Annotated in this window: 46 protein-coding genes, 3 tRNA genes, 2 pseudogenes and 3 riboswitches (1 of these 54 running past the window's edge); of the genes and pseudogenes, 29 read left to right on the forward strand and 22 right to left on the reverse strand. The window is 62.7% G+C overall.

What is annotated here, in order from left to right; genetic code table 11:
- Window positions 1–22: 22 nt before the first annotated feature.
- From RCJ92_RS03325 to RCJ92_RS03345, 5 genes are all read left to right on the forward strand, one after another.
- Complete coding sequence (locus RCJ92_RS03325) at window positions 23–610, forward strand: DinB family protein (protein WP_138925656.1); 588 nt, start codon at window positions 23–25, stop codon at window positions 608–610.
- A gap of 13 nt (window positions 611–623) precedes the next feature.
- A riboswitch (SAM riboswitch) is annotated at window positions 624–738 on the forward strand.
- 19 nt (window positions 739–757) lie between these two features.
- Window positions 758–1,081, forward strand: coding sequence for a hypothetical protein (locus tag RCJ92_RS03330; RefSeq protein ID WP_138174804.1), 324 nt, complete (start codon window positions 758–760; stop codon window positions 1,079–1,081).
- A gap of 34 nt (window positions 1,082–1,115) precedes the next feature.
- Window positions 1,116–2,219, forward strand: a complete 1,104-nt coding sequence (locus RCJ92_RS03335) for a VIT1/CCC1 transporter family protein (protein ID WP_138174806.1) — start codon at window positions 1,116–1,118, stop codon at window positions 2,217–2,219.
- Between the two features lie 127 nt (window positions 2,220–2,346).
- Window positions 2,347–5,718 (forward strand): SNF2-related protein, encoded by a 3,372-nt coding sequence (locus RCJ92_RS03340; RefSeq protein ID WP_446753770.1) that lies wholly within the window; start codon window positions 2,347–2,349, stop codon window positions 5,716–5,718.
- 203 nt (window positions 5,719–5,921) lie between these two features.
- Window positions 5,922–6,206, forward strand: a complete 285-nt coding sequence (locus RCJ92_RS03345) for a hypothetical protein (protein ID WP_138174810.1) — start codon at window positions 5,922–5,924, stop codon at window positions 6,204–6,206.
- A gap of 223 nt (window positions 6,207–6,429) precedes the next feature.
- Here RCJ92_RS03345 and sucD read toward each other — a convergent pair whose 3' ends face one another.
- From sucD to pcrA, 3 genes are all read right to left on the reverse strand, one after another.
- Window positions 6,430–7,332, reverse strand: a complete 903-nt coding sequence (gene sucD, locus RCJ92_RS03350; RefSeq protein ID WP_138925653.1) for a succinate--CoA ligase subunit alpha — start codon at window positions 7,330–7,332, stop codon at window positions 6,430–6,432.
- Window positions 7,333–7,348: 16 nt separating this feature from the next.
- Window positions 7,349–8,515: an ADP-forming succinate--CoA ligase subunit beta gene (gene sucC, locus RCJ92_RS03355; protein WP_138174814.1), complete on the reverse strand. Its 1,167-nt coding sequence runs from the start codon at window positions 8,513–8,515 to the stop codon at window positions 7,349–7,351.
- Window positions 8,516–8,743: 228 nt separating this feature from the next.
- Window positions 8,744–11,125 carry a DNA helicase PcrA gene (pcrA, locus tag RCJ92_RS03360; protein WP_446753771.1) on the reverse strand — a complete coding sequence of 794 codons (2,382 nt, stop codon included), beginning with the start codon at window positions 11,123–11,125 and terminating at the stop codon, window positions 8,744–8,746.
- Window positions 11,126–11,187: 62 nt separating this feature from the next.
- Between pcrA and RCJ92_RS03365 the strand changes: the two genes are divergently transcribed.
- Both RCJ92_RS03365 and RCJ92_RS03370 read left to right on the forward strand, forming a co-directional pair.
- Window positions 11,188–11,829: a hypothetical protein gene (locus tag RCJ92_RS03365; RefSeq protein ID WP_446753772.1), complete on the forward strand. Its 642-nt coding sequence runs from the start codon at window positions 11,188–11,190 to the stop codon at window positions 11,827–11,829.
- An 89-nt stretch (window positions 11,830–11,918) separates the two neighbouring features.
- Window positions 11,919–11,992 (forward strand) — tRNA-Arg (locus tag RCJ92_RS03370).
- 109 nt (window positions 11,993–12,101) lie between these two features.
- On the opposite strand, the gene RCJ92_RS03375 is transcribed toward RCJ92_RS03370, so the two are convergent.
- Entirely contained in the window at window positions 12,102–13,304 is a 1,203-nt protein-coding gene (locus RCJ92_RS03375; protein ID WP_246049702.1) for an ROK family transcriptional regulator, read from the reverse strand.
- Between the two features lie 213 nt (window positions 13,305–13,517).
- Between RCJ92_RS03375 and RCJ92_RS03380 the strand changes: the two genes are divergently transcribed.
- Complete coding sequence (locus RCJ92_RS03380; protein WP_446753773.1) at window positions 13,518–13,934, forward strand: NUDIX hydrolase; 417 nt, start codon at window positions 13,518–13,520, stop codon at window positions 13,932–13,934.
- Window positions 13,935–14,007: 73 nt separating this feature from the next.
- Here RCJ92_RS03380 and RCJ92_RS03385 read toward each other — a convergent pair whose 3' ends face one another.
- The 4 genes from RCJ92_RS03385 to RCJ92_RS03400 all read right to left on the reverse strand — a co-directional run bounded on the left by RCJ92_RS03385 (window position 14,008) and on the right by RCJ92_RS03400 (window position 18,008).
- On the reverse strand, window positions 14,008–14,502 hold the full coding sequence (locus tag RCJ92_RS03385) for an HNH endonuclease (protein ID WP_138174824.1): 495 nt from the start codon (window positions 14,500–14,502) through the stop codon (window positions 14,008–14,010).
- A gap of 333 nt (window positions 14,503–14,835) precedes the next feature.
- A complete protein-coding gene (locus RCJ92_RS03390; RefSeq protein ID WP_246049700.1) occupies window positions 14,836–15,738 on the reverse strand; it encodes a C40 family peptidase in 903 nt (300 codons plus the stop codon).
- Between the two features lie 4 nt (window positions 15,739–15,742).
- A riboswitch (cyclic di-AMP (ydaO/yuaA leader) is annotated at window positions 15,743–15,909 on the reverse strand.
- Between the two features lie 128 nt (window positions 15,910–16,037).
- Window positions 16,038–17,039 carry a M23 family metallopeptidase gene (locus RCJ92_RS03395; protein ID WP_249354307.1) on the reverse strand — a complete coding sequence of 334 codons (1,002 nt, stop codon included), beginning with the start codon at window positions 17,037–17,039 and terminating at the stop codon, window positions 16,038–16,040.
- Window positions 17,040–17,046: 7 nt separating this feature from the next.
- Window positions 17,047–17,203: riboswitch (cyclic di-AMP (ydaO/yuaA leader) on the reverse strand.
- A 106-nt stretch (window positions 17,204–17,309) separates the two neighbouring features.
- Window positions 17,310–18,008, reverse strand: a complete 699-nt coding sequence (locus RCJ92_RS03400) for a metal-dependent transcriptional regulator (RefSeq protein WP_138174830.1) — start codon at window positions 18,006–18,008, stop codon at window positions 17,310–17,312.
- A 256-nt stretch (window positions 18,009–18,264) separates the two neighbouring features.
- Here RCJ92_RS03400 and serC point away from each other — a divergent pair, with 256 nt between their 5' ends.
- Window positions 18,265–19,386: a phosphoserine transaminase gene (gene serC, locus RCJ92_RS03405; RefSeq protein ID WP_446753774.1), complete on the forward strand. Its 1,122-nt coding sequence runs from the start codon at window positions 18,265–18,267 to the stop codon at window positions 19,384–19,386.
- A 122-nt stretch (window positions 19,387–19,508) separates the two neighbouring features.
- Here the strand turns inward: serC and RCJ92_RS03410 are convergent, their stop codons facing one another.
- On the reverse strand, window positions 19,509–20,126 hold the full coding sequence (locus tag RCJ92_RS03410; protein ID WP_446753775.1) for a DUF3027 domain-containing protein: 618 nt from the start codon (window positions 20,124–20,126) through the stop codon (window positions 19,509–19,511).
- Window positions 20,127–20,129: 3 nt separating this feature from the next.
- A complete protein-coding gene (locus RCJ92_RS03415) occupies window positions 20,130–20,513 on the reverse strand; it encodes a cold-shock protein (protein WP_054820557.1) in 384 nt (127 codons plus the stop codon).
- Window positions 20,514–20,680: 167 nt separating this feature from the next.
- On the opposite strand from RCJ92_RS03415, the gene RCJ92_RS03420 reads away from it, so the two are divergent.
- The 5 genes from RCJ92_RS03420 to RCJ92_RS03440 all read left to right on the forward strand — a co-directional run bounded on the left by RCJ92_RS03420 (window position 20,681) and on the right by RCJ92_RS03440 (window position 24,682).
- Entirely contained in the window at window positions 20,681–20,968 is a 288-nt protein-coding gene (locus RCJ92_RS03420; protein WP_421014863.1) for a hypothetical protein, read from the forward strand.
- 71 nt (window positions 20,969–21,039) lie between these two features.
- The gene (locus RCJ92_RS03425) at window positions 21,040–21,747 is read left to right on the forward strand and encodes a response regulator transcription factor (protein WP_138174838.1); all 708 of its coding nucleotides are present in this window, start codon (window positions 21,040–21,042) and stop codon (window positions 21,745–21,747) included.
- Window positions 21,748–21,785: 38 nt separating this feature from the next.
- Entirely contained in the window at window positions 21,786–23,312 is a 1,527-nt protein-coding gene (locus tag RCJ92_RS03430) for a sensor histidine kinase (RefSeq protein ID WP_138925644.1), read from the forward strand.
- A 146-nt stretch (window positions 23,313–23,458) separates the two neighbouring features.
- Window positions 23,459–23,749 (forward strand): WXG100 family type VII secretion target, encoded by a 291-nt coding sequence (locus tag RCJ92_RS03435; RefSeq protein ID WP_138174842.1) that lies wholly within the window; start codon window positions 23,459–23,461, stop codon window positions 23,747–23,749.
- Between the two features lie 45 nt (window positions 23,750–23,794).
- Complete coding sequence (locus RCJ92_RS03440) at window positions 23,795–24,682, forward strand: DUF4031 domain-containing protein (RefSeq protein ID WP_446753776.1); 888 nt, start codon at window positions 23,795–23,797, stop codon at window positions 24,680–24,682.
- Between the two features lie 131 nt (window positions 24,683–24,813).
- Here RCJ92_RS03440 and groL read toward each other — a convergent pair whose 3' ends face one another.
- The 3 genes from groL to RCJ92_RS03455 form a co-directional block, all read right to left on the reverse strand.
- Window positions 24,814–26,451, reverse strand: coding sequence for a chaperonin GroEL (groL, locus tag RCJ92_RS03445; protein ID WP_138174846.1), 1,638 nt, complete (start codon window positions 26,449–26,451; stop codon window positions 24,814–24,816).
- Window positions 26,452–26,729: 278 nt separating this feature from the next.
- The gene (locus RCJ92_RS03450) at window positions 26,730–27,335 is read right to left on the reverse strand and encodes a LytR C-terminal domain-containing protein (RefSeq protein ID WP_446753777.1); all 606 of its coding nucleotides are present in this window, start codon (window positions 27,333–27,335) and stop codon (window positions 26,730–26,732) included.
- 56 nt (window positions 27,336–27,391) lie between these two features.
- Complete coding sequence (locus tag RCJ92_RS03455; RefSeq protein ID WP_138174850.1) at window positions 27,392–27,679, reverse strand: DUF3263 domain-containing protein; 288 nt, start codon at window positions 27,677–27,679, stop codon at window positions 27,392–27,394.
- 156 nt (window positions 27,680–27,835) lie between these two features.
- Here RCJ92_RS03455 and RCJ92_RS03460 point away from each other — a divergent pair, with 156 nt between their 5' ends.
- Window positions 27,836–28,609, forward strand: coding sequence for a uracil-DNA glycosylase (locus tag RCJ92_RS03460; RefSeq protein ID WP_249354310.1), 774 nt, complete (start codon window positions 27,836–27,838; stop codon window positions 28,607–28,609).
- Window positions 28,610–28,638: 29 nt separating this feature from the next.
- On the opposite strand, the gene RCJ92_RS03465 is transcribed toward RCJ92_RS03460, so the two are convergent.
- Complete coding sequence (locus RCJ92_RS03465) at window positions 28,639–30,321, reverse strand: threonine/serine ThrE exporter family protein (protein ID WP_446753778.1); 1,683 nt, start codon at window positions 30,319–30,321, stop codon at window positions 28,639–28,641.
- A 199-nt stretch (window positions 30,322–30,520) separates the two neighbouring features.
- Between RCJ92_RS03465 and RCJ92_RS03470 the strand changes: the two genes are divergently transcribed.
- A complete protein-coding gene (locus tag RCJ92_RS03470) occupies window positions 30,521–31,576 on the forward strand; it encodes an LLM class flavin-dependent oxidoreductase (protein ID WP_446753779.1) in 1,056 nt (351 codons plus the stop codon).
- A gap of 120 nt (window positions 31,577–31,696) precedes the next feature.
- On the opposite strand, the gene RCJ92_RS03475 is transcribed toward RCJ92_RS03470, so the two are convergent.
- Window positions 31,697–31,773 (reverse strand) — tRNA-Val (locus tag RCJ92_RS03475).
- A gap of 421 nt (window positions 31,774–32,194) precedes the next feature.
- On the opposite strand from RCJ92_RS03475, the gene RCJ92_RS03480 reads away from it, so the two are divergent.
- Entirely contained in the window at window positions 32,195–32,803 is a 609-nt protein-coding gene (locus tag RCJ92_RS03480) for a GNAT family N-acetyltransferase (RefSeq protein ID WP_138925641.1), read from the forward strand.
- An 8-nt stretch (window positions 32,804–32,811) separates the two neighbouring features.
- On the opposite strand, the gene RCJ92_RS03485 is transcribed toward RCJ92_RS03480, so the two are convergent.
- From RCJ92_RS03485 to RCJ92_RS03495, 3 genes are all read right to left on the reverse strand, one after another.
- Window positions 32,812–33,729, reverse strand: coding sequence for a hypothetical protein (locus RCJ92_RS03485; protein ID WP_138174856.1), 918 nt, complete (start codon window positions 33,727–33,729; stop codon window positions 32,812–32,814).
- Window positions 33,730–33,736: 7 nt separating this feature from the next.
- Window positions 33,737–35,473 (reverse strand): HsdM family class I SAM-dependent methyltransferase, encoded by a 1,737-nt coding sequence (locus tag RCJ92_RS03490; RefSeq protein ID WP_171021135.1) that lies wholly within the window; start codon window positions 35,471–35,473, stop codon window positions 33,737–33,739.
- Between the two features lie 172 nt (window positions 35,474–35,645).
- Window positions 35,646–36,593 (reverse strand): DUF808 domain-containing protein, encoded by a 948-nt coding sequence (locus tag RCJ92_RS03495; RefSeq protein WP_138174860.1) that lies wholly within the window; start codon window positions 36,591–36,593, stop codon window positions 35,646–35,648.
- Window positions 36,594–37,894: 1,301 nt separating this feature from the next.
- Here RCJ92_RS03495 and RCJ92_RS03500 point away from each other — a divergent pair.
- The 3 genes from RCJ92_RS03500 (at window position 37,895) to RCJ92_RS03510 (ending at window position 40,301) form a co-directional block, all read left to right on the forward strand.
- Window positions 37,895–38,125: a helix-turn-helix domain-containing protein gene (locus RCJ92_RS03500; RefSeq protein ID WP_138174862.1), complete on the forward strand. Its 231-nt coding sequence runs from the start codon at window positions 37,895–37,897 to the stop codon at window positions 38,123–38,125.
- Entirely contained in the window at window positions 38,125–39,354 is a 1,230-nt protein-coding gene (locus tag RCJ92_RS03505; protein ID WP_138174864.1) for a site-specific integrase, read from the forward strand. Before RCJ92_RS03500 ends, RCJ92_RS03505 begins: the two co-directional genes overlap by 1 nt.
- A gap of 194 nt (window positions 39,355–39,548) precedes the next feature.
- Entirely contained in the window at window positions 39,549–40,301 is a 753-nt protein-coding gene (locus RCJ92_RS03510; protein WP_138174866.1) for an FtsK/SpoIIIE domain-containing protein, read from the forward strand.
- 215 nt (window positions 40,302–40,516) lie between these two features.
- Here the strand turns inward: RCJ92_RS03510 and RCJ92_RS03515 are convergent, their stop codons facing one another.
- Complete coding sequence (locus tag RCJ92_RS03515; protein ID WP_138174868.1) at window positions 40,517–40,789, reverse strand: NfeD family protein; 273 nt, start codon at window positions 40,787–40,789, stop codon at window positions 40,517–40,519.
- A gap of 613 nt (window positions 40,790–41,402) precedes the next feature.
- Between RCJ92_RS03515 and RCJ92_RS03520 the strand changes: the two genes are divergently transcribed.
- The 3 genes from RCJ92_RS03520 (at window position 41,403) to RCJ92_RS03530 (ending at window position 47,213) form a co-directional block, all read left to right on the forward strand.
- Window positions 41,403–42,920 carry a type I restriction-modification system subunit M gene (locus RCJ92_RS03520; protein ID WP_138174870.1) on the forward strand — a complete coding sequence of 506 codons (1,518 nt, stop codon included), beginning with the start codon at window positions 41,403–41,405 and terminating at the stop codon, window positions 42,918–42,920.
- On the forward strand, window positions 42,910–44,115 hold the full coding sequence (locus RCJ92_RS03525; RefSeq protein WP_138174872.1) for a restriction endonuclease subunit S: 1,206 nt from the start codon (window positions 42,910–42,912) through the stop codon (window positions 44,113–44,115). The genes RCJ92_RS03520 and RCJ92_RS03525 overlap by 11 nt, the downstream gene beginning before the upstream one ends.
- Before the next feature lie 65 nt (window positions 44,116–44,180).
- Window positions 44,181–47,213: a type I restriction endonuclease subunit R gene (locus RCJ92_RS03530; RefSeq protein ID WP_138174874.1), complete on the forward strand. Its 3,033-nt coding sequence runs from the start codon at window positions 44,181–44,183 to the stop codon at window positions 47,211–47,213.
- Between the two features lie 102 nt (window positions 47,214–47,315).
- Here the strand turns inward: RCJ92_RS03530 and RCJ92_RS03535 are convergent, their stop codons facing one another.
- A complete protein-coding gene (locus RCJ92_RS03535) occupies window positions 47,316–48,473 on the reverse strand; it encodes a M23 family metallopeptidase (RefSeq protein WP_171021136.1) in 1,158 nt (385 codons plus the stop codon).
- Window positions 48,474–49,032: 559 nt separating this feature from the next.
- On the opposite strand from RCJ92_RS03535, the pseudogene RCJ92_RS03540 reads away from it, so the two are divergent.
- The 5 genes and pseudogenes from RCJ92_RS03540 to RCJ92_RS03560 all read left to right on the forward strand — a co-directional run bounded on the left by RCJ92_RS03540 (window position 49,033) and on the right by RCJ92_RS03560 (window position 54,620).
- Window positions 49,033–50,208, forward strand: a pseudogene (locus tag RCJ92_RS03540) (IS3 family transposase).
- A gap of 35 nt (window positions 50,209–50,243) precedes the next feature.
- A pseudogene (locus tag RCJ92_RS03545) lies at window positions 50,244–50,696 on the forward strand (IS21 family transposase); the annotation flags it as partial.
- The gene (gene istB, locus RCJ92_RS03550) at window positions 50,693–51,424 is read left to right on the forward strand and encodes an IS21-like element helper ATPase IstB (RefSeq protein WP_171021137.1); all 732 of its coding nucleotides are present in this window, start codon (window positions 50,693–50,695) and stop codon (window positions 51,422–51,424) included. The pseudogene RCJ92_RS03545 and the gene istB, both read left to right, overlap by 4 nt.
- Window positions 51,425–51,826: 402 nt before the next feature.
- Window positions 51,827–52,609 (forward strand): hypothetical protein, encoded by a 783-nt coding sequence (locus RCJ92_RS03555; RefSeq protein ID WP_138174880.1) that lies wholly within the window; start codon window positions 51,827–51,829, stop codon window positions 52,607–52,609.
- Window positions 52,610–52,817: 208 nt separating this feature from the next.
- Entirely contained in the window at window positions 52,818–54,620 is a 1,803-nt protein-coding gene (locus tag RCJ92_RS03560) for a hypothetical protein (protein ID WP_138174882.1), read from the forward strand.
- 329 nt (window positions 54,621–54,949) lie between these two features.
- Here RCJ92_RS03560 and RCJ92_RS03565 read toward each other — a convergent pair.
- Both RCJ92_RS03565 and RCJ92_RS03570 read right to left on the reverse strand, forming a co-directional pair.
- Window positions 54,950–55,023 (reverse strand) — tRNA-Thr (locus RCJ92_RS03565).
- Window positions 55,024–55,201: 178 nt separating this feature from the next.
- The gene (locus RCJ92_RS03570) at window positions 55,202–56,059 is read right to left on the reverse strand and encodes a DsbA family protein (RefSeq protein WP_446753780.1); all 858 of its coding nucleotides are present in this window, start codon (window positions 56,057–56,059) and stop codon (window positions 55,202–55,204) included.
- Between the two features lie 315 nt (window positions 56,060–56,374).
- Between RCJ92_RS03570 and RCJ92_RS03575 the strand changes: the two genes are divergently transcribed.
- Window positions 56,375–57,671: the 5' portion of an alpha,alpha-trehalose-phosphate synthase (UDP-forming) gene (locus RCJ92_RS03575; protein ID WP_446753781.1), read on the forward strand. It continues 152 nt past the right edge of the window; 1,297 of the gene's 1,449 nt are visible here — the first part of the coding sequence; it begins with the start codon at window positions 56,375–56,377; the stop codon falls past the right edge of the window.

Here is a 57,671-nt window from a genome sequence, read left to right on the forward strand (position 1 = left end):
CTGCTGCACTAGACTGCAGCCCATGGACAGCGAAGTCACCGCGCGCAAGCAGCGTTTGCGCCGCTACCTGGATCATGCCCGGCAGGCGGCGCTGTGGAAGGCCGAGAATCTGGACGAAGCCCAGCTGCGTCGGCCCATGGTGCCCAGCGGCACCAACGTCCTGGGGGTCATCAACCACCTGGCGGTCATGGAATTCGGCTACTTCAGCTATTGCCTCAAACGCCCGGTGGACAGTCCCCGGGCCGTGCAGGCCTTCACCTCCGAAGACCCGATGGCGGACTTCGTGGTGGAGGCGGACACCGGCGCGGCCGACGTGCTGCAGTTCTACCGCCAGGCGATCGACGCGGCCAACACCGCGTTCGAGGAACTGGAGCTGGACGCCCCGGCCTCGGTGCCCTGGTGGGGTGAGGACAGTGAAACCACCCTGGAGCACCTGATGCTGCACATGGTGGGGGAAACCTCCCGCCACGCCGGGCACCTGGATCTGGTGCGCGAACTGATTGACGGGCAGACGGGCCTGTCCGCGCAGAACGGGAACCTGCCGGAGTTCAGTGACGAGCAGTGGAAGGAACATTACGCACGGCTGAAGAAGATCGCCGACTCCGTGTAGCATCGAAGCGTAGCTTCACGAGATGCGGCGCCAAGCTCCGACTGGCCGCACACCAACCCCAGGTTCATGGGTGGTTCGGATGAGGAAGCGGTCCGCGGCACCAGCTTGTGCCCGGGCAAGAGCTAGCCTGAAAGGCCGGTGCCTGCGATGCACGCCGTTCCCGTCCTGCCGCTGATCGACCTGCACAGCGGAGAAGTGCAATTTACCCTCCATGGCGCCTGGCAGGTGCTGCACACCAGTGAGCCGCAACGGCTGCTGCGGCTGCTCACGCGCGCGGCCGGCCCGGCCCGGTTCGATCCGGCCCACGGGCGGCTGCTGGTGTTCCTGCCCCGGCGCGGCACCAGCGGCGGGCGTCCGGTGGCTTTTAGTCTTGCCAAATTCCCCGCCCATCCCTCGGTCACTACACTGGATGCCGATGACGGACGCGCCGCGGAGCACCGCGGGGTCCGTCCCCTGCCACAGCTGCTGTAGGCAGGAGGCCTGACTGAGGAGATTCACTGCCGTGATGACCGTCAATCCCCCTTCTTCCCCCACCCCGGCGCAGGTTCGGCGCTGGCGCAAGTACCTGGCCGATGAGATCGCCGAGGGTGCGATCTACCGAGAACTGGCTTCGCGGCGTACCGGGCAGGAACGCCAGGTGCTGCTCGGACTGGCCGAAGCCGAGGCCCGCCATGAGGCGCACTGGCGCGAACTGCTCGGCGACCAGGCCCGACCCAGCCGCCCCTCGCTGCGCCGCACCGTGCTGCGTTTCCTGGCCCGGCACTTCGGGTCGGTGTTCGTGCTGGCCCTGGCCCAGCGCGCGGAGGGAGATTCCCCCTACGCCAAGGACGCGGACGCCCCGGCTCACATGGCCGCCGACGAACTGGTGCACGAGGAAGTGGTGCGCGCCCTGGCCACCGCCGGGCGCACCCGGCTGGCCGGCAACTTCCGGGCCGCGGTGTTCGGCGCCAATGACGGGCTGGTCTCCAACTTCGCGTTGGTGCTGGGCATCGGTGCCACCGGGGTGGCTTCCTCCTTCGTCCTCTTCGCCGGCATCGCCGGCCTGCTGGCCGGCGCGCTGTCCATGGCGGCGGGCGAATATGTCTCGGTGCGTTCCCAGCGTGAACTGCTCACCGCTTCCCGGCCTACCCAGGTGACGCTCTCCGCGGCGCAGGACCTGGACCTGGACGCGAACGAACTGGTGCTGATCTACAAGGCGCGCGGCATGAGCGATGAGGACGCCGAGCATCGGGCCGCCGAACGCATGGGGCTGTTCACCTGCGACTGCAACCCCTCATTCTCACTGCAGCCGGAGCTGCGCGGTGAGGAGCTGGCCCGCGAGCACGAGGAACTGGGTTCGGCCCCGGGGGCGGCGGCTTCCTCGTTCCTGTTCTTCGCCTCCGGCGCGGTCGTGCCGATCCTCCCGTTCATCTTCGGAATGTCCGGGCTGCCCTCCATCATCCTGGCCGCCGTCCTGGTGGGAGCGGCCCTGATGTTTACCGGCGGCGTGGTGGGTCTGCTTTCCGGGGCCTCGCCCCTGAAGCGCGGGTTGCGCCAGCTGGCCATCGGCTGGGGCGCCGCCGCGGTGACCTACTGCCTGGGTCTGCTGTTCGGCGCCCCCGTCGCCTAGCCCATGCGGCCGGGTTGCGCCCGCCGGCCGGTGCGCACGCGGGCGGGGATCCGGCGGCGCGGAGGTGTTGTGCACATTCGATGACCCCAACTTTCCCTGCCAGCTCCGAACGTGAAACGATGAGAGGATGACCAACGCCGTACCCCCGCAGGTAGATGGCAGGACTTTGCTTGCCTACCTGGGAAACTTGCCATACTTCCTGGGCCAGCAGCTGGCTGGCACCCCGGGCGCCGTCAGTGGCGTGCATTTTGCTGCGGATAATGCGGAACTGCGTGGTGAGGTCAAGGACGAGGACGACACGTTCCAGCCGCGGGTGCAGCTGGAACGGGCCACCACGGGATGGCAGATCCGCCAGGCGCAGTGCACCTGCGAGGTGGAGGGGCCCTGCCGCCACGAGGCGGCCCTGGTGCTGGCGGCGAACAAACTGGCCACCGCCCGGCAGGCGCAGGAGCAGGTGCAGGAGCAGCCGGAGCGCGGCTGGCAACGCAGCATCGATGACTGGTTTGAACAGGCCGACCCGCTCAACCCCATCGGGGTGACCCGCTCGGCCGCGGACCCGGTCAACCCGATGGGGCTGCAGTTCCTGGTGTTGGACGTCAAGAACCAGGCCCAACAGCAGTGGCTGCCCTCGGGCACCACCCAATTCCTGAACCGCAACCAGCGTTTCCGCCTCGGGGTGCGGCCCATGGTGCGCGGCGCGGACGGCCGCTGGGTGCGCGGTCAGCTGCGCTGGACCACCATCGTGTACAAGACCTTCGGCTGGAACCTGCTGTACTCACAGCACCACTGGTTTACCCGCTTCGCCGCCCTGGCCCGCAGCAACACGCAGCTGCAGTTCAAGCAGGACGAGGACTGGCTGTTCTTGGACAACTATTCCTCACCCCTGCTCTGGCCGATGCTCAACGAGGCGCAGCACCTGGGCATCGAACTGATGGGCACCCGCAACGACACCGAGGTGCAGGTCGGCGCACGCGCGGAATTTGAGCTGCAGGCCGCCCGTGAGGACGATGCCCTGCTGCTTAGCGGCACCCTGACCCTGGACGGGCAGGAGCATGAGTTGGACCCGGACAGTCCCGCCGGAACCATCGGGGACCACGGCTTTTACCTGCAGCCGCAGGACAGCCGGAGGATTTGGCTGGCACCCAGCGCCCAGCCCATCGCCGCCCAACACCGGCGCTGGTTCATGAACCGCACCCCGTTGCGGATCCCGGCCGCGGAGCAGGAGCAGTTCTTCACCCGGGCCTACCCGCGCCTGGCCCGCCGCTTCCCGCTGCGCAGCGCCTCCCCCGACCTGGTGCTGCCCGAACTCGAGCCGCCCTACCTGGCGGTGGACATCCACTACACCAAGACCCGGCCGGAACAGGACAAGAGCGGGCAGGGTGCCCCGGCGCGGCCCGCCGAGGACCTGGCCGAGGTCAACTTCGCCATCCGCTACCCGGGAATCCCCGATGACCAGGTCGTCCCCGACCAGGCGCAGGAGGAGCTGCTGCGCGCGCTGCTAAACCGGGTGCTGCTTGAAAGCACCGGGCGGGAGAACGATGCCCTGGATCCGCGCATCTACCAGGGCGACGGGCTGATTGACTTCGTCTCCTACACGGTTCCGGCGTTGCGCGCAGAACAGCGGGTGCGGCTGAACGAAACCGGCGTCCGCCCGGTCTACCGCAAGCTGTCGGAGCTGCCCGAACTGAAGATCAATGCCGTGGACTCTGAGAAGAACGACTGGCTGGACCTGGGGCTGTTGATCACGGTCGGCTCCCATGAGGTCCCGTTCTCCACGATCGTGGAGGCCCTGAGCAACGGGGCGATGAAGGTCAAGTTGCCGGACAACAGCTGGTTCTCCCTGGACCACCCGATCTTCGCCAAGCTCAAGGCCCTGGTCGACGAGGCCCAGATGCTCAACGACAAGCCCAAGGACGCGGATCTGAAGGTTTCGGTCTTCCAGGTTTCCCTGTTCGAGGAGCTGAACGACCTGGCCGACGGGATCGACGGCGCCGATGTGTTCGTCGCCCGGATGCGTTCGCTGCTGGACATTGCCGGGCAGGAGCCTCCAGCACTGCCCGAGGGCCTGCAGGCCGAGCTGCGCCCCTACCAGCTGGAGGGGTTCGGCTGGCTCTCACGGCTCTACCGCGGCGGATTCGGCGGGATCCTGGCCGATGACATGGGCCTGGGCAAAACCCTGCAGGCGATCACGCTGATGCTCCACGCCCGGCAGCTGTGGGAGCACCCGCACTCACGCCAGCAGCTGCCAGCAGCCCAGCGCACCCCGGCTCCCTTCCTGGTCGTGGCCCCCAGCTCGGTGGTCTCCAACTGGGAGATGGAAATCCGCCGCTTCGCGCCTTCGCTGCGGGTCACCAGCATCGAGGGCAAGCTGCCCTCCGAGCGGCGGCTGGCCGAACTGGTCGCGGAGAATGACGTGCTGCTGACCACCTACACGTTGCTGCGCCTGAACGACGAAGCGTACGCCGCTCCCCGGTTTGCGGGCCTGATCCTGGATGAGGCGCAGTTCGTGAAGAACCGCAACACCAAGGCGCACCGCGCTGCGGCCGAAATCCGCGCCCCATTCAAGCTGGCAGTGACCGGCACGCCGATGGAGAACAACCTGGGGGAACTCGGCGCCCTGCTGGCGCTGGTGGCTCCCTCGCTCTTCCGCAGCACCAGTACGTTCAACCGGCAATTCGCCCGGCCCATTGAGACGCTGGGCGACAAGGACCGTCTGGCACTGCTGCACCGGAGGATCAAGCCGTTCATGCTGCGGCGCACCAAGGAGTCGGTGGTGCTTGACCTGCCGGCCAAGCAGGAGCAGCAGGTGCTGGTGCGGCTGAACGACGAGCACCAGCATGTGTATGAGACGCACCTGAACCGGGAACGGCAGAAGATTCTGAATCTGGTGCAGGATATGGACCGCAACCGGTTCACGATCTTCCAGTCGCTGACCCACCTGCGGATGCTCGCCTTGGATCCGGCGCTGGTCGACCCGCAGCTGGCAGACATCTCCTCCTCCAAGCTCGATGCCCTGTTCGAGAACCTGGAGGACGTAATCAGCGAGGGACACCGTGCGTTGGTGTTCTCCCAGTTCACCTCGTTTTTGAAGGTCTTTGCCCAGCGGCTGACCGAACGGGGCATCGCCTTTGAGTACCTGGACGGCTCCACTCGACACCGCTCGCAGGTCATTGAGGATTTCAAGGCCGGCACCGCCCCGCTGTTCCTAATCTCCCTCAAGGCCGGCGGGTTCGGGTTGAATCTGACCGAGGCCGACTACTGCTTCCTACTGGATCCCTGGTGGAACCCGGCCGTTGAGGCCCAGGCGATTGACCGGATCCACCGCATTGGGCAGCAGAACCGGGTGATGGTCTACCGGCTGATTTCCCAGGGCACCATCGAGGAGAAGGTGGTGGCGCTGCAGGAAAACAAGCGGCAGCTGATCTCCACGGTCATGGACGGGGCCGACGGGTTCGCCAAGTCGCTCACCGCGCAGGACATCCGCGACCTGCTGGAATAGCAGCCTGCCCGCTCGGTCCACCGTTTGGCATAACAGTGTGATAAACATTGTCATCAAATCAGCTTATTGTCAGTCCGAACCGCTATATTCGATATGCGTGCACGGTGCCAAACGTCCCCCACACAGGCGAGCACCAGTCCACGCGCCCATTTGCCAACAATGACGTTCGGCAAAACAACGAAGAACCGAAGGCGGTCATATCCGTGTCCCTGATTAAATCGGAGACGCTAGGTGCCCCGAGCGACGACTGGTTAGCTGCCAGGGTCAGCACCGAGCACAACAGTGTGGTCATTGAAACTGAGCAGGAACAGCTCGTCCTGGAAAACGTTCACCTGCTGGAGAAGCTGCGCCGGGTCGTCGCCGCTTCGCTCACCGAAATCTTTTACAACCCGAAGCACCGGATGCTGCTGATTCCTGGGGCCTTCGTGGTGGTCGGCTCCTCCTTCCTCCGGGTGGACACCGACGCGGCTGGCGGGCTGCGCGACTAGGCGCCTCCCACCGGGGACGGTGACCGTCCTGGTACGGCCGCAGGGGGGCCGCAGGGGCAGCGCCGGGGCCTTCCCGCATCCGCTTCTTGGAGGGATTGTCGCGTCCTGCAGCGGGCGCCCATCACACCGCGCCTGTTGAAGACAACAAAAACCCCACTGCCTTGAACCCAATTGGTTTCAAGGCAGTGGGGTTTTCAGGCCCGCGGTGCGGGTGCCAGGCAGCTTACAGCGCCTCGTACACCTCGCGCAGCAGACGAGCGGTCTCGCTCGGGGTCTTGCCGACCTTCACACCAGCGGCCTCCAGGGCCTCCTTCTTGGCCTGGGCGGTGCCGGCCGAGCCGGAGACGATGGCGCCAGCGTGGCCCATGGTCTTGCCTTCCGGAGCGGTGAAGCCAGCCACGTAGCCAACAACCGGCTTGGTGACGTTGGCCTTGATGAACTCGGCAGCACGTTCCTCGGCGTCGCCGCCGATTTCGCCGATCATCACGATGGCCTTGGTCTCCGGGTCAGCTTCGAAGGCCTCCAGGGCGTCGATGTGGGTGGTGCCGATGACCGGGTCGCCGCCGATGCCGATGGCGGTGGAGAATCCCAAGTCACGCAGTTCGTACATCATCTGGTAGGTCAGGGTGCCGGACTTGGAGACCAAGCCGATCGGACCCGAGCCGGTGATGTTGTTCGGGGTGATGCCCACCAGGGCCTCACCCGGGGTGATGATGCCCGGGCAGTTGGGGCCGATGATGCGTGTGATCTGCTTGCCGTTCTCGTCGACCTTGGACTGGGCCAGCGCCCAGAACTCGGCCGAGTCCTGTACCGGCACGCCTTCGGTGATGACCACGACCAGGCCAACCTCGGCCTCAATGGCCTCGACGACCGCATCCTTGGTGAACTTCGGCGGCACGAAGACGATTGACACGTCAGCGCCGGTCTCGGCCTTGGCCTCGGCCACGGTTCCGTAGACCTTGATGTCCTTCTCGCCGTGGGTCACGGTGGTTCCGGCCTTGCGGGCGTTCACGCCGCCGACGATGTTGGTGCCGGCCTTAAGCATCAGGGCGGTGTGCTTGGTGCCTTCGCCGCCAGTGATGCCCTGGACGATGACCTTGGAGTCCTTGTTCAGGTAAATGCTCATTGTTCGCTAATCCCTCTTACTTGTTGGCCAGCTCGGCGGCCTTGTCGGCGCCCTCGTCCATGGTTGCTGCCAGGGTCACCAGTGGGTGGTTGGCTTCGGCCAGAATGGCGCGGCCTTCCTCCACCTTGTTGCCGTCCAGGCGAACCACCAGCGGCTTGTTGGCCGAGTCGCCCAGGGTGTTCAGTGCGCCCACGATGCCGTTGGCCACTGCGTCACAGGCGGTGATGCCACCAAAGACGTTCACGAAGACGCTCTTGACCTGCGGGTCGTTCAGGATGACGTCCAGGCCGTTGGCCATGACCTCTGCCGAGGCGCCACCACCAATGTCCAGGAAGTTGGCCGGCTTCACGTTGCCGTGGTTCTCGCCCGCGTAGGCGACGACGTCCAGGGTGGACATGACCAGGCCTGCACCGTTGCCGATGATGCCCACTTCGCCGTCCAGCTTGACGTAGTTCAGGCCGTTGGCCTTGGCCTTGGCCTCCAGCGGATCGGCTACGGCCTTGTCCTCCAGCTCTTCGTGCTGCGGGTGACGGACCTCGGAGGCGTTGTCATCCAGCGAAACCTTGCCGTCCAGGGCAACGATGTCCCCGGCGCCGGTCTTCACCAGCGGGTTGACCTCGACCAGGGTGGCATCCTCTTCCTTGAAGACAACCCACAGCTTCTGCAAGGTCTCGGCGACCTTGCCGCGCAGTTCCTCGGCGAAGCCGGCAGCCTCGACGATCTCGGCGGCCTTGGCTGCGTCAATACCAACCAGCGGGTCAACGGCGATGCGGGCCAGGGCTTCCGGGCGCTCTTCGGCCAGCTGCTCGATCTCCATGCCGCCTTCCACCGAGCACATGGCCAGGTAGTTGCGGTTGGCACGGTCCAGCAGCACCGAGAAGTAGTACTCTTCGGCGATGTCGGCACCCTGGGCGATCATGACCTTGTTCACGGTGTGGCCCTTGATGTCCATACCGAGGATGTTCTGTGCGTGCTCGAAGGCCTCATCGGCGGTCTTGGCGACCTTTACGCCACCGGCCTTGCCACGGCCGCCGACCTTGACCTGAGCCTTGACAACAACGACGCCGCCAATCTTCTCTGCGGCGGCCTTGGCTTCCTCGGGAGTGTAGGCGACGATGCCGGCAAGCACGGGAACGCCGTGTGCCTCGAAAAGATCGCGCGCCTGGTATTCATACAGGTCCACGGGTATGTGTCCTTCGTTCGAAGTTCAAGCTGACTCACGGCACGATGCAATGCACCGCACCCAATGGAGAGCGCAGAGCAACACGTCGGCGTGATTTCCGGCGCCTTGGCCCGTGCGCATCTCTCAGACTAGCGCGACTTTCCGATAGTTCACAGTTTTACCGGCCGTAGAGAAAACGGAGTCACGTGTTTTCGGTCCCAGCCGGTGGCCAACGGTCGTGAATGCGCCCTAGCCATCGACCAGTTCCAGGGGCGCATAACGCAGCAACAGACGTTTTTCGGAGTCTTGGAATTGCACCTTGGCCACGGTCTTATCCCCGGCCCCTTCCAGCGCCAACACCGTTCCCTGCCCAAAGCTGGCATGCTTGACCTGCTGGCCCACCTTGGGAATCACGATGTCTTTGTTCTGTTGGACACGTTGCTTGGACACCGGTGCCGCCACCCGATTGGCAGCGGGCGCCGAGGTGCCCGCGCCCCAGTGGCTGCCGCGCTCGTACCGGCTGGTGGCAAAGTTCAGTGACCCGGAGCCGCTGCCCCAGCTGCCCCCAAATCCGCCCACCGATCCCTCGCGCTTCCAGTCGATGAGGGAGGCTGGGATCTCCTCCAGGAACTGGCTGGCCGGGTTGTACTGCGACTGTCCCCAGAGGCTGCGCTGTTCCGAGCGCGTCAGGTAGAGCCGTTCCCGGGCTCGGGTTAGCCCCACATAGGCCAGTCGGCGTTCCTCGGCCAGTTCCTTTTCATCCGTCATTGAGCGCTGGTGCGGGAATACGCCGTGTTCCATGCCGGTGAGGAACACGACCGGGAACTCCAGCCCCTTAGCCGTGTGCAGGGTCATCAAGGTGACCATGCCTTCCCGCGCGGCCATGGCTGCACCCTCCGCGTCGCTGGGGGCTTCAGGAATCTGGTCGGCGTCGGCGACCAGGGCCACGCGTTCCAGGAAGCCTTCCAACCCGCCCTCGGGCTCTTCATTGACGTAATCGCGCACCACGGCAACCAGTTCGGCCAGGTTTTCGACGCGTGATTCATCCTGCGGGTCGTTGGAGGCGCGCAGCGTTTCCAGGTATCCGGTCTGTTCCAGTACCGCTTCCAGCGCCTCTGCCGGCCCGGATCCCTCGGCCACGGTCTGCAGGTCATCAATCATGGAGACGAATGCGGCAATCATCTTCTGCCCGCGCGTTCCGAGGCCCGGTGCCTGCTCGGCCTGGCGCAACGCCTGCATGAAAGTGATTCGCTCCCGCTCGGCCAGGGCCGCCACCGCGCCTTCGGCCCGATCGCCGATGCCACGTTTGGGTTCGTTCAGGATCCGCCGCACGTTTACGTCATCGTCCGGGTTGACCAGGATCCGCAGGTAGGCCAGCGCGTCCTTGATTTCCTTGCGGTCGTAGAAGCGCGTGCCGCCAACCACCCGGTATTTCAGGTCCACGCGCATCAGCTGCTCTTCCAGCGCACGGGACTGGGCGTTGGTGCGGTAGAAGATGGCCACATCTCCGGGACGCACCTGCTGCTCGTCGTTCAGCCGCAGGATTTCCTCCGCTATCCACCGGGCCTCGTCGGACTCGGACTCCCCTACATACCCGACAATCTGTTCACCGTCCCCGCTGGCGGTCCACAGCCGTTTGGCGTTGCGTTCCGGATTGCGCTTAATCACCTCGTTGGCCGCCGACAGGATGTTCTGGGTGGAACGGTAGTTCTGCTCCAGCTTGATCGTGGCTGCCTGGGGGTAGTCCTTTTCAAACTCCACGATGTTGCGGATGTCAGCGCCGCGGAAGGCATAGATCGACTGGTCCGAGTCGCCCACAACGGTCAGTTCCCCCGGTGGGGTCTGCCCCTGGGGGCCAGTCAGTTCGCGCACCAGCGCGTACTGGGCATGGTTGGTGTCCTGGTATTCATCGATCAACACGTGGCGGAACCGGCGCCGGTAGTTGTCCGCCACCGCCGGGAAGGCACGGAACATGTAGACGACCTGGGCGATCAGGTCATCAAAATCCAGCGCGTTTGCGGAGCGCAGTCGTTGAGCGTAACCGCGGTACACTTCAGCCACGGCACGGGAGAACGGATCATTGGTGTTGATTGACGAAGCGTAGTCCTCCTCGTCGATCAACTCGTTCTTCAGCGAGGAGATCTTGTGCGCGATGGCCTTGGGGGTGAATCGTTTGGGATCCAGTTCCAAGCCCTTGGCGATCATGGTGATCAGTCGCAGGCTGTCGGCAGAGTCGTAGATGGAGAAACTCGACTTTAGCCCAATGGTGGCAGCCTCGCGGCGAAGAATGCGCACGCACGAGGAGTGGAAGGTTGAAATCCACATTTTCTTTGACTGTTCTTCACCGATCAGGTCGGAGGCACGCTCGCGCATTTCCGCGGCGGCCTTGTTGGTGAAGGTAATGGCGAGGATCTCGTGAGCGCGGGCCCGGCCGGTGGCCAACAGGTAGGCAATTCGGTGGGTCAGCACACGGGTCTTGCCGGAACCGGCACCGGCGACAATCAGCAGCGGCCCGCCGTGATACTTCACCGCCTCGGCCTGCTGCGGATTCATTCCAACCAACAGTTCATCGGCATTCGGCAGGGGCTTTACTGCCGGTTCGGGAGTGAAGTCGTCAAAGAGAAAATCCATGGTGGTGCCAGTCTACGTCGCACCCGGGACACTTGCCGTGATGCACCCGGCATAATGGGGGTATGGCAAAAAAGGTCAGGAAATCCAAGGAATACCGCAAACCCTCACAGTTCGCGCAGCAGCCCGTAGCGCCGATGAATCCAGCCGCTCCGCGCAGTGAGGCCAAGGCGCAGTCCAATGCGATGATCCTGATTTCGGCAGGCTTGGTCACCTCGGTACTGCTGTTCTTCTACTACCACGTGTGGGCCTTGGGGCAGCTCGCCGACCTGTCCGGTGGTCAGCCCATGCCGGATCAGTACGTTTTCGGTTTTTCCGAAGAGCAGATTCAGACCCTGCGTTCGGTGATGAACGAGGATGCTGTGGCCCAGTTGAATTATGTGCACCGCAGCGTGGGCCTGTTCTTCCCACTGCTCTTTGGCTTCTTTAGCCTGCTGACCCTAGGCCAGTGGGTGCGCACGCGTTCTCGACGCTGGCTGGCGTGGGCGGCACCGATGCTGTTCGTGGTGGTCGATTTGTGGAGCAATCAGGCAATTGACGCACTGTTTGTCTCAGATCTTGACGGCGCGGCCGTCCAGCTTGCTTCAGTACTAACCATCCTGCGATGGGCTCTGCTCATGATCAGCGCGCTGACCATCGTGGTGGTGGGACTTCGACGCTTCATTCGCACCTTCCGCCAAAAGTACGCGGAGGCGACACAACGCTAAGCAACCATCAGTCTGCGTCCGGGTCCGAACAGGGGAATTCTGAGCGGGTAACCGGTTAAGATAGTGTTGTGCGTGCGTGTGAAACGCCTGCCTCTGTAGCTCAGTAGGATAGAGCGACCCTCTCCTAAAGGGTAGGCCGTCGGTTCGATTCCGGCCAGGGGCACACCTTAAGAAAGAAATCGCATTCGACCGTGGTCGAATGCGATTTCTTTTTGGTCACTGCGCCCCAGTACCGTGCAGGGCGAGGGCCGGCGCGCGGCGGACCGTTGGACTTAGCGCAGCAGCAGGGCGGTGGCCTTCGGCGATAGCGAAGCATCCATCACCGCGCAGGCTCCACCGATGGCACCGATCTTCGAGCCCAGTACCGAGGTGCGGGTTTCAATGTCATGCACCTGGCGCAGCGCAAAGCGGCGGCGGATGGCCTCGCTCATGCCTTCCTCGGCAAAGTCCTTGACCTGCTCCCACTGCGGTCCGCCGCAAACGATTTGGCGGATATCCAGCGAGTTGGCCAGCTGTCCAACCACTTCGCCAACCAGAATCATGGATTCCTTGATCAGGTCCTTGGCGATCTCATTGCCCTGCTGGGCGAGCTCAACCAGGTGATTCAAGCCCTCGGAACGCTGTTCCGGGCCCATATCGTCGCTGTAGGGCAGATCCAACCCGCGTTCCTTGGCCTTCTTGGCCACATACTCATATGAGGTGCCCGCTGCCAGGCAGTCATCGGCGCCGCATTCGTCGCAGAACATCGACTTGTGTCCGGTGGAGTAATGCCCGATTTCTCCGGCGTTGTTGCTGGAGCCTCGGTAGACATCTGAATCGAAGACAATGCCAGCGCCGAATCCGTGACCGCAGTACACGAAGACGAAGTCCTCGGTCTTCTCTTCCTTGGACTGCCACAGCTCACCCACCGCCGAGGCGATGGTGTCCTTCTCGATGATGACCTGCAGGCGCAGCATCTTGCGCAATGGTGCGACGATGTCCACATCGGCCCAGCCGTCCAGCAACGGCGGGTTGAGCACGACCCCATCCTCGACGTTCACCGGACCCGGAACGGCGATGCCAACACCGACGATGTGCTTCTTCGGGATGCGCACCTCGGCGATCAGTTCCTTGACCGTAGTCGCCATCAGTTCGATGGTCTCGCTAGCCACTTCCAGGTTGGGCACATCGATGCGACGTTCCCGGATGACCTCTCCGCGCAGGTTCATCATCACGAAGGTCAGGACGCTGGGGTCCAGGTGGATTCCGATGGCAACCATACGGTTGCCTTCCAGCTCCAGGACAGTGCGTGGTTTACCGGGACCGGATACGATGGTGCGATCCTCACGCACAATCCCGTCGTCCAGTAGTCGCCGCACCACGTTGGAAATAGTCTGTGGGGAGAGCCCCGTTGACCCGGCCAGTTCCACCCGGCTGATCCCATCTGGTGCCCGGCGGATTGATTCAAGAATGACTGCTTGGTTGAAGTCTCCCAAACGACCTAAGTTGGTGCCCCGTCGCATCTGCGCTCCATTGATCTATAAAGTTGATGGATCGATCCTTCAGATTCAAACCGCAATTCAAACATGCCGTTCACGTCTATAAAGTGCGAGTTCAGGACGATGCGGTTAGTTCAAATAAAACAGTTGAAGATCCATAAATGCACGTTACCATCTGTAGATCGTTTTCACACGCGATATCCTCGTTTAGTGAAGAACTTTTTGACCGTCGCAGCGGCTTGTCTGATGAATAGCGAGAATAAAGTGCTCCTGGTGAGAAAGCGGGGCACAAGTAAGTTCATGCAACCAGGCGGGAAACTCGAACCCGGCGAGAGCGCCCATGAGGCAGTGATGCGCGAAATTGAAGAAGAATTGGGAATTAGCTACGCTTTGTCAGATCTGGAACCGCTTGGCATCTGGGAGGGCTTGGCGGCCAATGAGCCTGACACCGGGCTGCGCGCACATCTATTTGCCGGGCGGCTCGAACATACCCCCAGGCCGCAGGCTGAGCTGGAGGAGATCATCTGGGTTGATCCCCACGAAGCCCTGCAGCGCAAGGACCTCGCTCCCCTATTGCGCGAGCACGTACTCCCCCAGGCTATCGAGCGACTTACCCAGGCGAGCTAGAATCCGCTGAGCGTGCTTCCCCTCGGCTGACGGGGTGAGAGCAAACCGGTGACGCAGAGACGAAGCTTCCTGCTCAAACGGCCTGCAGGTACTGCCCCCAGTCCTGCTCAACCCGTTCCAGACCACGGATGAACAACACGTTTGAGCGCGGGCATTTCGGGGTGTCCTTCAGCCTCCAGCCGAGCTGCGAGAGCGTCATATCGGCCTTGCGGCTATTGCAGGGGAAGCACGCGGCGACCAGATTCTCCCAGGTGTCCTTGCCGCCTTTGCACCGCGGAAGTACATGGTCCACAGTGGTAGCGGGACGTCCGCAATAGGCGCACTTGTAGGAATCGCGACGCAATACCCCGCGACGGGTGACATGATTCATTACTCGGTGCGGACGACGGATATAGCGGTTCAGGACAATGACCGACGGCCGCGGAAGGCTTGTGTGGGCACTGATTACCGGCCGGCTGTCGTCGGCTGAAAGAATCGTAGCCTTGTCGGCGAGCACCAACAGCAGTGCTCTGCGAAATGAAACCACGGCCAGCGGCTCATAACCTGCATTCAATACCAGCGTGCGCATCTATGTACTTTCCCCCGGAGCGCCGCGTGCTGCATCTACCACATGCCTCACGAAGCACTGTTGGACAGTCCTCACAAGCGCTAGCCTATGCGATAGATCACCATGAATTGCAACTATTTTGCCAGCCCAGCACATTCTTAATCCAATGAACGCACACTGTTCACCGCTGTCCCTAAGCCTTTCTGGGCTTTTCCAAAACGAACAGTTGCCTGAGGTGAGCGACATTGCGAAGCCGCTTGGCGGGGATCAAGTCGCGGGTAGAGATAGACGCATTGAACGGTTAGGCCGCGGTGACGCAACAGCGTCACCGCGGCCTAACCGTTTGCTAAGTTCCTAGCGAGCCAGGGTGTAGTACCCGTAAAGCGGGTTCTGGGTCACTGGGTGAATGTTGGTGTCGGTGGTGGGGTTCTGAGCACCGATCATCTTGCCGCCACCCAGGTAGATGCCGACGTGGCTGCCGCCGCGCTGGAACACCAGGTCGCCCGGCTTCGGGCTGCTGGTGCGCTTGAACTGACCGGAGCCAAGGATGGCCGAGGTGCCACGGGCAATGTTGATGCCGTGCTGTGCGTAGACGTACTTCACGAAGCCGGAGCAATCCCAACCGGACGGGGTGTTGCCGCCCCAGACGTACGGGGCGCCCACGTACTTGCTGGCCGTCGCGGCAATGCCGGACAGACCAGGAACGCTCTTGGTCGACTCCTTCTTAGGAGCCTTGGACTTGCTCGATTCCGGAGCCGAGGCGGCAGAACGCTGAGTCTGCGAACGGCTCTCGCGGGTCATCGGAGCGTTGTCGTTATTGGTCGACGCGCTGCTACGAGTGGTCGAGACGCTGTTCCGAGTGGTCGGAGCATTCTCGCGAGTGGTCGGCGCGTTGTCATTGCTCACCGGGGCGACCTCATTGGCCACGGCGACGACAACCGGCTCCGGCTTCGGCTCTGCGGTGAAGCTGGCGCGCTCGATTTCGAACTTGTCAGCCTTCTTGGCGGGAACCGAAACAGCCTTGACGGCGACGCGCTCCGGGTTGACGATGTCAACCGGTGCTGCCGAAACGTCGCGTGGTGCGGTGGCCTGGCCCGGTACACCCAGGGTAACGATCAGACCGGAAGCTGCGGCCACGACGGCGGCCTGGCGGCCGACCGAACCGGCGTTCGAGGACACTGCCTGCGAAATAGCTTCCAACGGGTTGGTGCGTGCCGGCACGGCGCGGTGGCGCCCCTGCGATTGACGCTTAGTCACAATTAAAGCCTCTCCTTGATACCTACGAGGTAAGCTGTCGGGTTCGAAGTGGAGTTACCTCGGTGGAGTCGAAGTTTCCTTCTCTTCACACTTCACCCCTAGGGTTTTTGGCCTAAGCCAACCACCCGGTGTTTGGGTCCCCCGCCACTGCCGTACGAGTTGTTCATAACGTGTTATTGCGTGTTGGCAGTGTTCGGTTCTCACGCAATTTTGCCCGGGTTGTCCCGAGGCACGCTGTCGAGCCTACAGGATGTTTTTTCGATTGTCACATTTTGGTCACGAAATGGTGACGGAGATCGTTATAGCCAGCCAGCAGGGTTCTGGAACTTGCCGTCAACGATCACTTCATAGTGGACATGGCACCCAGTTGAGTTACCGGTGGTGCCGCTGAGCGCGATCACCTGTCCGCGCTCAACCTTCTGTCCGACCTCAACCTTTAGGGAAGAGTTGTGGCTGTAGCCGGTCTCCAGACCGTTTCCATGGGAGAGTGTCACGCGCTTACCCGAATGCCCCGCCCATCCCGAAACGGTAACGGTGCCCGAGGCTGTCGCCTTGACCGGGGTGCCACATGCCACACCGTAATCTAGGCCACTGTGGCTCATGAAGCCCGGACCAGTGGGGTTCTTGCGATGTCCAAAGGGAGAGGTGATTCGATTGGAATCCACCGGGCGATCCAGCAGCCCCGGGGTCGCGATCCGAGAGATGTCCCCGCCTGCGGCGGTCAGGACCTCGGAGAACTTCTCTTCCTTCTTGACCTCTTCCGAACGGTCGGAGGTCAATGCTGCGCGTTCGACTTCAAGCCCGCTGTTGCCCGGAGCCTGGACGTCCACCACGGCACTGGTAGCCGTACGCTGGGCCGAGGCTTCGGCCTTCTGCGGATCGGCGCCGTCGAGGTAGGGGGTCACTGCGGCCAGGGTCAGGCCCGAGACGGCAGCAACAGCCGCAACCTTGTGAGTGAAGCCGAGCCGGCTCTTCGGACGCTTGACCGAGCGCAGCTCTTCAATAAGGTCATCACTGGCCGGAACAGGCGCCTCGGCTGTTTTGGCAGCGGAGAGGGGAATAATGTTCTCGGCGAATTTGCTGGCCAGGTCGGCCTGCTGCGGTGAAACACCGTAGCGCTGAATGCTTTCAAAGCGGCGACCTGCATAGTCACGCTGTTCTGCCGGTGCTACGTCAGACGCAGCTGATCTGCGGGCCCGACGACCAGCCGGACGGCTCGCAACGTCGTTCAAGATTTCGAATGTTGGATCAAGCTCAACACCCTCGGCCCGACGGCGACCGCTTGGCTTGGATTCTGCCAATACTTTCCCTCTCACGTTGACACACCTGCGAAGTTAGCTGTCGGGTTCGGATCCTGAGAAATATCCGGTCGTTCACCCGTGGAAGGCACGACTTCACCCCAAGGCGTTGACAACGCCAAAGTCTGGGTCCCCCGCTACTGCCCTAGATTTGTTTCTCGCATAGCTCCGGTGAGGGCAATACTCGGTGTTCACTGCGGTGCCTGCGGGTGTCAGAAAGTAGGTGACACCAGCAGTACACACTACAGGTCAAACGCTAAAGTTACAATTTCGTTATCTTTGAGCCGTGCGAACAAAAACGTGGCTGCTGACTTCCACCGGAAGCTCCAGCGCGCCCTCGATGCCCTCGACGCGAACCACCACATAATCCTCGGCCCGTTCCAGCGTTACTACTGCTCCGGGCTTGATTCCGCCCTCATTCAGCTGGCCCAGCAGGATGGGGTCAGTCTGGATCGGCTCGGCCAGTCGTTCGATCGGCAGTGGACCGGCGTTGCCGTTTTCCAGCGCCTGGTCAAGGTTTTCTACCTCATAGGAGATCTCCGACACCTTCGGCCCTCCCAGCACTTCCAAACCCGGGATCGGATTGCCGTAGGGAGAAATGGTCGGCTTACCCAGCAGGTCGTACAGTCGCTGCTCCACACGGTCGCTCATGACGTGTTCCCAGCGGCAGGCCTCTTCGTGGACGTACTCCCAGTCCAGGCCAATCATGTCCGAGAGCAGCCGTTCGGCCAGACGGTGCTTGCGCATAACGCTGGTGGCCAGTTCGTGACCCTTTTCTGTCAGAGCCAGGTGACGGTCCGCGGAAACCACGACCAGCCCATCGCGCTCCATGCGGGCAACGGTCTGTGAGACGGTCGGACCCGAGTGGCCCAGACGTTCGGCAATCCGCGCACGCAGAGCGACAATCTCTTCTTCTTGAAGCTCAAGAATGGTACGCAGGTACATCTCAGTTGTATCGATTAGGTCAGACACGGTAGCCACTCCTGAAAGTAACAAATAAGTTTTGCCGGTAAAACGAGACGTCAGTTACCCACTCTACTGTGTGCAACAGACAACTAGTGCACTGACCCCTACGCGGCCTACGTAACCGACGACGCGAATTTTCCCTCTTCGCAGACCGGTTTGCGAAGATATTAGTGGAACGCGTTTGGCGAGCCTTAAATTCCCCTCATCCGGGCTTGGACGTCCTAAAACGCGCTTTCGAATCAATCGCTATAAGAGGAGCGCGATGAGCACCGGCATCACCATTCCCCAGTCCCTTCTTCCCGTCGACGGCCGCTTTGGCGCCGGCCCGTCCAAGGTTCGCCCCGAACAGGTTCAGGCCCTGGTGGATGCCGGCCCACGGCTGCTGGGAACTTCCCACCGCCAAGCTCCGGTCAAGAACCTGGTGGCCTCGGTTCAGTCAGGACTAAAGGAACTGTTCAAGGCCCCGGAAGGCTATGAAGTCCTGCTGGGCGTGGGCGGTTCCACCGCCTTCTGGGATGCGGCCGCGTTTGGGCTGGTGCGCGACAAGGCACAGCATCTGTCCTTCGGCGAGTTCAGCTCCAAGTTCGCCAAGGCGACCGACAAGGCCCCGTTCCTTTCCGCCTCGTCCATCATTAGCGCCGAGCCTGGTTCGCTGCCGCAGCCTTCGGCGGAGGCCGATGTTGATGTCTATGCCTGGGCGCATAACGAAACCTCGACCGGCGTGGCGGCACCCGTCAAGCGCGTTCCCGGCGCGAATGACGATGCCCTGGTCGTGGTCGACGCGACCAGCGCAGCCGGCGGTTTGGATGTGGATCTGAACGAGGTAGATGTCTACTACTTTGCGCCGCAGAAGAACTTCGCCTCGGACGGCGGGCTGTGGGTGGCCATGGTCTCCCCCGCAGCCATTGCCCGAATCGAGGAAATTGCTGCCTCGGACCGTTGGATCCCGGACTTCCTGAACTTGAAGACAGCGCTGGATAACTCGCTGAAGAACCAGACCTACAACACCCCGGCGTTGGCGACTCTGGTCATGTTCGATGACCAGATCAAGTGGCTGAACAGCAACGGTGGACTGCAGTGGGCTGCGGCTCGCACCGCCGAAAGCGCTGGCAAGGTCTACGCATGGGCCGAGGCCCGCAAAGAGACCAGCCCGTACGTCCAAGACCCGGGGCACCGTTCGAATGTCATCGCCACGATCGACTTCGACGATTCCATTGATGCTGCGGCAATCGCCAAGACCTTGCGCTCCAATGGCGTCGTGGATGTTGAACCGTACCGCAAGCTGGGTCGCAACCAGCTGCGCATCGCGACCTTTGTTGCCATCGAACCTTCCGACGTGCAGGCACTGCTGGACTGCATTGATTACGTGATTGACCAGCTCTAGGGTTCCGCTCTTTTCATAAGAGAAAAAGATGGAGGGGAAGCACAGTGTGCTTCCCCTCCATCTTTTTGTCTCCCGCACCTCACCCGGCCACGTGTCTGCGGTGGTTGGGGCCCTACCCTGGATTAGGACGAACGGCGCGACCGATTGCGCTGGGCAGCGCGGCGACGTGCCGCGGTCCGCTGTGCGGTACGTCGCCGGCGGACTGGGCGCCTGCCCCGTTCCTGTGCGGCTTCCGGTTCCTCAGTTGCGGGCTCGTCATCGGTGGAGACCTCCTCAGCGCCGGACACTTCCCCGGCCTCAGTCCCGTCCTGCCCCGTGTCGTTCTTTGCACGTTCCTCGTGTTCGGGATCCGGGGCAGCTTCACCGTCAGCAGCGTGAGCGCCTTCGGCTTCTTCGCGCGCCGCAGCCTCGGCGGCCTCCACTTCCTCCTGGGCCAGGCGATCGGCCCATGGCACCCATGCCGGGGCAAGCAGGGCTTCCTCACCGGGAATAATCCCGATTTCGCACACGGTCGCGTCCTTTGCCTTGGCCCGCGGGACCCGGGCCAGGGTCACGAACCAGTTCCACCCGCGATAGCCATCTCGATGGGCGATAAATCTATGGGTGACAAGTCGCTCACCTTCCACCACCACGCCCTGGTAGTCGCCCACTTCCGAGGCGGAGGCGATTTCAGTCAGGGCAGCGCGGGCGGTATCAACCGCGTCGGCGAGCACCGTGTCGAGCTTGGGTTTACGAGCCATGAGTTATGCGTCCAGATCGTCGGCCACCGCGCGCAGCACGGTGGCAACCTTCTTGCCGTATGCGTGTTCAGGATAGCGGCCCTTGCGCAGGGTATTGGAAACCTGGTCGAGCAACTTGATCAGGTCCTCGATCAGCACCGCCTGCTGTTCCGGCTTCTTGCGCTTGGCGCGGGCGACCGACGGGGCCTCATCCAGGATCCGCAGGCTCAGCGCCTGCGGCCCCCGCCGCCCGTCGGCGATACCAAATTCCAGCCGGGTGCCAGGGCGCAGGTCCATCACGCCTTCGGGCAGCGCCGACGCGTTAACGTAGATCTCCTTACCGTCATCGGCCGTGATGAAGCCAAAGCCCTTGGACTTCTCATACCACTTAACCTTGCCACTGGGCACGATCATTTACCTCGTTCTTTTTACTCAGCCACCGGGTCTCCAGCCATCCGGGCCTGGAGCCGTGTTTTCCCCTCGTGCCGCGCGGAGCATCTAACCGGACTGCCTATTGTTCTACCGGGTGCTCGATCGACGGGCGCGATTCAAGTCGAATTAAATAGATTATGTCATTGTCTGCCCCACCGGTTCATCTTTTGATGCCTGAACCCAGCCGAGACAAAGCGGTATCGTTGGTCTATGTGAGTACCCCTTCTGTTGCCATGACCTGGATAACCCGTTTCACCATTGCGCTGGCGGCGGTTTCGACACTTGCGCTGGTCGCGGTGCTGGTCCTGTATTTCCAGCACATCGCCGTCCCTCCACTGGTCATGGGCGTCGGATTGTACGGGCTTCCGGTGGCCTTCATCCTCGGCGCCGTGGTTATTGCGTATTCCATTCGGCAACGACGCAGGAGTTAACAGGCGCAGCACCCTTGCCCTTCCAGAGCTCGTTCAGCTAACTCCCAGAAACTGATTGCAGACTGGAACCCATGAGTGCAAAGACACCTGAAGCCAAACTGCTGGTCGTCGACGACGAACCGAACATCCGCGAGCTGCTTTCGACCTCCCTGCGTTTTGCCGGGTTTGAGGTCATCGCCGCCGCCAACGGCCGCGAAGCGCTGGCCGCCGTGGAAGCCGGCGAGCCGGATCTGGCGGTCCTGGACGTCATGCTGCCGGATATGGACGGTTTCACCATCACCCGCAAGCTGCGTGCCGCCGGACGCCATTTCCCGGTTCTGTTCCTCACCGCTCGGGATGACACCACCGACAAGGTCACCGGACTGACCGTGGGCGGCGATGACTATGTCACCAAGCCCTTCAGCCTGGACGAGGTCGTGGCCCGCATCCGTGCGGTCCTGCGTCGCACCCACACCGGCGAGGAAGAAAACGCGACCATCGCCGTCGCCGACCTGGAACTGGATGACGACGCCCACGAGGTGCGCCGCGCCGGGGAAATCATCGATCTGTCCCCCACCGAGTTCAAGCTGCTGCGTTACCTGATGATGAACCCGAACCGGGTGCTGTCCAAGTCGCAGATCCTGGACCATGTGTGGGAGTACGACTTCAACGGGGACGCCTCCATTGTGGAGTCCTACATCTCCTACCTGCGCCGCAAGGTCGACCGTCCCGAGTGGCCTGCACTGATCCAGACCAAGCGCGGTGTCGGTTACCTGATGCGCACCCCGGACCGCCGCTAATGACCCAGTTCGCAACGGCGGACTTGTAAGGTCATTACATGCAGGCTCTGAGACTCTCGTGGCGCCGTACCTCGTTGCGCACCAAACTGGTCATGCTGATGTGCGGCCTGATGATCCTCGGGGTCATCGCCACCGCCGTGGGCTCGGCCCAGTCGCTGCGCATCTCGCTGACCAAGCAGATAGATGACCAGTTGCTGGCGGCCGGGCCCACGCTTTCCTACGGACTGAACCAGGCCTACCGCTATGCCCTGGACGGGGACCGCAACCCGCAACAGCAAACCGGGGTGGATACCACCTTGCTGGGGCTGAACCGCGCGTACGCCGACATCCGGGATGATTCGGGCAAGATCGTGTACATCATGCCGCGCAGCCGGGTTACGCCCACGGGCATGGATTCGCCGTTGCTGGCGCCCGAGCAGACCGCGAAACTGGCCGAAACCCCATGGCATCCGGTCACCGTCCCGGGGATCTATCCGGCCAGCATCGGCTGGCGGGCCATGGTGGTTCCGATGCCCAGTTCCGATGCGAACCTCTTTATTGCATTGCCGTTGGACACGGTGCAGGACACGGTTTCCAAGAGCACGGTTCTGGTGCTGTCCACCGGGTTGTTGGCTACCCTGATCATGTCCATGATCGCCTACGGGGTCACCACACGCGCTTTCCTGCCGTTGGTGCGCGTTGAACGCACCGCGGCGATGATTGCCGATGGTGACTTGACCCAGCGTGTGCGCGATTACCCGCCGGAAACCGAGGTCGGGCGCCTATCGCGCTCCCTGAACGCGATGCTCGCCCAGATTGAGCGGGCATTCAAGGACAGGGAGCATTCCGAACGCAAGATGCGTCGCTTCATCCAGGATGCCTCGCATGAGCTGCGTACCCCGCTGGTGACCATCCAGGGCTACTCCGAGTTCTACCGTCACGGCGGATTGGCGGATCCCGAGGCTCTGGACTCGGCGATGGGCAGGATCGAGGCCGAATCAAAGCGGATGGCCCAACTGGTCGAAGACCTGTTGATGTTGGCCCGGCTCGATGAACAGCGCGCGCTGGAGATGGCACCCGTGGACCTGCTGGTGCTGGGGCAGGACGCGGTGGAAGACACCCGTGTGCGGGCCCCGGAGCGCGAGGTCAAACTGGTGGGTCTGCATTCCTCGGTACCGGCCCCGGCCAGCACGCGCGGGGATGAGGCCCGCATCCGCCAGGTCGTGGCAAATCTGCTGACCAACGCGTTGCGCTACACTCCGCAAGATTCGCCCCTGGAGATCGCGGTCGGCGTGAAGTCCCAGGTTGGTGACCAGATTGATGCGGTGATCCAGATCCGCGATCACGGCCCGGGCATTCCGGAAGAAGACGCGAAGAAGATCTTTGAACGCTTCTACCGCGCCGACAGTTCACGGCAACGTGAAACCGGCGGCTCGGGGCTGGGACTGGCGATCGTAGCGGCCATCGTGGCTCAGCACGGCGGCCACGTGCAGGTGGAGGACACCCCCGGCGGTGGGGCCACCCTCGCAGTACACTTGCCCTACATTCCGGTGGAGGAGCACTACGACGACGATGACGAGGACTAGGGACCGGGCCGGTGCATCACGCCCCGGCCCGGACCAGTTCCGTTTCATGCACCGTCTGATCCACAATCGGTCCACCACCCGCGGTTCAGGACCAGCACAGCCTTAACGTGGGGGCATCACCAACCCCTTGGAAAGGCAGGACCATCGTGAGCACGTTTTCCACCGACACCGGTGACATGCAAATCAAGTCCCAGGCCGTCATGGGAACCATCGACCGGTTGCGCAGTGAAGTGGCGGCCATGCAGATGAACCTTGACCAGTTGCAGGGCACGTGGCAGGGCGCCGCCGCCGCGTCGTTCCAGGCAATTGTCGCCGAATGGCGGGCCACCCATGTGCGCATCGAGGAGTCGCTCTCCTCCATCGCCACGGCCCTGCACCACGCCTCCACCCAATATGAGGAAGTGGAGAACATCAACGCGTCCATGTTTCGCTTCTGAGACGTGTGCCTGACCCCGTGGACAGCGGGTCGGTAGGCTGGGGCAATGAGCATCCTGATTGACCCACCGCTCTGGCCCGCCCATGGGACCTTGTTCTCCCATGTGGTCTCCGATCATTCGCTGCAGGAACTGCATGAGTTCGCCCGGCGTACCGGCCTGCCGCAGCGGGCCTTCGACCGTGACCACTATGACGTGCCGGAACGCCGGTACCGGCAGCTGGTGGACAGTGGGGCCCAGCCGGTTTCAGCTGGGGAACTGGTGCGCCGGCTGGTGGCGTCCGGGATTCGGGTGCCAGGGCGGCACCGTCCCGAGAAGCTCGACAAAATTCTGCTGCGCCGCTGGGCGCGGACCCTGGAGGTGCCCGGACTGGGCAGGGAGCTGTTGGCAGCCTGGAGCCAGGGGCACCGCAAATACCACGACCGGGTTCACCTCTTGTCGGTCCTTGAGGCCCTGGATGAGCTGATGCCCGAAGACCTGGAGCAGGACGAACGACAGATCCTGGAACTGACCGCCTGGTTCCACGATGCCGTCTACCGGGGCACCGCCCAGGACGAGCAGGACTCCGCCCGCCTGGCCGAAGCCCGGCTCTACGGGCTCATCTCCCCGGGCGCGGTGGGCGAGGTGCGGCGCCTGGTGCTGCTGACCACCACACACAGCCCGCAGGCCGCGGACTATCTGGGGCAGATGTTTTCCGATGCCGACCTTGAGGTGCTGGCCAGGCCACCGGCCGCCTACCAGCGCTACACCGCGGCGATCGCCGAGGAATATTCGCACCTGCCGCAGAAGGACTTTGCCGCCGGACGCTCCCAGATCCTGCAGGCGTTGTTAGACAAGGAACAGATCTTCGCCACCCCCTTGGGCCTGCAGCGCTGGGAAGCGTCCGCCCGGGCGAACCTCAGCCAGGAAATCGAGCAGCTCTCGCGCTGGAGCTGAAACACGGCCCGCCGGCCCCAGCCGCGGCAAGGCACCGCAGCGTGTCAGCTTCGGCGGCGGTTAACGGCGAAACCCGCCCCACCGGTCGCGGTGGAGCGGGTTTCGCGCAGTGTTGGGTTGAACGCGGGAGGCTAGAAGCCGCCCATGCCGCCCATGCCTGCCATCTCGTCGGCACCCGGGGCAGCGGCACCGGCCGGAGCCGGCTTGTCTGCCACGACGGCCTCGGTGGTCAGGAACAGGCCGGCGATCGATGCAGCGTTCTGCAGGGCCGAACGGGTCACCTTCACCGGGTCGTTCACGCCGGCCTCCAGCAGGTCGGTGTACTCGCCGGTGGCGGCGTTCAGGCCGTGGCCTGCGGACAGGCCCTTGACCTTGTCGGCCACAACGCCCGGCTCCATGCCGGCGTTGGCGGCGATCTGCTTCAGCGGGGCCTCGATGGCAACGCGCACGATGTTCGCACCGGTGGCCTCGTCACCTTCCAGGGTCAGCTTCTCGAAGGCAGCGGCACCGGCCTGGATCAGGGCCACGCCACCGCCGGCGACGATGCCCTCTTCCACGGCAGCCTTGGCGTTGCGCACTGCGTCCTCGATGCGGTGCTTGCGCTCCTTGAGCTCCACCTCGGTGGCAGCGCCGGCCTTCAGCACGGCGACACCGCCGGAGAGCTTGGCGTGGCGCTCCTGCAGCTTCTCGCGGTCGTAGTCCGAGTCGGTGTTCTTGATCTCGGCAGCAATCTGGTTCTTGCGACCCTCGATGGCGTCGGCTTCGCCGCCGCCTTCAACGATGGTGGTCTCGTCCTTGGTGATGACGACCTTGCGGGCGGTACCCAGCACCTCCAGGCCGACGTTGTCCAGGGACAGGCCAACTTCCTCGGAAACGACCTGGCCGCCGGTGAGGATGGCGATGTCGGTGAGCATGGCCTTGCGGCGGTCACCGAAGCCCGGGGCCTTGACGGCGACGGACTTGAACAGGCCACGGATCTTGTTCAGGATCAGGGTGGCCAGGGCTTCGCCCTCGACGTCTTCGGCGATGATCAGCAGCGACTTGTTGGACTGCATGACCTTCTCCAGCAGACCAACCATTTCCTTGACGTTGGAGATCTTGGAGTTGACGATCAGGATGTAGGGATCTTCCAGGACGGTTTCCTGGCGCTCTGCGTCGGTGACGAAGTAGGCCGAGATGTAGCCCTTGTCAAAGCGCATGCCCTCTGCCAGTTCAAGCTCCAGGCCGAAGGTGTTCGATTCCTCGACGGTGATGACACCCTGCTCGCCGACCTTGTCCAGCGCCTCGGCGATCAGACCGCCGATTTCGTTGTCGCCAGCGGAGATCGAAGCGGTGGCCGCGATCTGCTCCTTGGACTCGACCTTCTTCGCTGCGGTGAACAGCTCGGAGGTGACGGCCTCAACAGCCTTGTCGATGCCGCGGCGCAGCGCGATCGGATCGGCGCCGGCGGCGACGTTGCGCAGGCCTTCCTTCACCAGGGCCTGGGCGAGCACGGTGGCGGTGGTGGTGCCGTCACCGGCGACGTCGTCAGTCTTCTTGGCGACTTCCTTGACCAGCTCGGCGCCGATCTTCTCGTACGGGTCCTCAAGCTCAATTTCCTTGGCAATCGAGACACCGTCGTTGGTGATGGTGGGAGCGCCCCACTTCTTTTCCAGAACAACGTTGCGACCGCGCGGGCCCAGGGTGACCTTCACGGCATCGGCCAGAGTGTTCAGGCCGCGCTCGAGGCCGCGGCGTGCTTCCTCGTCAAATGCAATCATCTTGGCCATAGTGGCTGGTGGTCCTTTCGGGACTAGCTTGCGAAAATGCAACCGCCAGACAGCGCCCGCGACGGACGAGGGTTCCGCGGGCGGCATCGGACCGCGACGCGTACTGACTCTCGCTATCTGAGGTGTTTCTTGCTCCGGCGCCTCGAATCCGCCGCCACGAAGGGTGAAGGTCAGCTCCACCCGCCTGCGTTAGCAGTCGAAGCACTAGAGTGCTAATACAAATATTGGCACTCCAGCCCCTCGAGTGCAAGCTAGTCGGCTGTGAGCGTAGGTGCGTCTTACTCACTGGGCAGCGGGTCATCAGCCCCCAGCACCACGGTGACCGGGTTGGGGATGTTCTGCGTCTGATAGACGGCCTCGATCTGCAATACCTCGGCCGCCTTTTCGGCGGTCATCCGGTACTGCTCGGTCGTGTAGTAGACCGCAGACTCGGTTTCATCGCGCACCCAGTTGTCCGTGAAGGATCCGGTGAAGCCCTCATCGAGCAGCAGCTGCTGGGCCTGACCGGCAATTCCGGCGACCCCCGCGCCGTTGTAGATCCCCACGCGCACCTGGTACAGCACCAGATCCTCGTCAATGGTGCTGGAGGCCGTGGGCGACTCACTCGGGCTGGGGCTCTCGGAGCTAGGCTCGGCGCTGGCCGAGGCGGTGGGGCTGGGCGTGGGGGTGGACCCCATCAGCTGGTTTTGCCCATTGGGGCCGAAGAAGAAGTAGGAGACGGCGCCGACCAGCAGCACCAGCACAGCGGCAATGGCCACCCAACGGAACTTTCCACCCTTGTCCTTGGAGGCGGCAGCCTGTGCCCAGCCATTGGCATGGTGCGACCCAACGCGGGTGTTGAACTCCGGTACGCGATCGAATTCGTCACGTGGGTAGTTGGTCATTCTCGTCCTTGTTCGATGTCTTGCCGGTCTCCGGGCACGCCTGGCTCAGTAACTGGTCAGTACTTGGCGTTGCCGGTGCGGACACGACGCTTGGTAGTTCGTAGTCTACGCAACCGCTTGACCAGCATCGGATCGTAGGCCAGCGCCGCATCCGTTTCAATAAGCTGATTCAGCAGCTGGTAGTAGTTCGCCGGCGAGATGGAGAACTGCTTGGTGATGGCCTGTTCCTTGGCCCCGGCATACTTCCACCACAGCCGCTCCATGCTCAGGATCTGCTGCGAGCGCTCATCGAGCTCGCTATCTGGATTCATCACGAAATCCACCAAGATGCCTTCATCCGCCATGCTCATCCACCTCGATCCAAACCGTTGGAAACCACTGGGGAACACTCTTCCATCTGGGTATTCCCGGCGCTACGCCATAGACAATTCTAGCCGTTTTCCTCCGCCGGTTCCCGGTGACGCTTCGCACGACGGGCCGCGGCAGGGAAGAATGGTGCCATGAGCTTCGACCAACCGGCCCTGTTCGCCGCATCCGCCGAGCCCGCCGCGGCGAGCTTCACGCCCGAAGATTTCCCGTTCTTCCACGGCGCGGCGGCGATGGCCGAGACCGGGGTCATCGATCCGAGCTGGGTGCCAACGCTGCTGCCGCTGGACCACACGCTGCGCACCCTGGCCCGCCGGCTCTCGGAACGCTCGCTGACCGGTGAACAGATTCTGCCCGAACCCCGGCTGATGTTGCGTGCCCTGCAGCTGCCCGTTCAGCGGGTGAAGGTGCTGATCCTGGGCCAGGATCCCTACCCGACACCGTCCCACCCGGTGGGGCTGAGCTTTTCCACCGACCGGCAGGTTCGCCCGCTGCCGCGCAGCCTGAAGAACATTTACCGGGAACTGGAAGATGACCTGGGCGTGGCGCCAGCGGTCCACGGGGATCTGAGCGCCTGGCAGGAGCAGGGGGTGATGTTGCTGAACCAGACGCTGTCGGTGGGTGCCGGGCAGGCCGGATCGCACCAGAAACTCGGGTGGGATGCGGTGACCAACGCGGTGATCACCACCCTGAACCGCCGCACCCCGGCGGTGGTCGCGATCCTGTGGGGTGCGCACGCCCAAAAACTGGCTCCGGCGATGCCGACGATGGTTCAATTGCGCAGCGCCCACCCCTCGCCGCTGTCGGCCTCCCGCGGGTTCTTCGGTTCCCGGCCCTTCAGCGCGGTGAATCGTGAACTGCAGCAGCTGGGCCTGTCGCCGGTGGATTGGCAGCTGCCGCCGGCCTAGTCGGCCCGGCGGCATGGTCAGCCAAGGCGTTACCGGCGTCGAATGCGTTTGCGTTCCCGTCCGGCCCCGGCAATCAGCGGACGGCAGAGCGTGTCGCCGAACACGACGCCGCCGGCGATCGAGAGCATGATGGCAAAGGCGTTGAACATCTCCACCAGCGCCTGGTCCATGGCGTCGGTTTCCAGCACGATCCCGTACATGGAACGGAAGATCATCAGGCCCGGCAGCAGGAAGTACACCCCGGGCGAGGCAATCACCAGCTGCGGGGTGCGCAGCTTCTCCGAGGTGAACCGGGCGGCAAAGCCGATCACGGTGGCCACCACGGCCGGGGTGGCCCGCTCCCCCAGCCCCAGCGCATTGCACACCAGCAGCACCAGATAGCCGATGACCGCGATCACCACAGTGGGCAACACGAGCTTCTTCGCGGTCTGTTCGGAGATCGCGCCGGCGGCGATGGCCACCGCCACCAGCAGGATCATGAACCACTGCGGATAGGAGATCTGCTGGATCTGGTGCACGTCCACTTCGGTGCCGCCGAGCACAAAACTGATCACCAGGGCCACCGAGATGCCGGTGAGGATCGCGGTATAGATCAGCCCGGCGGAAAACAGCCGGCCCACCGCGGTCACCGGGAAGCCGTTGATCGCGTCCTGCAGGGCCGAGACAAAGCGCACCGAGGGCAGCAACAGCAGGATGCCGCCGGCGACCACCAGTGCGGGGTCAATGGGTGCGTGGACCGCGAAGCCGATCAGCGCCACCGCGGTCACCGCACAGGTGGATGCCGCCACCGTGAAGAATTCGGGCACCCGCCAGCGGTTGCCGAACTTCATGATCTGCGAAACCAGAGAGGAGGAACCGAAGGCGATCAGCGCGCCCAGGGCCGAACCTCCGATGAACAGCACGAACGCGGCGGCGAACACGCCGCGCGCGGTGGCCACGAACCAGCGCGGGAAGGGACGCGGCTTGCGCATGATCACCTGCAGCCGCGTCGCAGCCTGGGTGATTTCAATGCCCCCGGAAATCACGTCGGAGACCAGCTCGTGCACCAGGCACAGTCCGGCGAAGTTCGCGGTCGAGGAGCGCACTACGCGCAGCACCGAGAACCCGTCCGCGTCGGTCGGGTTGTAGTTCAGGTGGATCGACTGGTTGGTGACATCCACATCCACGTGCTTCAGCCCCAGCGCCGCGGTGACCGCGATGACGCTGGTCTCCACCTCCAGGGCCCCGGCCCCGTAGCGGAAAAGCGTTTCGGCCAGATCCAGCGCGAATTCCAGGACCGGGCGGGCCGAAGCCTCGGTGTCCTTGATCTGGGGGTTGGCGTAAGGGGTGCCCTTGAGCCGTTCGACGATGTTCAGCGCCTGGGTGGGCGGGGCGTCGGAAACCCACATCTTGGCCAACAGGCGCCGGGCGACCGGGTTCGCGCGGGTGGGCACCACGGTCACCCCGTCTTCGGTGGTCACCTGGCCGGTCCGGGCCTCCAGGTCGCCGATCTCCGCGGCGGCGATGGTGGCGGTGGGGTCCTCGGGGACCGGTGGGGCATCATGCAGCGGCCACGAAGAGGTGTAGGGCTGGCTTGGTTCGCTGGCTTCCAGAGGGGATCCAAGCCTGATTTCGTTGGCGCTGATGCGTGGCAGACTCGAGACCTTCGGATCCGGGTCCGCCCCCGGATTCACCTGCTCCCGGGGCTCGTTCTCCCGCTCCTGCTGCGCCACCGATCTACCCCCTTAAACGAAGTTGCCTGCTACGACTTCACGATACAACCGCGGCATGGGCTTAGGCTGGATCCATGCTGAGGAAACCGCCCGGGATCTGTGATTTCTAAAACACCGGCTCGGGGGAATGAATCAGCCACCCCGAAGGGTTACCAGAATGCATGTATTTGCATAAAAGTCTCGAGGAAAGGTGGTTCCGGTGAGCACCCAGTCAACCGGGTCAACGAAGCTGGAAATCGGCGTGGAAACCTTCGGTGACATCACCGTGGACGCGAAGGACAAATTGCTGCCGCACGGCCAGGTGCTGCGCAACGTAGTCGCCGAGGGACGCCTGGCCGAGGCCTCGGGCCTGGACTTCTTCGGGGTGGGCGAACACCACCGGGACGACTTTGCTATCAGCGCCCCGGAAGTGGTGCTCGGCGCCCTGTCGCAGGTGACTGAACGGCTCCGGCTGGGCAGTGCGGTGACCGTGCTCTCCAGCGATGACCCGGTACGCGTCTACGAACGCTTCGCCACCCTGGACGGGCTCTCTGGCGGCCGGGCGGAGATCATCGCCGGTCGCGGGTCCTTCATCGAGTCGTTCCCGCTGTTCGGCTACAACCTCACCGACTACGAGACCCTGTTCGAGGAAAAGCTGGAGCTGCTGGCCCGGTTGCGCCACGGCGAACCGGTCAGTTGGAGCGGACAGACCCGTACCGCGTTGGAGGAACAGCAGGTCTATCCGCTGCTGGAATCCAGCGAACTGCGCACCTGGGTCGGAGTCGGAGGCAGCCCCGAATCGGTGATCCGCGCCGCCCGACACGGTCTTCCGCTGTTCCTGGCGATCATTGGCGGGCAACCCGCGGCCTTCGAACCTTTGGTGAGCCTCTACCACAAGGCCCTGGACTCCTTCGGCAAACCGGACCAGCCGGTCGCCGCGCACTTCCATGGTCTGGTGGCCGACAGCGACGAGGAAGCCCTGGAACTGCTGTGGCCGCACTACCAGCGGGCGATGAACCGGCTGGGAGCCGAGCGCGGTTGGCCGCCGGTTTCGAAGATGCGTCTGCAGGCAGCCATGGGGCCGGACGGGGCAATGCTCGCTGGCAGCCCGGACACCGTGGCCCAAAAAATCGCGCGCTTTGCCCAGATGCTGGGTCTGAGCCGGGTGGATATGAAGTATTCCAACGGCACGCTGCCCCACGAAGTGATGATGCACAGCATTGAGCTGTTGGGCACCGTGGTCAAGCCGCGGGTTCACGAACTGCTGGCCCAGTAGCGCGGCGAACCGTTCCCGGCCGGGCCTGCCGAGCAGGAGCTTGCTTGGGACTTAACCCGCCAGGAACCGCTTACCCGCTTGGATACGAGAAAACCCCCACAAGATTCTTGTGGGGGTTTTTGGTGGATCTTACTGGACTCGAACCAGCGACCTTTCGCGTGTGAGGCGAACGCTCTAACCAACTGAGCTAAAGATCCAGAAGTGCTTTCCGCAGTTTCTCACCGCGGCACCTAAACGATATTACTGGCATTTTCCGCCGCCACCAAATCGGGGTCGATCCTCCTGCCGACAGGCGTCCTTTTCGGCGCTTTTCCGTGCTGCACGGCGCAGCGTTTGAGCGCCGATAGCCCACCGTGACGACGGTTAACACAGATTTAACATTCCGGACCCCTTTCCCGCTTGTTCCCGACGCTTTGGAACCGCATAATTTTTCTGTGGCTCATCGAGCCGCCAAACTGGGCCCTACAAGGAAGCTGCCGGAAGCCGCCGGCAACGGTCCCCTAAAGGCCAACGAAACCCTCCGTCACCAGGGGTGACGGAAATCTTTTCCTTTCGTTCGTTCTTGACTTCTTAGGACCGATCCCAGTGCTCCCCTTCTTGGACTATGCCCTGTCTGCCATGCCTCCAACCGCCGCCGAGCGCGAGGAGCTGGCCCGCCTCTACCCACGTGTTGACGCCCGCTGGCATCAGAAAATGGACCGCGCCCTGTTGGTGGTCACAGTGCGCGATGCAGGCGCACTGGTTGCGGCGGGGATTGTCCACGACAGCGTGGTGGCTCCCACCGAACTGATGGATGCGGTGGAGCTGGGCTGCATGGTGGTTGATCCGCGCTACCGGCGGATGGGCATTCGCCAGCGGGTCGCCGAGATGCGGCTGGCCCATGCCCTGGACGCGGGACGCACTGCGATCACCGTCATTCACGCCGCTAATCCGGCGTCGTGGGCCTTCTACGAGCGCTCCGAGCTGTGGGCCTTGGAGCGCGAGTACGAGTTCGACGGGCAGGGCATGTTCATCTACCAGGCCACCGCCGCAGCCCGCGACTGGGCGAACAGCCTCCCCCTGTCCCTTGGAACCGGTCAACCTTCACTGGATCCGGTGCCGGTCCAGGCACAAGACAGGGTCCACCCGGTCCTGCCGACCATTACCGTGCCGCACGCGCTGGGATGCGCGCCGTGTCGTTGCGGTAGCCAACAGACCGACCACGACCTGCACCCGGCTGGTTACTAGCAGCGGGGCTAGAAGAGCGGGTCCTGCAGGTCCGCAGCCGGGTCCTTGCTGGACACGGGCTCCGGGATCCCGTCCCGCCGGGCCCGTGCCACCTCGTGCAGGTCGATGGGAGTCACCTGCAGCACGGTGTCGATCATGGTGGCCATGAACTGTTCGGTGGCCACGTCTTCGGGCACCGCGTCGTGCTCCACCTGCACGGTAGGGTTCGGGTCGGCTTCATCCCAGTCCACCAGCAGTAGACCGGTGGCCGTATAGCCGTAGCCGTCCCCGAAATCACGCAGCTTGCGGATCATATCCACGGTGCGGCGGAACGCGGCCGGTTCGGTGCGCAGGATCGTGGCTCGCTGCACGAAGTAGAAGCCCACGGCAGCCAACGGGTAGCGGGCGCGCAGGTTGGCGGCGTCCCCATACGCTTCCTCGTAGCGGTTGGCCAGGTTCTTCCCGAACGATGAAGTCATTGCCTTGGTGCTCAGCAGCAGTTCCGGGCCCCGCGACCAGTGGGTCATCACCACATCGGTCTGCTTCATGTAGGCCCGACCCAGGATCCGGGCATCGGTGCTGCCGGCCTTGCCGGCAAGGATCGCCTCGTGAACTTCCTCGGCCAGTCGTTCGGGCAGCCGGCGCAGCAGGTCCAGGATGTCGGAGGAAAGCACCCGCGGCGCCTCGGTGCGCGGCCACACCAGATCCTGATCGAACCCGGCACGCCGCAGCTCGTGGGCCAGCCACGCATCCACTGCCTGGGCAAAGCGGCCGGAGCGGGTGACGGCCTTGGATCGCACCGGGATGCTCAGCAACTGTTCAAGCAGCGAGTAGGACGGCTGGAACTGCTGTTGCACGGCCCCTTCCAGCAACCAGGGAGAGTCCTTGGCGGCGCTGGAGAGCACCGTATCGAATTCGGCAAAGGCCAGCGTCTTCTCGTGCCCCATCTGGTTCCTAGTTCCCCGTTTCCCTGCCGTTGGAGTTGTTCATTCCGGTCTCGGCATTCTTCCCTGCCCGCACCGCGTGCCCGATGTTGGCCTGCGCCTTCCGCACCGCCTTGCCGCGCAGCTTGCGCCGCTGCAGCAGATGGGTGCGGGAGTCCTCCAGGCAGCAGCGGGCCGCCGCGTCCAGGCCGAGCATCCGGCCCAGCACGATCTCGTCCACCAGCGCGCTGGCCTGCAGCTTCTGTCCGGCCCGCAGCAGCCTGGCAACCTCCGGCCGAATGGCACGCAGCGCCGGGGCGTGTTCCTGGACTAGGTGTGGGCTGGGCACCGGCAGCCGGTCGGCCTCCGAGGGTTCCAGCTTCAGGATCCCCCCGCCATAGGAGCGACCCACAATCTCGGCGCCCAGCATGGTCAGCGTGTTCAGGGACGCCAGCGGCAAAAGTTCCCGGCCCACCTCACGCACATCCGCCCCCAAGTAGACCCCGTGGATGGAGTTGATGTGATGCACCTGGGCATGGTTCGTGGTCAGTCTGGGGGTATCGGCGTTCATGTAGGTCATGAACAGATCCGGCACCGCCAGGATCGGAACCCGCCACCAGGGGGTGCGCACCCGGCACTTGTATGCGGAGTCGACGCCCATCTGCTGCCCGGCGGAAATCAGCTCCTGACCCGCCGGGGAGGCAGAGCCCTGCGGGCGGAACAAGTAGGTGGCTGCACCGTGCTCACGCAACCTCTCCCAGTCCTCCTGCCCCAGTTCCAGTCCGCGAAGGTGGCGGGAACCCGGTGGGGAAATGCGGATCAGGTCCTGCTCGGCCAGCCCCAGCTCGGCCACGTCCGGCTCGCTGAGCGTAAACCACTTGTTGTTCCCGGTCACGGCCCCCAGGGAGGTTTCACCCCAGGTCTGCAGCGGAACGAATTCGGCGTTGGCCAGTGCGGTGTCGTAGATGCCGCGCGCTTCCAGGGAGGCCAGCGAACTGGTCCAGCGTTCGGCCGGGTCACTCACCGGATGCAGCACCCCGGGCTCTAGGCTTTGCAGGCCCAGGGCGTTGTGCACCTGGTGCAGCCGGAACGCCCCGCTGCCCGGCTGCCCGTACCCGTCGGCCAGCAGCAGCACCACTTCCTCCTGGGCGTCGGCGAACACCCGCTCCTGGAACAGCACCAGGCTGACGGTGCTGAAGCGTTCGAGCAGCATGGCGCGCACCGGGGCCGCGTAGTTCACAAACATCAGCTCGGCGGGCAGCACCAGCGCCAGGCGTCCGCCTGGCCGCAGGAAAGTGGTTGCGTGGGCCACGAATGCGGCCCACACCGAGGCCAGTTCGTTCAGCTCCACCCCGGCCGCCCGGGCCGCGCGGCGGGAGAGCTCACGGTCGGCCCCGCGGTGCAGCTGGTAGCGCACGTAGGGCGGGTTGCCGATCACCGCGTCCATGTCCTGGCGACCGGTGACCTCAAAGAAGTTAGCGCAGCGGATTTGCGCGCTGGCCCCGTGCTCGGCCAGGATCCGTTCGGCGGCGTGCACCGACGGCTCATGCAGTTCAATGCCGTGCAGGCTGGCGGCCCCGCGCCCGTCATCAAGCAGTTCATGCGCGACGGTCAGGAACTGTGCTTCTCCGCAGGAAGGTTCCAGGACCCGGCGAGCACCCTGGTCCAGTGCCCAGCCGGTCATGAAGCGTGCTATGGGTTCCGGGGTGAAGTAGGCGCCGCGCCCATGCCGGGCCGCGGCTGCTGCCTTTACTTGTTCACTGCTCAACACGCTTTGATCTTTCCATGGCTCGCCGACACTTTAGCCCGGTTCTGCCCCATCCGGCGGCCCGGTTCCGTTCCCGACCGCAAGGCGAGTGCGGCAACGGCCGTATCCGACCAATCCTATCCACAACCAGGTTCACCGCGCCCCTGCGGATGTCACCGCACGGGGCCCGGGATTAGGCTTGCTGGGCGCTGCGGCCCTGGCGGATCCGGCGGATCCCCAGCACGATGCCAGTCACGACGCTGCCCACCAGCAGTCCGGCGACGCAGGAGAGCCCGGTGTTCACCAGCCACCCGATAACCGGACCAGCGGAGCCGGTGGCTCCGGCGGCCGCCAGTTCCAGGTGGTGCACCAGCGCGTAGGGGGCATGCCAGCCCAGCTCGTCCAGACCGACCAGGATGATGTGTCCGCCAACCCAGAGCATGGCCACCACACCGACCTTGCCCAGCACGGACATGATCACCGGCATCGCCTTGACCAGGGTCCGGCCGATCAACTGCAGGAAGTGGGAGGTGCGCTGGGCCAGGTGCAGACCGACATCATCCATCTTCACGATCAGCCCGACCACCCCGTACACCACAATGGTCATGCCCAGGGCCACCGCGATCAGGATCATGGTGCGCATCCAAAAGCCCTCGGCGGCGACCTCGTTCAGGGAGATCACCATGATCTCCGCAGACAGGATCAAGTCCGTGCGCACCGCGGCACCGATGATCGACTTTTCATCGCGCACCTGTTCGCCGGACACCGGGTCGTGGTGGCGGATGATGTGCAACAATTCCAGCACCTTCTCCGCCCCTTCGAAGACAAGGTAGGTGCCGCCCAGCATCAGCAAGGGGGTTAGCGCCCAGGGGGCAAACTGTGAGAGCAGCAGCGCCAGCGGCAGGATGATCAGCAGCTTGTTGCGGATTGAGCCCAGCGCAATCTTCCACACGATCGGCAGCTCGCGCTTGGGCGAAATTCCGGCCACATATTGCGGGGTGACCGCGGCATCATCCACCACGACACCCAGCGCCTTGCTGCTGGCCTTTCCGGCGCCCAAGGCCACATCGTCCAATGAGGTGGAGGCCAGCTTGACCAGAGCCGCGATGTCGTCGAGGAGTGCTACCAGTCCACCGGCCATCGTTCGTCCTTTGCTCGAAGAAGGTTTCGGGCTTACGCCGGCTTCCAGAATACCGAGTCAACTCCCCCGCTGAGCCTGCGGCACCACCGCATGCGGGTTGTTCTCAGCACACTTTTGTCTTCGAACCAGCTTCCGGCGAGCGCCCCGGACGTACACGAGCGCTGTCTTTGGTCGAAGTGGGGCACCGGGTTCCGCAGAAAGTCGGTTTCTCAGCTCCTCACATCGGCTCCCGAACGCTTAGGAACGGGCCGACAAGCTCGCGCCGAACGGTTGTGGTTCCACCATCTGTGCCCTAGTGGTTGCGGCGGTCGGTGCGACCAGTGGCTGGGCAAACCTGGGCGGCAGGGCATGGGCGACCGCACTGTAAGGCCAGTACTTCACCCGAAATGTAACCGAACCGCTTCGCCTGGCCCGGTCAAAGAAGGAACTGATTATGGTTCCAGGGGCTTCCAGTCCTACTACCTGCAGGACTGGGGTAGGCAATGAAACATGCAGAAACCGCAACTGGTCGCTGATTGGGTCAATCATTGCGACCAGGCTCGGTCCTTCGTGGACGGAGACCAACCCCATCACATCATCCAGTGGTTCCCGGGGCCCGGTCATAATGACCGGCATGCCCGGCATCCAACCGTGTTGCTGCAGGTATTGGCGACCATGGCGGGTTCCGATCAGTTCCGAGACCCGCTGTGCGGTACGCGACCGGGCGACTCGACCTGGCATTTGTCCTAACCTCCACAACTCGCAACTTCCAGAATGTCCCCATCAGTCACGCTGCGTGTGAGTGGAACCGACTACGAGCAGCAACGCAAGAACGGTTGCCACAACAACGGCAGGTGTAGGGAGAAGATAGCCGCGAAGATTCAGATCTTCCAGATTTTTGAGGATTCTCTCAGGGTACCGATGTCCCTCGGGCGGCGAACGCGATGGTTACCGGACGTCAGAGGGCCAGCCCTGCACGCTCAAGTCAGCCCTAATGGCGGGAAGGGTGAGCGTTGGGAAAGGGAAAAGCAAAACCCCCGGGAACATGCTCGAACGCGCATGCTCGCCGGGGTGAAGAGAGCCCCCTACCGGATTCGAACCGGTGACCTTCAGTTTACACAGCGAGGCAAAACACCTGATTCCGCGCCACCGAAATATCGGGGATCGACACGCTAAACCGCGAGATGACAAGGAAGAAGTACTCACGGACGATTACCGCAAGTTACCGGCGCTTACCGGCGACCCTCGCTCCAAAACGTCGAGTAAACGTCGAGCAGAAGTCGCGAGTGAACCGAAATCGAACCCCGCCCCTTAGTAGGCTTATGACCGAATCACCATCACAGAGCCTGCCCACGCAGGCCGATGCCCTGCCCGTCTACTTGACCCGTGCCGAAGCCGCACTCCTGCTCCGGCAGCGTCCCCAGACCCTGGCGAACTGGGCCAGCACAGGGAGGGGCCCTCGCTGCGCCCGGGTGGGGAACCGGGTTCTTTACAAGCGCGATGAGGTCCTCGCATATGTAGAGGGCCTGCTCTCTGACAAGGCGGCGGCATAATGGGGCGCCGTGCACTGCAGCCGGGCGAGCTTTCCGTGACCGCGGTGACCTCCTCGACTGACGATTCCGGGCGGAAGCAGTGGACGGCTCGTGGTGCCTTCCGCGACACCAGCGGCACGCGGCGGGTCCTCACCGCCCAGGGGCGCACAAAAACCGCCGCCGAGCTGGGCTTGCGCGCCAAACACGCGGACCGGCTGCGCAACGGTGTCGCTTCCTCCAGTGAAATGCCAACCGTCAAGGACATAGTCGAGCTCTACCTCGCGTCCTTGCAAGTCAAGAGCCCCGAAGCGCGCACCACCGGGCAGAAAGCCATCACCACGTCCTCGCTGAGGCCGTACAGGAACTCGGCAGATCATGCGCTCCGACTGCTGGGCGGCGTACGCCTGCATGAGCTCACCGTGGCTCACGCCCAGGCACAGCTGCTGACACTCATTGATCCCACCACCTTGGAGGGTGCCACCCGGGCTCGGCACGTCAAGGGACTCCTCTCCCGCGCCATGGGTAATGCGATGCGTCTGGGGGTCTACGCGGGGCGGGACAACGTTTTTGACCACGTGCGGCTGCTTACCAAGGGTGTGACCCCGGTGGAGGCGCCTTCTCCGAGTGACCTCGCGATTTTGCGGCAGATCCTGCACGAGCGGGTTGCAGGAAAGGGTTTTCCCGGTAGGCCGCCTCACCCGCGCGTGATTCACGCCACCGAGCTCATGCTGGAAACCGGGGCTCGAATTGGAGAAGTCATGGCCCTGCGCTGGCGGGACGTGGATCTGACCGCTGGCACTATCCACATTTGCGGAACACTGGATGAAAACAGCCGGTTGGTCCGTCAGACGTATCCAAAGACCGCAAACTCCGAGGGCTACCTACGGATAGGTCCTGAGATCACCAGAATGCTTGCCCGGATTCACGAGGTCACAGAGTACAAGGGCTTGGACGATCCGGTTTTTGCCACCGCTCGCGGCACCTTCACCGCACCGTCGGCGATCCGCAGGTCCCTAAAAACGATTCTGGAGCAGAGCGACCACAAGCTGCCGGTTTATATCCATCCGCACGCCTTCCGGCGGGCTGTCGCCACCATCGTCAGCGAATCCCACGGGATTGAGGCCGCCGCGGCACAGCTGCGCCACACGGACTCGCGCACCACCCTCGCCCACTACATTCAGCGACCAAAAACTGCACCTGACCGGATCAGTGCCCTGACAGCCCTGAACGCAGGAAGAAAGATTGACTAGGTGTTTTACAACGCGTGAACCGAATTCGATCTATCCCCCTTAGTACCTGTAGAGCCGCTGGGGAGCTGGCTCAAGATGGGGCGGTGAGCTGGGGAGCGACTGCACCACTTTTAGAAAGGCAAGCATGACCCATGGGGATGGGCAGGCTAGCAAAGGGGACGCGGGGCGGCTTGGCCGGAAGAGCGGTGGACTCTGTGGAGGAAGCCGCCGAAGCCCTGGATGCCGTGTACGCGGAGGTGCGCCGCAGAGTAGAGGTGATCGACCAGGCTGGGGCTGAAAATTGGCAGGATCTGCCCGCCGGGAGCATTCGTCCCTGGCTAGTGGTGATTGACGAGTGGGCTGGGCTCATCGCGGTTGATAAGAAGCCTTCTGGTGACCCAAAAGCAAGCCCAGTGGTTAAGGAAATGCTGGACGACTGGAATGCGCATTCCTCCAACGTGGCCCGGATCCAGGGTAAGGTCGCCATGATCGCGCGTGAAGCCCGCTCTGCCGGCATCCACCTGCTCATCCTCACCCAGCGGCCGGATGCCACCGACCTGCCAGGTCAGGTGCGCGAGCGGATGGGCACCGTGGTGCAACTTGTCTCCCCCGCCCGCCTGCCTTCCCGTGAGGCGCTGGGCATGCTGTTCCCCGGTGAAATGGCCGCCCAGGCGAGCGAGGAAATCTCCGACCTCTTCTCAGGTCGCCCGGGCTTCGGTCTCTCCTACACGGATGGGGGCACCGTTCAGGGCTTCCAAGCAGTACTCATTGAGCCTGAGGAGGTTGCTCCATACCTCGCAGAAATCGGGGTCCCGCGTAGCGTGCCGCTGCGACTATCCGGCCAGCGCGATAATCGCGCGGGCAGCCCACGGCAGGCCACCCCGGCCACGCAGCCTGCCGCTGCCCCGGTGACAGTTCCCGTTCCGGTATGGGCTACGCGCCACGCGGAGAACGAACCGGACTGGTGAGGTGAGGCCCGCACCTGCTCAGCGCCGGCTATGCTTGCTCGTACGCTTGGCACCAGGTGCGGGTCAACCCAACTGTTACGGCGTGATCACCCAACGTAGGACAAGCAACAGTTGGGCGGGAGCCGACCCGAACGGCTGGACGCGCGTCAGTCTTGGCCAGGCCCGCGGTCTCGGTGACGTCCTGCATGATGTTCGCCTCGGAGACTCCAATGCGTTCAACGCAGGTGCGCGCGTCGTCCGGCGACTTGCGCAGGTGACGCATGGCGATCGGCCGGACAGAGAAAAAGCATGCCGATGGAGGCCATGTCGAACAGGACGACCTGAAGCCATGCGGGAGCACCGGCAAAATCGGCTGCCGCGCCTGTCAGTGCGCCGACGCCGAGCATGATGAAGTACAGGTCTAGCGAGAAAATCTCGATGACGGCGAGGATGAGGAACGCGGCGGCCAAGAAGGCCCAGGCGTCCTTGATGATCCGTTGTGCAAGCACGGGGATTCCTTGTCGTTAGCGCCTGCCCCAGGACGGTTCAGGCTCTCCCCCGTTTATGCGGCGAAATATGGGCTGGGCTCATTTCGGGCATCATTGCCCGCCGAGTATCTCCTTTGGCTATACTCCTGGCCCAGTTACCCCAGTCCGAAAGATTTTCGGACACGTTTTCGGACAAGAAGAACAAGGCCCCCTCTACTACTACTTACCTTTATATATAAGGAATATTAGTTAAATAGCATTAACTGGCGCCTCATCTGCCCCACTTGTCCGGTTAAACACACGTCCCCTAGAGGGAACGGATTGTTGATTCACTTTCCATCAAATCCCTCTAGGGGGTGTTGTTTTCCGCCGGGTAGCTGGGGTTTCTGGGGCAGGCGCTCATTTAGCCGTGGAATCCCGCGGAAGTTGGGCCGGATTTTGTTGTCCAGGTGCCTGGGGCAGCCGGACAACACCCCGGACACTTAGTTACCGAATTGCTTTGAGTCGCCAGCTGTCGGGCCGACTCAATACATGAGGGACAGTCCATAATCGAGCCTTCTCGCAGGAGTTTGGCATGATGGAATGAAACAGCCGCGGAATTTCGTGGACATGGCCAAAGGAGCACGGAAGCCCAGTGACACTCGCACCCACTGAACCAGGTCACCTCACCCAGCAGCAGCTGGAATCCACCCTGTGGGCGGCCGCCAATGCCCTGCGCGGGCCGGTGGATCCCGGCGACTTCAAGGCGTACGTGTTCCCGGTCATGTTCTTCAAATGGATCAGCGACAACTGGGACTACCAGCACGCCCAGGCGGTCGCCGACTTCGGCGATGAACTCACCGACGAGGCCGAGGCCGACTACCACCCGTTCGTCATCCCCGACGGCTGCCACTGGGCGGACGTCTTCGAGACCACCTCCGGCACCGGCGAGAAGCTGCAAACCGTGCTCAAGCAGCTGCAGCTGGCCAACCCCGAGTCCCTGGCCAACGTCTTCGGGGATGTGAACTGGGCGAACCAGGACCGGCTCCCCCAGTCGGCACTCACCGCGCTGCTGAACACCTTCCACTCGGTGCGGCTGGATCCGGACTCGGTGTCCGGGGACATGCTCGGCTCCGCCTACGAATACCTGCTGCGTGAGTTTGCTGAAGCCTCCGGCAAGAAGGCCGGCGAGTTCTTCACCCCGCGCCACGTCGTGCACCTGCTCGTGAAGCTGCTGGCCCCGCAGCACGGGGACAGCATCGCCGACCCCGCCTGTGGCTCCGGCGGAATGCTGGTCGAAACCGTGGCCGCGATCAAGGCGGCCGGCGGCAACCCGCACACCCTGCGCCTGTACGGGCAGGAGGTCAACCTGACCACCAGTGCGATCGCCAAGATGAACCTCTTCCTGCACGGCATGGAGGACTTCACCATCGCCCGCGGTGACACCTTCGGCTCCCCGAAGCTGAAGGACGGCGACGCGCTGCGCACCTTCGACATCGTCATCGCAAATCCGCCGTTCTCACTCCAAAATTGGGGTGCCGCCGACTGGGTGAAGGATCCGTACGGGCGCAACAAGTACGGCGTCCCGCCGGCGAAGAACGGCGACTGGGCATGGATCCAGCACATGATCGCCACCATGAAGCCCGGCACCGGCCGGGTCGGGGTGGTCATGCCGCACGGCACCCTGTTCCGTGGTGGCGCCGAGGCGCGCATCCGTGAAGCGGTGGTGCGCGACAATATCCTCGAAGCCGTCATTGGCCTGCCGAACAACCTGTTCTACTCGACCAGCATCCCGGTGGCGATCCTCGTGTTCCGCGACCGCAAGCCGGCCGAGCGTGAGAACAAGGTACTGTTCATTGACGCGAGCGAACGGGTTCAATCCGGCAAGAACCAGAACAGCATGTCCGACGAGGACATCAAGGTGATCGACGCCGCCTACAAGCAAGGCGTGGACATCGACGGTGAAGAAGGGCTGAGCCTGCGCCTGGTCGACCTGGCCGAAATTGAGGACAACGGGTTCGACCTGAACATTGGCCGCTACCTCAAAAACGAAACCGTCGCTGAAGCCAATGTGGAGGAAGCACTCATTGACTACAAGGAATCCCGGGAACGGCTCGCCGCGGCTGAAGCCGTCCTGGCCGAGCGACTGAAGGCGGCCGGCTATGACTTCTAACTGGGAAACCGTGCGGCTGGGTGACCTAATCTCCAAGCGCACCGACTTTACAGCTGTTGAGCCATCCTCCGAGTACGAGATAGTTGGGGTTCAGAGAAGCGGCTGGGGGCTGGCGCGAAGAGCGCCTATTCGCGGGGACTCTATGAAGTTCACGAAGCTCATGAGGCTAGAGTCGGACAACTTGGTATACCGCACGATCACCGCTTTCGAGGCCCCTTCGACTGTGGTCACGAAGGATTTTGAAGGCGCATTTGTCACACCTCAGACGTTTCCCGTCTTCAGGCTGGACACGGGTAGAATCCTGCCATGTTTCATGGCGCTTCTCACGACGTTTCCGTCATTTCACGATGCGATGGCTGAGCGCTGCACAGGGTCGGTGTTGCGCCGTAAAACCTTGTCGGTGGGGGCCTTCGAGTCCATCCCTGTTGCTCTCCCGCCTCTTGCCGAGCAGCGTCGAATCGTTGATCTGATCGGTGCCCTGGACAACACCATCGAAGCGGCCGAGGATTTGGAAAGCGACATCAGTAGGACACGGCTTGAAATCGCCAATTCTTTGTGGCTAACCGGAAATAACTTCGTTGAAATCGAAAAACTTGGCAAAACAGTCACGGGTGCCACTCCATCGACCAAAAACGAAGATTTCTGGGCAACGAATGACGTGCCATTTGTAACTCCGTCGGATCTAGACAAGTCTGGTGCAGATGTCTCTCGATACACTCGCTTCGTAAGCAAGGCCGGTGCCAGCAAGAATGGTCGATCTGTGCCGGCTGGGGCTGTTCTTCAGGTTTGCATCGGAGCATCCGTCGGGAAAGTTGGCGTGACGACTGAAGAAGCAACCTTCAATCAGCAAATTAATGCCATCACAGGGATGGATGAATCCGCTGCTAGGTTTGTGGCATTGATGCTTTCGAGTGACTATTTTCAGTCCGCCATAGCAACCGAGGCCGGGGTCTCGACAATGCCGATCGTCTCGAAGTCCAAGTGGAATAGCATGACAATTCCGTGGTTGACTCGCAGCGACCGGGTAGCAGCGTCACGAGTCGCAGAGGAATTGCAAAATGCGAGGCAACTAGCGGCAGAGCACTCCAGGTCCCTGCGCACCCTTCGGTCGGAGCTGCTGACCGCGCTGCTGTCGGGTGCTCACGAGATTCCGGAGGCGTACGACTTGGTGATTCCAACCGCGTCGGTGTCGTAATGAGCGCATGGTGGTTGCTGGTTTTTGCGTATGCTGACGGGTAGCTGATTGGTCAAGGGGTTTTGATGGCGGGTTTCAACGAGGCGAACACGGTGCAGGCACCGGTGCTGGATCTGCTGGTGAAGGCCGGCTGGAAGCACGTGCCGGGCAACCAGCTGGCCCGGGCCACGGAGGACGTGCTGCTCACCGGTGAGCTCACCGCCGCGCTGGCCAGGTTGAACCCGGTCATCGCCGAGAAACCCGCGCGCGGCCAGGAGATCATTGACGACCTGCAGCGGGTCATCCTCAACGTGCACGAGGACGGGCTGGTACCCACCAGCCAGGCGCTGCTGCCCTGGCTGCAGGGACGCAAAACCCACCAGTTCCTGGGCACCGAGGACTTCCGAACCATCACCCTGATGGACTTCAAGAACCCGGACCGCAACAGCTTCATCGTCTCCGACGAGGTGACCTTCGGGGCTCCGGGGGACACCAGCCGGTTCGACCTGGTGCTGTGGATCAACGGGATCCCTGTGGTGGTCATCGAGACCAAGACCCGGTTCAACCACAAAGTCACCTGGGTGAACGCCGCCCGGGACATCCACGACATCTACGAAACCAAGCGCCCTGGATTCTTCGTCCCGAACGCGTTCTCGGTGGCCACCGACGGGCGCGAACTGCGGTACGGGTCGATCCGCCAGCCCATCGACTCCTGGAACATGTGGGGTTCCACCACCGATGACCCGCTCATGTCCGGCTGGGAGCGGGTCGCCCGCAGCGTGGAGCTGCTGCTGAACCCGGCCATGGTCCTGTCCATCATCCGGGACTTCACCATCTATGAGGTGCACCGGGTGTCCGGCAGGCCGCCGGTGCTGGTGAAGATCGTGCCGCGCTACCCGCAGGTGGAGGCGGTGAACGCGATCCTGGATCGTGCCCTGCACGGCACCAAACGGCAGGGGCTGATTCACCACACCCAGGGGTCGGGCAAGACGCTGGCCATGCTGTTCGCCGCCATGCGCCTCACCCAGGAGCCGGCGTTGCGCAACCCGACCATCCTGGCGATCGCAGACCGGGTGCAGCTGATCACCCAGATGGCCAACCAGTTTACCCGGGCTGGCCTGAAATCCACGGTCTCCCCCGAGGATTCGGATTCGCTGCGCCGCCTGCTGGCCGCCGACCGGCGCGGTGTCATCTTCTCCACCGTGCACAAGTTCAACCAGGCGGGGCTGCTGTCGGAGCGGGAGAACATCATCGTGCTGGTGGACGAGGCGCACCGCACCCAGGAGGGGCAGCTGGGCAAGCACCTGCGCGCTGCCCTGCCCAACGCCCGGTTCTTCGGGTTCACCGGCACCCCCATCGCCGATGAGGACCGCAACACCTTCGAACTGTTCGGCGACCCGGACGACCCGGGGCACGCCTTGAACACCTACGATTCGGACCGTTCCATTGCGGATGGAACCACGGTGCCCATCCACGTCGCCCCGCGCCTGGTGGACTTCCATGTGCGCAAGGAGGAGTTGGACCAGGCGTTTGACGACCTGGCCGACGATGAGGGGCTGACCGAGGAGCAGAAGAACACGCTGGCCGCCCAGGCGACCAGGACCCGCACCTTCTTCGCCAACCCCGAACGGGTGCGCAAAGTGGTTGCCGACATGGTGGAGCACTTCTATTCGACTGTTGACCCGCTGGGGATGAAAGCCCAGGTGGTCGTCTACGACCGCGGATTATGCGTGGATTACCATGAGGAGCTCACCCGGCAGCTGAAGGAGCGGGCCGGCGAGGGCGAACCGGATGAGGCCGGCGTGGTGATGAGCGTGAACTCCAAGGATGACCCGCGCATGCACCCCTACCGGCTCGCCGAGTCGGAGGAGGAGCAGCTGCTGGACCGGTTCCGCGCGCACGGCGACAGGCTGAAGTTCCTGATCGTCACCTCCAAGCTGGGCACCGGGTTCGATGCGCCCATTGAGGGCGTCATGTACTTGGACAAGCCGATGAAGCTGCACACCCTGTTCCAGACGATCACCCGCACCAACCGGACTTGGCGTCACCCGGTCACCAAGCAGGAGAAGCTCAACGGGCTGATCGTGGACTACGTGGGCCTGGGTGAGGGGTTCGCGCGCGCGATGCACCCGGCGAACCCGCAGGCCGCCCGCAAGCAGATCGACGCGGAATCCTTGGTGGACCTGTTTGAAGCCGAACTGAAGGTCACCTTGGTGCGCTTCGTGGGGATCGACCGCACCGATTTCTCGTTCGACACGCTCACCGAGGTGTCCCGCCGGCTGCCGGACGCGGACCAGGAGAACGATTTCAAACTCCAGTTTGAAATGCTCCAAGGCCTGTGGGAGTCGGCCTGGCCGAACCTGCGCCTGGAGCAGCACAAGGCCGACTACCGGTGGCTGGCCAGGGTGTACGAGTACCTGACCCCCGCCGACACGGGCACCCCGCTGCTGTGGGAGCAACTGGGAGCCAAGACCATGCAGCTGGTGCACGGCGCGATCTCGGATGTGAGCGTGAAGAAGTACGGGGCGGACTTGGTAATCGCTGACCACGTAACTATCCGCCTTCTCGTGGAAACCGGGGCAATTAAGGAGCCGACACCAGGCGAGCCCGTCACCGTCTCGGCTGAGGAAGTCCTTGACACCATCGCCAGCCGGCTGAAGAAACGGCTCCAGGGAGCCAACGGGAGCCACCCCGCCTACCAGTCGATCGCCGAACGCCTGGATCGCCTGCGCGAGCAGCAGGTCACCAAGGCGAAGGAAGGGATTGATCTGCTGAAGGCCGTCCTCGAGATCGCTACCGACCTGACCGCTGCGGAGAAGGCCGAGGACGCGGCCGGCCGGCCCGGCCTGGACCTGCTACCCGACCCGAACATCGGGGCGCTCACCCAGATTTTCCGGGAGTACAAGCCGGAAGGGACCCCGGTGGTGCTGGACAAGGTGGTCGTGGACATCGACCAGGTGGTCAAGGAAGCCAGCCGCGACTGGGAGAACTGGGCGAGAACCCGAAACGGCGACCGGCAGGTCAGGGGTGCGATCCGCAAGGTGCTGAAGCACTACAGCCTGCCTATCCAGGGCGACCTGTTCGACAAGGCGTACAAATACGTGTCCGAAAACTACTAGGCAGCGACGCCGGCCACGGAACCTGGCTCGAAGAATGGAAGACCGTCAGCGCCGGATCGGACTGACGGTCTTCCAGCGTTCCTGGCTCGGGCTAGACCGTTTCTAGCATCGCGGAACCACGGGGTTGTTCGAGTTGGTTTCCAGGAGGGCTTCTGACACCCATCCCGCCCCGGGGATCTTATACCATATCGTCGACCGTGAGTACGGACCGGTCACCGCGGATCCCCACTGGTAGCACTGGATGGCAATCATCCTGCCGGCGTAGATCCGGCCAAGGTAGGCTGAACTGGCGGTGGGGCTCTTGCGGATGTTCACGTACTGGTACGCGGGCTTGTTGACGACCTTGGCGGCAAAATACTCGGCGGAGTATACGGTCCGCGAGTTGTATCCGGCCTTGGACCCGACCATCCGCAAGCGAACCTTCCGCCCGTAATCCGAGCCGGTCAGGCTGTACGAGCTGCCTCTGGCCCCAGGAATATTGGCACCGTTGCGCTGCCACTGCCGGGAGACAGCCACCGGGTAGGGCTGCCAGGAGCCCACCGACGAGTTGATCCGGCCCGGGGCGCTGTTGGTCGCCCAAGTTCCCGGCTTGGGTGCGGCCGTGAGGTTCTTCAACGGTGGTGGAGCTGCAGTAGTGGATCGCAAGGCACCGACCATATACCCCGGCCGCGGGACGTTCAGCACAAGCGCGCCCGTCTTGGCATCGACCCACTTGCCGACGTACGTCTCGGATCCCGTGACGATCCGGTAGTTGCCGAACTTGAAGTTGTTCACATTCGTATACGCGTTGTCCTTCAGAATGGTCAGGTGCACGTGTGGCGCGTAGGACTTTCCGCCGCAGGGCGTCGCGTTGCCGGCGTCACCCAGCCAGGTGCCGGCGGGGACGGTTTTGCCGATCAGCCCCGACTGCTGGCTGGTCAGGTGGTAGTAGGTGGACTTCCACCCGTTGCCGTGATCCACTCCGAGGTACCATCCCCCGCTGCAGCTAATCTTGTAGACTTTGCCTGCGGCAATGGAAACAACCTTCCGGTTGGCGGCCCCGTTCTGCGGGCCGAAGTCGATGGAGCCCCACTGGGCCGCGCTCCCCTTCTCTCCCTCGAAGTCGTGCGGGGCGTTGGCCTTCCAGGACTGCCCGTTCTGGAATGGAAGCCGCCAGTTTGGTGGTGGGCCGGCGGCTTGGACTGGGGTCATTCCCAGGGTGAGTAGTGCAGCGGAGGCGGCGATGGTTCCGATTTTGGTGAGAAGCGAGTGCTTGGACATGGTCATTCCCTTCAAGCGTGTGGGCGAAGATCGCCAGCGAACGAGCAAGAAATGGCCTAGCGGCTGCCCGTGCCGGGTAGGCTCTTGAAGGCATGCGCATCGGATAATCCTATTTTGTGAGGACCGCCACTTTTTGTCCATCGTTTTGTACTACGGTTTGGTTACAGTTGGCTAAGAATGCTTCGTAGCAGCACGCTCCGGTGGCTTCGATGACGTCGTTTTAGGCAGCCTCGCTGACATCCTCGGTCATCATCCTGTGCCAGCCGTTGGCCAGGGCCTTGTTCCGCGCCCAGGTGGCTTTCGCCCGCTCATGCGGCGTGCCGTGAGGCGGCTGAGTTCAGCGCAGTTGATGGTAGATCCCGTCGATCACCTGGGCGACACTCACCACGGTGCCGTATCCGCAAAACAGCCGGTCCAGGGTGACGGTCATCTGCCATATTCTAGAGAGCATGACCGCATCATTCGCATCCGGCCGCTACGCCATGGGTCTGCTGAGGGTTTGGTTGACACTTCGACCGCATCACCTCGATAAGGTGGTGCTCAAACGAAGGAAGATCCAATGCCCAAGAATGTCTACACTGATGAGTTCAAGCGCGACGCGGTGGCGCTGGTGGAATCAGGGATTCCCCAGAAGCAGGTCTGTCATGATTTGGGGATCTCCAGGACAGCGCTGCAGTCCTGGGTGCGCGATTCACGGTTCCATTCCCATGGAATGACACCGTCGACCGACCCGGAAGAACGCAAGGAGATGTCCCAGGCGCTCAAGCGCATCCGGGAGCTCGAGATGGAGAACGAGGTGCTGCGCAAGGCCGCGGCCTACCTGTCCCAGCCTCATATCCGCTCCCCAAAATAATGGGCCCGCTCGTCCGTGAATTGGCCGCCAGAACAGGCAGGAAACGTGTGCCTGTGGTGGTGACGTGCTTAGGTCCTGGGATTCAGTACCCAGGCGTATTACAAGTGGCTGAAGTGTCCCGTCTCGGCGCGGGATGTTGAAGAGCAGGAGCTGACCGCGAAGCTGCGTGAGCTGCACCAAGACGACCCCGAAGGCGGGTACCGGGTGCTGGCCGATGACCTGGAGGACCTGGGCTACCAGGTCTCCGAGCGCAGGGTGTGGCGGCTGTGCAACAAAGCGGGCATCCGTTCGGTGATCAGCAAGCGCCGGCGCAAGTGCACCCCGGCTGGTCCGCCGGTGCATGATGACATAGTGCAGCGGAATTTCACCGCCGAGCAGCCCAACCAGCTGTGGCTGACCGACATCACCGAGCATCACACCGGTGAGGGCAAGCTATACCTGTGTGCGATCAAGGACGTGTTCAGCAACCGTATCGTGGGCTACTCGATGGACTCGCGAATGAAGGCCCAGCTGGCGGTCAACGCCCTGGAGATGGCGGTGGCACACCGTGGACACCCACGTGGGGTTCGGGTGCATTCAGACCGCGGCAGTCAATTCCGTTCCAGGAAATTCACCCAGGCCCTCGAACGTCATGGGCTGGTCGGATCCATGGGCCGGGTCGGTGCGGCCGGTGACAATGCGGCCATGGAATCGTTTTTCAGCCTGTTGCAGAAGAACGTGCTGGATCGGCGCTGGTGGACCACCCGCCAACAGCTGCGCCTGGCGATTGTGGGGTGGGTGGAAGGAAAGTATCACCGCAAACGCAAGCAACGCAGGCTGGGGAAACTGCCCCCTGTCCAGTTCGAGGCTAGAATAATCGAGTCCGTCGCTCTGGCGGCATAAATCACGGTGTCAACCAAACCCTCAGCAGACCCTTGCGGCATGAGACGGTGGAGCTGCTTGATGAGCACGCAGCGGTGATCCGCTCCTTCCCCAGGGTCTTTGGGCAGCACCCGGAAACGATCACCGAGCCTTCAACCGTGCTGGGCGTGTTGGCCCGCAAGCCAGGGGGTTGGGCGAATTCACCAATCCGTGCCCAGTTCGCTGATCCGGTGCGGGACTGGATTGATACGGCTGAATCCGTTGATCGGCGGCGGTTCTTCACCGCGTTGCATGACGCTTCGTCAGCAACCGGGTTCCTGACCGCGTTGGACACCGCTGAGCAGCTAGTCACCGACGGCGGGGACCCGTCCGGGCCGACGCTGGGGATGTTGGCCCGCCGGATTGCCCAGGGCACGGAGTTCGAGGCGGGAATCGTTGACCTGGGGGTCTATGACCAGCTGGTTGAGCAGCCTGCTGGTGCCGCCGCGCAGGGGGTGCCGGCAGCATGAGCGTGATCGAGATTGATGAGCTGGTCGAGGCCGGACGCGCTGCGTCGTTGACCAGCAGCGTGATGGATGAATTCGCCCGTAAGGGCACCCCGAAGCAGCGTGAGTTCCTGTATGAGCTACTCATGGCCGAACAGGCCTCACGTGCTGAATCACGTCGGGCCAGGTTGCTGCGCGCCGCGAAGCTGCCAGCAATGAAGACGCTGGATGGGTATGACTTCAGCGCGATTACCTTCCCGTCGGATTACGGGCGGGAACAGCTGGTGGATTTGGATTTCCTGGACCACGCCCAGGACCTGATCCTGTTCGGAGATGTGGGTACCGGTAAAACCCATTTAGCGACCGCATTGGCGGTGGCTGCGTGCCAGCGGGGCATCGCGACGAAGTTCTTCACCACCGCAGGGTTAGTGATGCAATTGCGCCGCGCCAAGGACGAGGGCCGGCTGGATAAGGAGCTGGCCTCCATTGCCAAGAACCAGCTGCTGGTCGTTGACGAGTTCGGGTACCTGCCCATTGACGATGAAGGTGCCCGGTTGCTGTTCCAGGTCATTGCCGACGGCTATGAGAAGCGTAGCCTGCTGCTGACCACGAATCTGGAGTTCAAACGGTGGGGCATGGTCTTTGGCGATGAGAACATGGCCGCGGCGGTGATCGACCGGTTGGTGCATCACGGCAGGCTGCTGCAGTTCCGTGGCCAGTCCTACCGGGTGAAGAACGCGTTGATGAGATAACGCACCTGTACAGCAGCATGTTCCGGCCTTTCTGGGCCACAGCTGAAACGGTGGCTAGCCCACCGCAGTGCCCCTCCCTGGCCAGCTCGGCCACAAGGGTGCTGGCTCACCTCGGACGAGAGCGTGAGCCAGCATCGGGGCGATGCCGCTGAAATGGCCTAAAACGGTGCTGAAGTGGCCTACTTTTGAGAGCTTTAATGGCCTACTTAAACTTGACGAAACACAGCCAAGATCGCCCTGCAGGACTCCACCGACCTGCGCCTGGCCGCCCTGGCCGGCGAAGGATACGTCCCGGCCAGGAGGGAAGTCCGGGACGGTGGGCGCAAGCTGACCGCCCGCGAGTTCTGGGAGAAGTCCGCCTACCTGGCCGACTACCAGGAGGCCGGCAAGGAAATCCACAAGATGCCCGATGACTGGACCAAGGCCAAGCTGGCCGGGGACTCCTCCGGCGGGTACCGGCGCACCGTGCTGCGCACCTACAAGGGCTCGGGCATTGAGCTGCGCATGCCTTCGGCCACCGCCATCAAGGAGTTCGCCAAGGCGATCAACGACGAGGTGCTGGACATCCCGATCGAAATGAAAACCGCCTCCGGCGCGACCCTGCACTCGTGGGTGCGCGCGGTAAAGACCGCCAGCGGCGAATGGCAGACCACCACCCTGGGCAAGCACGGGGCCAGCTCCGGCGGCCACCAGGCGGCCGAAGCGGTCGCAGCCGTCCTGGAAGCCCGTCGCCCCACCGTCGCCCTGGAGGAGGTCGGCAACCTGCTGGACCGCCGACGGGAGAAGAGCGCGCGCACCGGCACCCGTTCCGGAGGCAAGTCGCTGTTCGGCGGCGCGTACAAGGACATCGCCTACGACTCGGTCACCAAGATCCTGTCGGTGAACTACGTGGGCAAGGTGATCGGCCGGCTGGTCGAACCGCAGGTGGCCAAGGAGTTCCTGAGCTCCACCAACCCGCACGCCACCTGGAACAAGTTCATCCGCCCCGCGGTCAACGTGTGGGTCGAGGAGTGCCCGGAATGCCGCCGCCGCTACTCGATCGACGCCAATCACACCTGCCCGGTGGAAATGAGCACCGCCTCAGGCAACCTGACCGACGCCCGCCGCCGCGCCCAGCGCACCTTCCGCGAGTCCGCCGTCGTCAAAAGCCTGCTGGGCGGGAAAAAGAAGCCGACCAAAAAGTGACATCCGTCAGCCGAACCCGTGCATAGAAACCTTCGAGGGCACTGAAACAGCCCCGCGACGAGAGGAACACTATGAGGATCATCGGCCTGACCGGTGTCAAACGCAGCGGCAGATTGCTGTTCAACCGCATTCTTATTGTCGAAATGTGTCCCTTGGCCGTTTAATCCCGTTCTACCATGCGCCGTTTTATCCGGGCATAATGGAAATTATGAGCGCGGAGCTACTAGCTGTGAACCAAATCAGCGATATCCTTGCACGATGTCCGCATCTAAACCCCGTTATCACTACCAATGACAAGACATTGTTGACCGATGGGTACATTGACCTACATGACGATGAAAATTACAAGAAAGCCACCTTCCGAGGACGAGTAGACGTCCAGGTCAAAGGCCGCCGCGTTTCAACTAAGACGAAGATCAAACGGTCGTTCTCAATATCCACGGAAGACTTGAGGGGCTACATAAAAACCTCAGGGGTCTTGTACTTCGTTGTTTTTCTGATTGGTGACACGAACCAGCGCAAACCTTTCTATATCATTCTGAATCCTTACAAGATTCAGGATCTGCTCGACAAGGCAGGGTCCGACAAGAAAACAGTTTCCATTCTGCTTAAGAAGTTTCCGTCAGAAGCTAATGCGGTGGAAAGGATTGTAAATTTCGCTCTGCAGACTAAGAAGGAATCCCCAGAGTTACGACTTGACGCCGCGCTACTGAAACAGCCAGGCGAGCTCACGATTTATACCGACGGCGCATTAGACCTTAGCGCCCCCGTCACATTGAAGTATTCCGAGATCGATTACACGCTGGAATACAGTTCGGACGCAATTGCCGCGGCCCCGTTGAAAGCTGAATTCGTGATCGTTCCCGAGTCGTACATTGGAGAACGAACCGACCTGACTGTTAGCTGCGGCCCGTTCACTTTCCACGGTCCGGTGCGTCGTCGAATCGACAAGGAAACCGTGGAATTGCAGCTAAGCCCTGGACTCAGCATTCGAAGAACTGAAACCCCAGATCAGCCCGTTGGATCAATCACTATATCCATGCAAAACAGCCTGCGAGGCCGGTTCAACGACTTAGGGTTCCTGCTTGCGTGTCAGGAGCGTGGCAATTTTAGAATCAACGACGCAGAAGTAGGGGTGGAACTGCACCCCACCGGCCAGGATCAAGAACTCCAAGAGCATTTTGCGTATCTACAGACCCTACACGAGCTGTTTGGCTACCTCGGAACTGACCCTGCACTTGTAGACCTCGATTCGCTGATCGACAGGCGAGGAAAGCAGCTTGTACAGTTGCATCACGCCCTTGTAAAGAAAATCGAAGTTCCACAGGATTTCGACCGATCGGGCCGAGTTTACCAGCCTGTCGGGTCATATGGCGTTGAATTAATCGCTCTTCACGGTGAGACACCCGGGTTGTGGTCATATCGAGACCTTTTTGCCCCGGACCTGAACCGGCAATTCATCATGCAATACGATGATGCGAACACCGGCACCGAAAAGCTGTGTCGCGTAACCCCTTACGAAATTGTTGAAGCCGACCGACTCCCATCGGTGCTGAATTTACACCTGGACCGCATCGTGGAGGCCTATGCGTCAATCTCCGAGTACCCCGAAACGATGGAACTGGCAAACCAGACGGTTCTCAATCTGATCCGAGCCGCGGACAAGGATGAAGCCCGCAAACAAGGATTTCTCTCCGCTTCCAAGAATCTTAATCAGTGGCTGATTTCTAGCCAGGGCGAATTACCCCATCACGCAATCAATCGATGGCAAATCAAATTCCGGAACTCGGTTCTGACGCCAGAAGACTTAGACGGTATACGACTTTTGAAGCGCCGAGCGATTCGTGGAGAATTCGACAACGCAGCTCTCTTCGAGGTCGCTTGTGCAATACTTCTTGCCGATCACGAGGAAGCTCAGCATTGCTTCAATCTACTTTCCAATGAAGACCAAGAACGAATCCAAAACTGGCCTATATGGGCGTTAGCGGACACCCTGGCAGATCTCTCATGAGAGCATCAACGACGCATATCGTTACTAACACTATTGTCGCAAGGAAATCATGTAGCTAATCTTTATCGGTGGAGCGCATACATGTGTCGACCACGCCGGAAGAACCGGCTTTGGACGAAACGAGAGTATAAAACTTCCGATGCGGGGTACGTCACGAATATCGTGCCCGCCGAGGAGGCCGCTGGGCACTGCCATACCAACCAGCGGCGCCTCCACAAACCGTCGAGTAGGTGACTCCCATTGACGAAGAATAACTCAACTCACTGGAACAGTGCACAGAAAAACCCCGGGAACATGCGGCATATGGCACGTTCACCGGGGTTGGTGAGAGCCCCCTACCGGATTCGAACCGGTGACCTTCAGTTTACAAGACAGACGCTCTGGCCAGCTGAGCTAAGGAGGCGTACCGAATAAGAATATCGGAACTGCCACCGGCGGGCGAATTCGCCCCTCACAGCGCCAGCCGAAAGCTGCCCTCTTAACGGCCGAAGGGAGCCCGCGTCATAGCGGACTCCCCACGGCTTCTTAGGTGCGAGATCAATACGGGATCCTACCCGATCCTCCCGCGAACCCCCAAGAGGTTAGGCGTTGGCCTTCATGGCCGCTTCGACCTGGGCCACGAAGTCATCCTGGCCCAGCACGAATTCCTTGTCCTGGACAAAGATCGTCGGGGTACCGGCGATGCCGTCAGCCTGGGCGGCTGCGGTGGTGTACTGCACGAACGGGCGGAAGGTGCCGTCATCGATGCACTTGGAGACGTCCACGCCCTTGGACTTGGCCAACTCTGCCAGCTGGGCATTCTTCATCTCGCCCTGCTCGTAGTGGGCAAAGACGCCCTCGACAAAACCGAGGTAGGCCGAAGGGTCGGCATCGGCAACGCAGGCCATGGCGTTGGCCGCACGTGAGGAGTAGTTCGTGGCCGAACCACGATCCAGGTAACCGACCATGCGGTATTCCACGGTGACCTTGCCATCAGCCAGCCACTGGTGCAGCTGCTGGCCGTAGGTCTTTTCAAAGTCTGCGCAATGAATACAGTTCGCATCGGCGTAAATGGTGATGTTCACCGGTTCGCCCTTGGCTCCCACCTTCAGGTCGCGCGGCTTGGGTTCCGCACCCTGCTGTGCTTCGCCAGCGTTGTTGACATCCACGTTGACTTCGGAAGTTGAGGCGAACTCGGTGTCCGAAACCAGGGTGATGCCGCCGGCGGCGTTGCCGCCCTTCGGAGCCGTCCCCGAATCGGCGACCTTGCCGCTTTGGTTCTGCAGGATCAGTACGACCACCAGCGCGATCACCACGACCACTGCGGCGACGACGCCCAGCTTGACGAACAGCGACTTGCGCTTCTCCGCCGCTTCCTGGGCAGCTCGGATCTGCGCGGCCTTTTCGCGCGCGCCGGCCTGCCGTTCAGACTTGGACGGCCGGGGGTTTGTTGAAGACATATTCTCTGAGTCCTTGCTCTGCGACAGACTGAATCCGAGACAATCCTAGCCAATCCATTGGCGCGAAGTCGCGCCAATGGCGCCCTTGAGAGCGCTTCACAGCACTCACTTATGCTTCCCAAATATGCCGCTCAGCCGGCAGCGCGGATCCGTCGCCAACTGGAGACACAAATATCCATCCAAGTTTCCTCCGTCACGTTGATTCACTAGGCTCATGAAGTAATGGGGTCCCCGACGTTAGTAGAATTCGTCGTGGAACCATCGTGCGCAGATGAATCACCGAATGCGCGAATCACGACATTCAGGAGGTCAATCGTGAGCCAGGACACTGAGATCCAGATCCCGGATACGGACTATGATTTCGTGGTGGTCGCCAACCGTCTGCCGGTTGACCGCATCACCAATGAGGACGGTTCGCCAGGATGGCGCCGCTCCCCCGGTGGGCTGGTGACGGCGTTGGCTCCCATCATGGCGGCCTCCACCGGCGCCTGGGTCGGGTGGCATGGCGCCACCGACGAGGTGCTGGAGGATTTCGACAAGGACGAAATCCACATGGTGCCGGTTCCGCTCTCCGAAGAGGACCTGCAGCTGTACTACGAAGGCTTCTCCAACTCGACCCTGTGGCCGCTGTACCACGATGTGATTGTGCCCCCGGAATACCACCGCACCTGGTGGGAGAACTACCGCAAGGTCAATCGCCGCTTTGCCGACGCGGTGCTGCGGGTGGCAGCTCGCGGCGCGACCGTGTGGGTGCACGACTACCAGCTGCAGCTGGTGCCCAAGATGCTGCGTGAGGCCCGCCCGGATCTGCGCATCGGGTTCTTCAACCACATCCCGTTCCCGCCGGCCAGCTTGTTCTCCCAGCTGCCCTGGCGCCGCCAGATCCTGGAGGGCCTGGCCGGAGCCGACCTGGTGGGCTTCCAGCGCGAAACCGACGCGGCAAACTTCGTGCGCGGGCTGCGTCGCTACACCAACTACTCGGTCAAGGGCCATGAGGCGACCCCGGATGCCTCGCACAGCGTTCAGAACGTGTGCCGCGCCGCCGCCCACCCGATCTCCATCGACACCGCCGATGTGGCCGAGCTATCCAAGGATCCGCAGATCCAGGAACGCGCCCGCCAGATCCGTGAGGGCCTGGGCAACCCGAAGACCGTGATGCTGGGTGTGGACCGCCTGGACTACACCAAGGGGATCCGCCACCGCTTGAAGGCCTACGGGGAGATCCTGGCCGACAAGCAGCTCAAGGCCGGTGAGGTCTGCCTCATTCAGGTCGCCAGCCCCAGCCGCGAGAACGTGGACCGCTACATCCAGCTGCGCAACCAGGTCGAGCTGATGGTCGGCCAGATTACCGGCCAGCACGACACGCTCAGCCACACCACGGTGCGCTACCTGCACCATTCCTACCCGATGCGCGAGATGATTGCCCTGTACCTGGCGGCCGACGTGCTGCTGGTGACCTCGCTGCGCGACGGCATGAACCTGGTCGCCAAGGAGTACGTGGCCGCCCACCAGGACGGCAAGGGCGTGCTGGTGCTCTCCGAGTTCACCGGCGCGGCCGACCAGCTGACCCAGGCGGTGCTGGTCAACCCGCACGACATTGACGGGATGAAAC

It is taken from the genome of Glutamicibacter sp. BSL13 (assembly GCF_052928425.1).

Excerpts from the sequence above, each read along its gene's own strand:
- RCJ92_RS03325 (WP_138925656.1), top strand. The coding sequence starts at position 23 with ATGGACAGCGAAGTCACCGCGCGCAAGCAGCGTTTGCGCCGCTACCTG.
- RCJ92_RS03330 (WP_138174804.1), top strand. The coding sequence starts at position 758 with ATGCACGCCGTTCCCGTCCTGCCGCTGATCGACCTGCACAGCGGAGAA.
- RCJ92_RS03335 (WP_138174806.1), top strand. The coding sequence starts at position 1,116 with ATGACCGTCAATCCCCCTTCTTCCCCCACCCCGGCGCAGGTTCGGCGC.
- RCJ92_RS03340 (WP_446753770.1), top strand. The coding sequence starts at position 2,347 with ATGACCAACGCCGTACCCCCGCAGGTAGATGGCAGGACTTTGCTTGCC.
- sucD (WP_138925653.1), bottom strand. The coding sequence starts at position 7,332 with ATGAGCATTTACCTGAACAAGGACTCCAAGGTCATCGTCCAGGGCATC.
- pcrA (WP_446753771.1), bottom strand. The coding sequence starts at position 11,125 with ATGGATTTTCTCTTTGACGACTTCACTCCCGAACCGGCAGTAAAGCCC.
- RCJ92_RS03365 (WP_446753772.1), top strand. The coding sequence starts at position 11,188 with ATGGCAAAAAAGGTCAGGAAATCCAAGGAATACCGCAAACCCTCACAG.
- RCJ92_RS03385 (WP_138174824.1), bottom strand. The coding sequence starts at position 14,502 with ATGCGCACGCTGGTATTGAATGCAGGTTATGAGCCGCTGGCCGTGGTT.
- serC (WP_446753774.1), top strand. The coding sequence starts at position 18,265 with ATGAGCACCGGCATCACCATTCCCCAGTCCCTTCTTCCCGTCGACGGC.
- RCJ92_RS03410 (WP_446753775.1), bottom strand. The coding sequence starts at position 20,126 with ATGGCTCGTAAACCCAAGCTCGACACGGTGCTCGCCGACGCGGTTGAT.
- RCJ92_RS03425 (WP_138174838.1), top strand. The coding sequence starts at position 21,040 with ATGAGTGCAAAGACACCTGAAGCCAAACTGCTGGTCGTCGACGACGAA.
- RCJ92_RS03430 (WP_138925644.1), top strand. The coding sequence starts at position 21,786 with ATGCAGGCTCTGAGACTCTCGTGGCGCCGTACCTCGTTGCGCACCAAA.
- RCJ92_RS03440 (WP_446753776.1), top strand. The coding sequence starts at position 23,795 with ATGAGCATCCTGATTGACCCACCGCTCTGGCCCGCCCATGGGACCTTG.
- groL (WP_138174846.1), bottom strand. The coding sequence starts at position 26,451 with ATGGCCAAGATGATTGCATTTGACGAGGAAGCACGCCGCGGCCTCGAG.
- RCJ92_RS03450 (WP_446753777.1), bottom strand. The coding sequence starts at position 27,335 with ATGACCAACTACCCACGTGACGAATTCGATCGCGTACCGGAGTTCAAC.
- RCJ92_RS03455 (WP_138174850.1), bottom strand. The coding sequence starts at position 27,679 with ATGGCGGATGAAGGCATCTTGGTGGATTTCGTGATGAATCCAGATAGC.
- RCJ92_RS03460 (WP_249354310.1), top strand. The coding sequence starts at position 27,836 with ATGAGCTTCGACCAACCGGCCCTGTTCGCCGCATCCGCCGAGCCCGCC.
- RCJ92_RS03480 (WP_138925641.1), top strand. The coding sequence starts at position 32,195 with ATGCCTCCAACCGCCGCCGAGCGCGAGGAGCTGGCCCGCCTCTACCCA.
- RCJ92_RS03485 (WP_138174856.1), bottom strand. The coding sequence starts at position 33,729 with ATGGGGCACGAGAAGACGCTGGCCTTTGCCGAATTCGATACGGTGCTC.
- RCJ92_RS03495 (WP_138174860.1), bottom strand. The coding sequence starts at position 36,593 with ATGGCCGGTGGACTGGTAGCACTCCTCGACGACATCGCGGCTCTGGTC.
- RCJ92_RS03500 (WP_138174862.1), top strand. The coding sequence starts at position 37,895 with ATGACCGAATCACCATCACAGAGCCTGCCCACGCAGGCCGATGCCCTG.
- RCJ92_RS03505 (WP_138174864.1), top strand. The coding sequence starts at position 38,125 with ATGGGGCGCCGTGCACTGCAGCCGGGCGAGCTTTCCGTGACCGCGGTG.
- RCJ92_RS03525 (WP_138174872.1), top strand. The coding sequence starts at position 42,910 with ATGACTTCTAACTGGGAAACCGTGCGGCTGGGTGACCTAATCTCCAAG.
- RCJ92_RS03530 (WP_138174874.1), top strand. The coding sequence starts at position 44,181 with ATGGCGGGTTTCAACGAGGCGAACACGGTGCAGGCACCGGTGCTGGAT.
- RCJ92_RS03535 (WP_171021136.1), bottom strand. The coding sequence starts at position 48,473 with ATGTCCAAGCACTCGCTTCTCACCAAAATCGGAACCATCGCCGCCTCC.
- istB (WP_171021137.1), top strand. The coding sequence starts at position 50,693 with ATGAGCGTGATCGAGATTGATGAGCTGGTCGAGGCCGGACGCGCTGCG.
- RCJ92_RS03555 (WP_138174880.1), top strand. The coding sequence starts at position 51,827 with ATGCCCGATGACTGGACCAAGGCCAAGCTGGCCGGGGACTCCTCCGGC.
- RCJ92_RS03560 (WP_138174882.1), top strand. The coding sequence starts at position 52,818 with ATGAGCGCGGAGCTACTAGCTGTGAACCAAATCAGCGATATCCTTGCA.
- RCJ92_RS03570 (WP_446753780.1), bottom strand. The coding sequence starts at position 56,059 with ATGTCTTCAACAAACCCCCGGCCGTCCAAGTCTGAACGGCAGGCCGGC.